Raw genomic sequence first — 55,261 nt, 5'->3', positions numbered from 1 at the left:
CCCTCACCCTCCCAACGCTGAAATGCTATCGCAATTCAGCATCGGGTCCCTCCCTCTCCCTCGAGGGAGAGGGAAGAGGGCAATAGCCCTCGGGGTGAGGGGGACATGAAAAAATGACCTGGAAATTTGGCATCATCGGCGGGTCTGGACTCTATGATCTGCCCGGCCTTGAAGATGTCCGCACGCAAACGGTGGACACGCCCTGGGGCGCGCCATCGGATGCGCTGACGACCGGCAGGTTGAACGGCATCGAACTCGTCTTCCTGCCCCGGCACGGGCGAGGCCATCGCCTTCCGCCGCACCAGATTAATTACCGCGCCAATATCGCGGCGCTGAAAATGGCAGGCTGCACGGATATCCTGTCCATATCGGCCTGTGGCTCGCTGAAGGAAAGCCTGCCGCCCGGACGCTTTGTCGTGGTGGATCAGTATATCGACCGCACACGGTCGCGCGCCAATTCCTTCTTCGACACCGGTTGCGCCGCGCACGTCTCCATCGCCGAGCCGGTTTGCCACCGTCTGGCTGCTCTGGCGGCCGATGCCGCTGAAGCTGCAGGCGCGCCAGTGACGCGCGGCGGCACCTATCTGGCGATGGAAGGCCCGCAATTTTCCACCCGCGCCGAGAGCGCGCTCTATCGCAGCTGGGGCTGTGATGTCATCGGCATGACAAACATGCCCGAAGCCCGCCTCGCGCGGGAGGCGGAATTGCCTTACGCCTCCATCGCCATGGTCACCGATTATGACAGCTGGAAGGCGGACGAGGCCGCCGTGGATGTGCCCGCCGTGCTCGCCGTGATGAGGCAAAATGCCGATTTGGCAAGACAGACTATTGCCCGTCTGGCGGATATGGTGTCCCATATGGATCGAACGCCCTCGCCGCAGGGGATCGAGACGGGTCTGGACACCGCGATCATAACGCCGCCAGACGCGCGCGATCCCGAACTGGTCCGGAAATTGAAGGCCATAGCGGGGCGCGTTCTCTAGGGGGTGGTAGCGTGTTTCGGATTGGTTTGTGTGTTCTGTTTCTGGTGACGTCGGCGGCTCAGGCCACCGACTCCCTGCCTGTACCCCGTGATCTTGCAGAAAATGCCAGCGCGTCCGTCGTGGATGTGATCTGCCGGGTCGGTGTGACCAATCGCGGCTCGCGCAGCCGTGGCGTGCTGGTCGCAGGCGGCAGCCATGAGCGGCGCTCGGAAGTCATCATCACTACCGGTCACGGCGTGCGCTATTACAACAGCGCCGATCCGCGCCAGTGCTGGATCCTCGATGCCAGCGGCCAGCAGCACGACATCATTTCTGTCATCCGCCCACAGGGCATGAATTCCTCTTTCGACGATTGGGCCATCATCCTCACCGAGGACGATTTCGCCCATCCCGAATGGCGTTTGCCGATTGCCTGGATGGCCGCCGACCAGACCACGCCGCGCCATGTGGCGCTGCTCGGGCGCGATCACCTGTCCACCGATTGCACACTGACCCAGAGCGATCGCCTGATGGATGGCGGCGAGCTGGTACGCCTGCATGATTGCGGATCACGCCACGGCCTGTCAGGCGCCCCCATCCTGACGCTCGAAGAGGGGCGTCTGTCGGTGATTGGCGTCAATGCCGGCCGCGTCACCGGATTTGACGGCCAGTCCATCGCCGTCGTCTTTGATGGCGGGCTGATCGCGGCGACACTGGAAGGCACGCTGCTGCGCGCCAGTGAAGGCGCGCGCTGACACAAGTGTGACTTGTTGGCGTCCATGCCGGGGCCTAGTCTCGCCGGATGATCTGTCGCGCGCTTTTGATCCTGACCCTGTCGGCTTTTCCCGCCTGGGCAAATGATATCCAGCCGGCGAGTATGGACAGCCTTGTGTCCGGGCGCGGCGGGCTGGTCGATCTGGTCTGCCCTTTACCGGAGTCCACCGACCGTTTTGTCAGCCAGGCCTTCGCCGTGGACGTGTCCGAAGCGCGGGATTTCGAGGTGCTGGTCGCCACCCGCCATGGCGTGGGCGGATTGCAGGCGCTCGACAATGCCCCCTGCTGGATCCGGGGTCCGAACGGCGAGAGCTATGCGATTGCGGATATCCGCTATTCGCGCTCCAACGCCACCGATGATCATGACTGGCTGGTGATCCGTACGGATCAGGCTTTTGAAAGGGGAATGGAGCGCTTGACGCTGGCACGGCTGGCCGTTTCGCCTGCCGATTTGCCGGACATCGCTCTGGTCCGCCAGAGCCAGCGACCGGCGTCCTGCCATGTGCTGGCCCGGACGGAAATCTTCCACAATGATGGCAGCCTGTTTGCGCATGATTGCCGGACGCGGCCGGGCCTGTCCGGCTCTCCCATCATGATCGCTCGCGATGGCGGTAACGTCGTGATCGGCTTCCACCTGGGGCGCGTGACGCAATATTCCGCCGGAACGCAGCAGCAATACGGCCTCGCGCGCTGGATAGATGCGGAAATAGAGCAGGCCGTCATGGACTTGGCATCATCGGCTTACTAGCGTTCTTTTTCGGAATTTCAGGCGCAGGTGGCATCATGATTGAAGCATTTTTTCTTCTCACGCTCGTCTCTCAGGACGCGGCCCTGCCGGATTATTCCGGGCCGGCGCGCCCGATGATCGAGTGTTCCGAACACCTCAATGATGGCCGTGCGCTGAATCGTTGTCTGGAGGGGCTTCTGGATACCGCCGAGGACCAGCTCGGCGATGCGCTGGACGCGGCGCGCGATGAAGCAGCGGAGATTGATCTCGACCTGCCGGGCCTTTCCAATGCAACGGCGCATCTTGACCGCGCCCATTCTACCTGGATCGCCTATCGCGATGCGGAGTGCCAGCGCCGGGCTTCGCTCCTGATGATTGGCGATGATGGCGAGGCGATTGCCCTCGATTGCCGCATTTCCATGACCCGCGCCCGCACGACGGAGTTGCGCGAGCAATGAGCCGGCCGGTCCTGCACATCGGCAACAAGAGCCTGTCGACCTGGTCCTTGCGGCCCTGGCTGACCCTGAAAAAGGCCGGCATCGCCTTCGATGAAAACGTCATTCCGCTCGATCAGGAAGAAACCCGCGAGCGCTTGCTGGCCCTGTCTCCGGCCGCCACCGTGCCGGTGCTGGAGACGGCGGTCGGCAATATCTGGGATTCCCTTGCCATTTGCGAATGGGTGGCCGAGCAATCGCCCGCACTCTGGCCGGAAGACGCGGGCCTTCGCGCCATTGCCCGAGCGGTCACATCCTCCATGCATTCGGGATTTGCAGCGCTGCGCGGCGAATTGCCGATGAATCTCCAGCGTGAACCCACGGCGAAGGATATGAGCGTGGCCTGCTGGGCGGATATCGAGCGCATTCAGGCGCTCTGGGCCCATGTCAAAACCGGCGAGGGGCCGTTCCTCTTTGGCGACTGGTCGATTGCCGATGCGTTCTTTACGCCGGTGGCCACCCGCTTCGAGACCTATTGTGTGCCGTTGTCCACAGAAGCCGCCGCCTATGTACAGACGTTGCTGGCCGATCCCGTCTATAAGGACTGGCACGCCGCCGCCCGGCTTGAAACCTGGGACGCCCCGTTCCACTAGAGGCTTGTCATGGACATCATCAAGAACGCCATCCGCACCATTCCGGACTATCCCAAGCCCGGCATCCAGTTTCGCGACGTCACCACCCTGCTCAAGGATGCCCGCGCCTTCCGAGCGGCGATTGACCAGATGGTCATGCCGTGGGCCGGGGCCAAGATCGACAAGGTGGCGGGCATCGAAGCGCGCGGATTTATCCTCGGTGGTGCGGTCGCGCACCAGCTTTCGGTCGGCTTCACGCCGGTGCGCAAGAAGGGCAAATTGCCCGCGCGCACGCTCGCCGAAGACTATGAGCTGGAATACGGCACTGATACGGTCGAAATCCACGCCGATGCGGTGGCCGAAACCGAGCGCGTACTGCTGGTCGATGATCTCATCGCGACGGGCGGCACCGCTGAAGCGGCGATCAAGCTCTTGCGCCGCGCTGGCGCTGATGTCGTCGGTGCGACCTTCGTCATCGACCTGCCGGATCTCGGCGGTGCCAAACGCATCGAAGCCCTCGGTGTGCCGTGTGCCAGCCTTGTGAGTTTCGAGGGGGATTAAGGCGGTATTTTATCCGCAACAATCTTTCCCCTCCCCCTTTGTGGGGAGGGGTAGGGGTGGGGGCATCCAGACATCACCCCACCCCGCCGATCCAGACGGATCGCCGACCCTCCCCATCAAGGGGAGGGGAATTCTGACCTCAGTCAATTTCAGCCCCCATTTCACACTTCCGCCGGATTTCGCGTTAGGATCGCACACGGGAGGAAGGTGACATGATCGAATTGCTGGCGGCTCTGGCGCTGCAGATCCAAACAACTCTGGCAATGCCGGATACGTGTGGCGAGAGACTGGATTGCGCTTTGGTGCTGATCGAGCCGGGATCGACTGATGCGTTTGCCATCGAGCGCGACACCGAAAATGATCAGCTCGAGCCGTACAGCCAGTCCTTGATGTCTGGGGCCTCGCGCGCGGCCTGGCGGTGGCAAGTCACCGGACGGATCAATGGCGGAGACGAGCAGTCCATTGAGCTGACTTTTTTCACAAGATCAGGTGCCTGCAGGGAGACAACGGACCTCTACCTGCTGTGGCCATTTCTGGGCTATTCAGAAACCCGTAATCCGGTATTCGAGACCTTGGCCGGCGAGCTGGAAATCACAGGTGAATTTCCGCAAGTGGGCGCTTGGGACAGGATTTACCTGGCAAGCCTTTCTCCCACATTACCAAATCAACCTCTGCTGTCGTTGACCGAATACGAACAATTGTTCTTCGACGCGACCGATGAAATTTACGCGCTGCAACTCCAGTCGCGTTGCATCCGCCTGCCAACAGAAAATAATCAGAGATTACGCGCAGCGGACATGTCGAAATGCACCTATCGCGGGGAAGGCGACGAGCGTTCACCATTCCCGCTCAACACATCCGATCTGGAAATCACATTTGACGATTATTGGCCTTTCGGCGTCGAAAGTCTGCCGGACCACGTTCTGCTCTCCAACAGAATGCCATGCACCTGAACCCTGATTTCTGCTACCCTGCGCCCATCAGGGGAGGGACTCACCATGTTTGTAGGCCATTATGGACCGGCGCTGGCCGGGCCGCGCTTTGTCAAGACCGTGCCGGTCTGGGCGATGTGCGTTGCGGTTCAGTTTCTGGATTATCTCTGGGGCGTATTTGTCTATTTCGGCATAGAGAATGTCCGCATCGAGCCGGGCTTTACCGCCGTCAGCCCGCTCGATCTCTATGACATGCCGTGGACGCACTCACTTCTCATGGCGGTCGTCTGGTCCATCGTGCTGGGTTTTGTGTGGTCGCTGATTGCGCGCACGCAAAAACGCGCCGGCGCCATCATCATTGGCCTGGGCGTCTTCTCGCACTGGCTGCTCGACCTTCTGGTCCATGTGCCGGATCTCGCCCTGTGGCCGGGCGGGCCGAAGGTTGGCTTTGGCCTCTGGAATAATGAGCCGGTCGCCCTGACGCTGGAATTCGGCGTGCTGGCGGTTGGTCTCTTGCTCTACATCTCCGCGACGAAAGCAAAGGGCGCGTTCGGAAAAATCAGCCCGTGGATTTTCGGCGCGCTTCTGGTCGGGCTCTATTCGATCAGCTTTGTCGCGCCGCCGCCGGAAACCGCCCAGCAATTCGGCCCGATGGCGATTATGCTCTACACGCTGGTCGCGGTGCTGGCCTGGCTGCTCTGCGACCGGATGCGGGAAGCGAAATAGCCGCGAAAATGACTCCGGCCCGCTGACCACATACCTCATGGTGAGGTGCCCGGCGCAAGCCGGGCCTCGAACCACGCAATTCGCTGAAGTCCTCATCTAAAACACGTCATTCCGGGGCGCGCTGAAGGCGCGAACCCGGAACCCATTCCGTGACGTCACGCTTCCGGATTGGGTCCCGGATAAGGCTGACGCCTTTCCGGGATGACGGATGGAGGCGTTATTCCCCGATCAACTCCCGCACATCGTCCACAAACGCTTCCAGCGAGGGGTGGTGGATATACATCATGTGCCCGGCCTCATAATAGCCGAAGGTGACGCGGTCGGGATCAAAGCCCGGCTGGTTGAACATCAGCTCTGCCGCGAAGAAGGGCGTGGCGAGATCGTAATAGCCCTGCGCCACCAGCACTTCGAGATCCGAGTTCTGGCGCATCGCGGTGGCCACCCACGGCGTCACATTCACATAGGCCGAGCCCTGACCCGTCGAGCGGTTCCAGCCCGACGCCGTGGGGATGTCGATGACCGAATATTCCTCGGTGATATCGACGCCCAGCGTGTCGGTGAAATAGTGCAGCATGGCGGCCGTATAGCCGCCATCAATGCCATAGGCGGACGGATCATATTCCGGCCCCTCACTGACTGCATCGGCCTCCGCGCCGGTATAGCGGCTGTCCAGTCGGCCAACCGACAGGCCTTCATTGCGCAGGAGTTCCCGCATGAAGCGGCCCAGATTGACGCGCAGATTGGCTCGCATCAGATAGTCTTCGGACAGGCCGATAAAGCTGGAAAGCTCGGCAGCGACCGCACGCTGATCGGGCTCCGGCAGGCTCGCCCCGCGTAAGAGGGCGGGCATGTAGGTGTCATAGGCAAAATCGCGCGCATTGGCGATGAAGGCCTCCAGATCGCCATCCCAGGCCGAACGATCCACGCGCTCATGATACCAGGCCGTGGCCGCAAAGCCCGGCATCAGGCCGACAAAGCCGACATCATTGCCTTCGGACGTATCATCAAAGCGGAAATCCAGCACGGTGGAGATCAGCGCGACGCCATTGAAGGAGACATCCGTCCAGCCACCTTGCATTTCATTCAGCAAGGCGGCAATCCGCGTCGTGCCATAGCTTTCGCCGAGCAGGTATTTCGGCGAATTCCAGCGGCGGTTCTCGGTCAGCCAGCGGCGGATGAAGGCACCCAGCACGCGCGCATCCTCGCGAATGCCCCAGAACTGACCCGTATCGGCCTCGCCCAGCGGCCGGCTCCAGCCTGTGCCCACCGGGTCGACAAAGACGAGATCGGCCTGATCGAGGATGGAAAGATTATTCTCGATGATGGAATAGGGGGCCGCGCCGTCATCCCGTGCATCTGAAGGCAGGTCCAGACGGTAGGGCCCGAACACGCCCATATGCAGCCACAAGCTGGCCGATCCCGGCCCGCCATTGAAGATAAAGGCGACCGGCCGCGTGGCGCGATCCTCGACACCTTCGCGGATATATGCGGTGGAGAAGATGGAGGCATAGGGCTCGCCATCATCGCCCGCCATATAGGTTTCACCGGCGATCACCGAATAGCGCACGCGCTGGCCATTGGCGGTGATCTGACCTTCGCTTTCATAGACGCGGGAGCCATCCTCGCGGACATTGGACGGCGCGTCCTGAGCCGCAGCCGTGCAGGCGCTCAGTGCGATGGCGGTCAGTATGGAAATCAAACGTGTCATGGCAGCCTCCCCGGATGTGCCGGGGAAGATAAAGCCTTCACGCCGCAACGCAAATTAAGATAAGGACGGCTTATGAATTATCGTCACGCCTTCCATGCCGGAAACTTCGCGGATGTGTTGAAACACGCGGTTCTGGCGCAATGCCTGGCCCATCTGAAGAAGAAGGCCAAGCCCTTCCGCTATATCGACACCCATGCCGGTGTCGGGGCCTATGACCTCACCTCCAGCGAGGCGCAGCGAAATCCGGAATGGCAGGGCGGGATTGCCAAAGTGCTCGCCGCCAAACGCCGCCCCGAAGTGGAGGAGGCACTGGCGCCCTTGCTGGACGTCGTGCGCGCCATGAATCCGGGTGAGACACTGACGAGCTATCCCGGTTCGCCCGAACTGGCCGCGCGCATGTTGCGTGAGCATGACCGCGCGCATCTGTGCGAATTGCACGAAGCCGACGCGAAGACGCTCGACCAGCGCTATGTGCGCAACGCCGCCGTGAAGGTGGAAAAGCGCGACGGCTATAAAGCCCTGCACAGCCTTGTGCCGCCACGCGAGAAACGCGGCGTTGTGCTGGTCGATCCGCCGTTTGAACATCGCGACGAGATGGCCCACATGGCCGAAGCCGTTCGCAAGGCGATCCCGAAATGGACCGGCGGCACCTATATCTTCTGGCGTCCCCTGAAGGATTTATGGGCGTCCGAGCGTTTTGATGTCGGGCTTGCCGAATGGCTGTTTGAAGAAAACTACGCCACGCCGGAAAACATTCTGCGCGCCGATCTCTGGGTTCGCGATCTGGAGGCCGAGGGCAAGCTCGCCGGCGCTGGCGTCGTCATCATCAACCCCCCTTATACGCTCGAAGCCCAATTGCTCGCGCTCCTGCCCTGGCTGGCCGAGACGCTGTCGCAGGGAGAGGGCGCCGGCTGGCGTCTGGATGGCGCGGCGACGGATGAAAGCCTGTCGGTCGAGGAGTTTTAGGCCGCAGTCTTACTCGTCATCCCGGACAGGCATCGCCTGATCCGGGACCCATGCCGGGAGATGCAGGTTTCAGAATGGGTTCCGGGTTCGCGCCTTCGGCACGCCCCGGAATGACGGAAGTTGAAACCCTAATACTCTTCCTCCTCCCAGAAGGGATACCAGGACGGCATGTCGGCGGAGGGCTTGAGCGGAAAGTCCGGCGGACGTTTTTCAAGGAAACTCATCACGCCTTCGGCGGCATCCGGGCCAATCCCGGCATGCAGGATGGCTTTCGACTCGATCCGGTGCGCATCCATCGGCGTGTGCGGGCCCAGCATGCGCCAGGCCATCTGCCGCATCATCGCAACCGAGACCGGCGCCGTCGTTTCGGCCAGTGTGCGCGCATATTCGACCGCGACGGGCAGCAAGTCGTCCGGTGCGTGCAGGCTTTTCAGCAAGCCGGCCTGATGCGCTTCGTCGGTCAGGAAGGTGCGGCCCGACATCGCCCAGTCCATCGCCGTCGAAATGCCGACCACGCGCGGCAGAAACCAGCTCGCCGCCCCGTCCCAGGCAATGCCGCGCTTTGAGAATGGATAGGCCATTTTCGCGCCCGGCACGGCAAATCGCACATCCATGGGCAGGATCATCGTCGCGCCAATGCCGACGGCCGGGCCATTGATGGCGGCGATGACCGGCTTGATCGAGTTGAAAATCCGCAAATTCATCAACCCGCCCGTATCGCGCCAGCGCGGGTCACTATCGTCCAGTTCGCCATCGGCTTTGGCCTGCGAGACCGCATTGAACGTCTCCGCCCCCAGCGACAGATCCGCCCCCGCGCAAAAAGCGCGGCCGGATCCGGTAAAGATCACCGCGCGCACATCATCATTCGCGTCGGTGTGATCGAGCGCCGTGATCACTTCGCGCATCATGTCATGCGTATAGGCATTCATGGCCTTGGGGCGATTGAGCGTGATCGTCGCGACCGGCCCGTCAATATCCAGCAAAATGGTTTCGAACGTCATGCGCGATTCCCCTAATCGTCTGTGCCGTCGCCGAATAATTCGCCGCGCTCTGTGACATACACAATGGCAAAGGCGGCGAACCCGGTGAAGGTCTGGCCGGCAATCAGGGGCAGGGTGGAGTCATTATAGAGCTGGCCGATAATGGCTCCGATAATAGCGCCGATCACGCCCGTCCCGAAGCCATAGGCCGCCGAGGCCGTGCCCGCCACATGCCCGACCGGCTCCATCGCGAGCGCGTTGAAATTGGCGGCGATCAGCCCCATCAGCATCATCGCCAGCGTCAGCAGCGTCATGAAGATCAACAGGTTTTCGGACGCAAACACGATCAGCGCCACATGTGCGAGGCTGATGACCGTAAAACCGATCAGTGCCCCTTGCGACAGGCGGCGTTGCCCCAGCCGCATCACCAGGCGTGAGTTGACGAAATTCGTGATCGCCATGCAGGCGGCCATGCCCGCAAAGGCCAGCGTCCACACCGAGCCAAGACCGAAATGCTCGGCCATGATCTGTTCGGAAGAATTGAGCAGGCCATAGAGACCGCCAAAGAAGAACGCGCCGGACAGCGTATAGCCGACCATCGCCCGATGCCGCAGGCTCTCGCGATAGGCGCGGATCGAATCCATGAAATCCAGCTTGCGCCGGTATTCTTCGTGCAGGGTCTCGGGCAGGCGGATGCTCAGCCAGATGGCGAGACCGGAGGCCGTCACCAGCAGGAAAACAAAGATCCAGCGCCAGGGCGCGACAAACAGGATGGCCTGGCCCAGGCTCGGCGCAATTACCGGCACCGCCATGAACACCATCATCGCCATCGAGACGACCTGCGCCATGCGCCGCCCGGAAGTGAGGTCGCGGGCAATCGCCGTTCCGATCACGCGCGCCGCGGCAATGCTCATGCCCTGCAGGAGACGGCCGAGCAGCAGCATCTCGAAATTCCAGGCGATCAGGCAAAAGACGGTGGCGATGATATAGAGCGCCAGCGCGCCGAGCAGGACCGGCTTGCGCCCCCAGCTGTCGGAGAGCGGCCCATAGATCAGCTGCGCCACACCGAATCCGACCAGAAAGGCGGTAATGACCCATTGCCGGTTATTCTCGTTGACCAGCCCCAGATCAGCGCCAATGGCGGGCAGGGCGGGCAACATCATATCGATGGACAAGGCCACGATCCCGGTTGAAAAAACCAGTAGTGTCACCAGCTGCCAGAACGACATCAAATGCCGTTCGCCTGCAAATTCAGAATCTTGCATCTACACCCTCGTCCCGCATCCTAGGTGCGGCACTATTGCCGGAATGGCAAGAAGAGGGCGCATACAACGAAAGATGGATTAATGCGGCGAGATGGAAGGCGCTTTCGATACGAGCGCCCGTGCCGTCAGCTACACATTGAATTTGAAGTGAAGGACATCGCCGTCCTTGACGAGATAATCCTTGCCTTCCTGACGCAGTTTCCCGGCTTCGCGGGCACCGGCTTCTCCATTATGGGCAACATAGTCGTCATAGGCGATGGTTTCCGCCTTGATGAAGCCCTTCTCGAAATCGCCATGGATGACACCGGCACAACGCGGTGCGGTCCAGCCATGTTTGAACGTCCAGGCGCGGGCCTCTTTCGGGCCGACGGTGAAATAGGTCTGGAGCTCCAGCAGATTGTATCCGGCATGGATCAGGCGATCGAGGCCGGCCTCTTCCAGACCAATGGCGTCGAGATATTCCTGCCGCTCATCCGCTTCCAGCAGAGCGAGCTCGCTTTCAATCTTGGCGGAGATCACCACAGCGTCAGAGCCTTGTTCCGCGGCATAATCGACCACGCGCTTTGAATGCGCATTGCCGGTTCCGGCGCTGTCTTCATCGACATTGGCGATATAGAGGATGGGCTTGGAGGTCAGGAGCTGCAGCATCCGCCAGGCCTTGCGCTGATCCGCCGGCACATCGGCCTTGCGGGCCGGGCGGCCTTCGGTCAGTTCGGCCAGCGCCAGATCGATCAGCACCAGGGTTTCCTTCGCGTCCTTGTCACCGGTCTTGGCGCGCTTTTCGAGGCCGGCGCGGCGCTTTTCCAAGCTTTCCATATCGGCAAGCATCAGCTCGGTCTCAACCGTTTCCAGATCCGCAATGGGATCGACACGGTCCTCGACATGGGTGACGTCATCATCCTCGAAGGCGCGCAGCACATAGGCGATGGCGTCGGTCTCGCGGATATTGGCGAGGAATTGATTGCCCAGACCTTCGCCCTTGGAGGCACCCCGCACCAGCCCGGCGATGTCGACGAAATTCATCCGCGTCGGAATGATCTCTTTCGATCCGGCAATTTTCGCCAGCACATCCAGACGCGGTTCTGGCATGGCGACATCGCCGACATTGGGCTCGATCGTGCAGAAGGGATAATTCGCCGCCTGCGCCGCCGCCGTCTGCGTCAGCGCATTGAAGAGCGTCGATTTACCGACATTCGGCAGGCCGACAATTCCGCATTTGAAACCCATGATATCCTCGTGTCTTATTCGCCGCGCTTATAGGGGGTTTGAGGAATGCGGCAAATAACCGATTCAGACTTGGCGTATTTGAATGCGGCTGAAAGCGGAGCCATGGGCTTTATCGGCTGGGGTCAATGGCAATTGACGCTGAATTTCGATTGGATTTCGATCCAGTTGAGCTGCCTGGCTGAGTTGGAAACGGATGGCCGCAGAAAAGTCATCGAATGTCCATTTACTAGCGAACTTCCATTGGGTGGACTGTTTGGCACAACTATAAAGTCCTTCAGCGTCGAGCCGGGCAATCGTTTGGTGATTTTGCTGGAGTCCGGAATTAGGCTTCGCATTCTGCCCGACCCGGACATTCAGGAAGAACAGTGCGTTGTAACGGTGCACCATCGCGATGAAAAAGGCGGTAGCGGGATCGTTGTCATTTGAAACCCGCTGCACACAACTCGCCTAATAGACAATTGTTTTAGCGTATTAGCACAATGATCAAGAGAATTGTCGGGCTGTTTTCAACGAACAAACGCAATCAAATGGGAGGGCTGGGCGTGGACAAATAAGCGGGTGTGGCGTCTGCGTCGACACTGAACGCTGGCACTGTCAGACGCAGCCGCCTAATCCGATCAGCTGTCGGAACTCCCCGGCGCGGGCGCCAGATGGGTCACCTTCGTCTGGAAGGCGTCATAGTCTTCGGAGGTCAATAGCGGCATGGAGCGCGAAATAGCGTCAATCAGGTCGCTGACCCAGGCCTGTTCCGCCTTGGGGATGTCGGACAGGACATAGCCGGTGACGCGGTTCTTGTCGCCCGGATGGCCGATACCGATCCGGCCGCGCCGGAAATCGCCGTCAATATGGGCCTTGATCGAACGCAGCCCGTTATTGCCGGCATGGCCGCCGCCCGTCTTGAGGCGGAACTTGCCCGGCGCCAGATCCAGCTCGTCATGGAAGACGACAATCCTGTCGGCGGGGATATTGTAATAGCGCGCCGCTTCACCGACCGCCCGGCCGCTCTCATTGTAATAGGTGCCGGGTTTCAGAAGCAGGACTTTCTGCGGTCCGGAAGGCGTCTCGATTGCGCCCTCGCTGACCGCCCCCTTAAAGCGCGCTTTCCAGGGGCTCAAACGCCAATAATCGGCGATCTCATCCAGTGTGAGAAAGCCGATATTGTGGCGGTTATAGCGATATTTCGAGTCCGGATTACCCAGACCGACGATCAGCAACATGGTCAGCCCCCGAATAGCGGGGAGGCAAAGCCCCTAGTCCTCGGAGCCTTCGCCCTCTTCTTCACCATCGGCTTCGGCTTCCGTGCCTTCTTCGCCGTCTGCATCCTCGTCGGCATCAGCGGCTTCTTCCTCGTCTTCCAGAGCGACGCGGGCGCCGGCCAGGGTGGCGATGGTGAAGTCACGGTCTGCGATGGTCGGCGTAATGCCTTCGGGCAGGGTCACGTCGGAGATGTGAACCGAATCGCCGATTTCCATGGCGGAAATGTCGATCTCGATCGATTCCGGAATGGAGCCGGCCGGGCAGGACAGCTCGACGGTGTGGCGGACCACGTTCAGCGCACCACCGCGTTTCAGACCCGGAGACTTCTCTTCGCCGAGGAAGACCACGGAGACTTCCACGTCGATGATGGAGTCGGCGTCAACGCGGAACAGGTCGATGTGCAGCGGCACGTCGGTGACCGGATCGAACTGGACGTCCTTCGGGATCACGGACTGCTTTTTGCCGTCATGCTCCAGCGTCACCATGTGCGACAGGAATTTGCCGGTATTGATCGCCTTGCGCAGCACATTGTCCCGCACAGCAATCGCGACCGGGCCGCCCTTGCCGCCATACAGCGTGCCGGGAACCTTGCCTTCGCGGCGAACAGCGCGAGCGGCACCGGTTCCGGTGTTTTCGCGAACGTCGACGGGGAGAACGATGTCACTCATCGGTCTGATCCTTAAAAAGAGAAAGGCCGCATCAGAAGCGGCCTATCGGGGCCGAGCCCCAAGCCAGTTGAATTCGAGCCGCGGCGTATAGCCGATCAGATTGACCGGCGCAACCGCTCTCAAGCGGGATTCACAGCCATCAATGCGGCTAATCAAACAGTTTGGAGACCGACTCTTCATTCGCGATCCGCCTTATGGCTTCACCCAGCAGCGGCGCGATGGAGATCATGCGGATATTCGGCGCCTTGATCACGGTCTCATCCACCGCGATGGAATCGGTCATCACGAGCTCGGACAGTTCGGATTTCGCAATGCGCTCGACGGCTTTGCCGGACAATACGCCATGCGTGACATAGGCGGCCACGCTGATCGCGCCATGCTCTTTCAGCTTGGCGGCGGCATTGCACAGCGTGCCCCCGGAATCGACGATATCGTCAAAGATGATGCAGCGCCGGCCTTCGACATCGCCGATGATATTCATGACTTCCGACTGACCCGGTTTCGGGCGGCGCTTGTCGACAATGGCAATGTCCGCGCCCAGCCGGCTGGCCAGCGACCGCGCCCGGACCACACCGCCAACATCGGGCGAAACAATCATCAATTCCGACGTGTCGTAATTGCGCAGAAGATCATCTTCAAAGACCGGTGTGACAAACAGATTGTCGGTCGGAATATCGAAGAAGCCCTGGATCTGGCCAGCATGGAGGTCCAGCGTCAGAACCCGGTGCGCGCCGGCTTCCGCGACCAGATTGGCCACCAGCTTGGCGGTGATCGGGGTGCGGCCGCCGGTTTTGCGGTCCTGCCGGGCATAGCCGAAATACGGGATGACGGCGGTGATCCGGTTGGCGCTGGCGCGCGCCAGCGCGTCCATGCAGATCAACAGCTCCATCAGATGGTCATTGGCCGGTTTCGACGTCGACTGGATCAGGAAAATGTCTTCGCCGCGAATATTCTCGCCAATGCGGACGAAAATCTCGCCATCCGCGAAGCGTTCAATCTCGCATTCGGTGAGAGGGGCGTCGATATGATCGCCAATGGCTTTCGCCAGAACCTTGTTTGAAGTGCCTGAAACAAGTTTCAGAGGGGTCCGTCCAGCCATCGGTCCGCCTTTATGTTGCCGCGCAGAGGTCCGATAGCAGAGCTGGCCGCTGTATTGAACCGTTAATTCATCCGTGGTCGGCAAAACCCGGTGGTTTCGGCAATCCCGGTGTGGATAAGCTCATCACCTTGAAGAGCGCGCCCATCTCTTCGGGGTCCGACAGACGGATCACCTGCCGGGCGATTCGCGACTTCTGGTCAGGCGTCTGACGGATCAGTGCGGCGGCGCGCACTTCCAAGCCCAACGCATTCAGCCAGTCGGCTTGTGTAGCAGGGCCAGCCACGTCCAGCCCGGCGGCTTTTGCGAAAACGCCCAATTGTTCGAAATCTACCCGCGCCGTCAGGTCCGCCGTGCCGGGCGCGTCCAGCGGATCGCATTTCTGATGCCGGCGAATAGCCTGAAACGTGTCTCCGGGCTCGCTTGTGACGGGGCCATAGTCCACGAACAGGGCATGGCCGGGATGTTCCGCAAAGCGTTGCGCCAGGACGTCGACCACCTGCTGATCGCCGGGCCGCAATTCGACCAGCGTACCGTCGGGCGCGTCGCGCAGGCGCTCCGGCACGAGATCGGTTTCGGCCCCCAGAATAGGGCCGACGACAAAGCGGAAGGCATCTTCGGCCTCATGCAGTCCGATCAGGCGCTCATGCCACTGGCCATTCTGCTTCACCGCCTGGCGCACGGGCAGGCAGTCAAGAAATTCATTGCCGAGAATGATGGCCGGGCCGGGCGGGATATCCTCGATCCGGTTGAGCCAGCCAATCTCCACGCCCATCGGCGTCAGCGTGCGGCCCTGCACCATTTTCAGGGCCGCGCTGGCTTCGATCAGATGGATGTTTGCGGCGTCCAGAAAGCCCGGCACGGCGCGTCCGGCGCGCACGATATCGCTCATCATCTGACCGGTGCCGGGGCCAAGCTCGACCAGCTGGAAGGGGGCGGGCTGGCCCATATCCACCCAGACCTGCGCACACCATAGACCCATCAGTTCGCCGAACATCTGGCTGACAGACGGGGCGGTGATGAAATCCTCACCGGCCCCGATCGGGTTTCTTGTCGCGTAATAGCCCTCTCGCGGATCGAACATGGCTTCGGTCATGAAGGCCGCGACCGAGACCGGTCCGCCATGGCGGATCCGTTCGGCAAGACGCCCGGCAATCCCGTCCATCATTTGGGTGCGACGGCTTTGGTCGGGGCCGGGGCCGGGTCGGCCTTCAGGGCGCGATGGATCAGCCAGCCGCCTGCAAAGATCATCGGGATGGAAAGCAGCATGCCCATCGTGACGATGCCTTGGAGGGCTTCGGGCATATGCGAATCCGGCTCCCGGACGGTTTCCAGCACGGCGCGCGACAGGCCATAGATCAACAGGAAGGCACCGGTATTGAGGCCGGGGCGCGACAGTGATTTGTATTTCCAGGTCAGGACATTGACGACGGCGAAAATCAGAAGGCCTTCCAGCGCCGCTTCATAAAGCTGGCTGGGATGGCGCAGGGCGCACAGACGGTCATTGGCAAAGCGCATCGCCCAGGGCACGTCGGTAACGCGGCCCCAGAGTTCGCCATTGATGAAATTCGCCATCCGGCCGAAGAACAGCCCGATGGGCGCGACGACGGCCGCCGCATCGGCTATCCGCCAGAGGTCCAGCTTGCGCGCCCGCGCCGTCAGCCACAGCGCCAGAGCCACACCGATCAGACCACCATGGAAAGACATGCCGCCTTCGGTAATGCCGGTAATCACCCATAGAGGGCGCTCCCAGAAAGCATCGATCTGATAGAAGAGGACATAGCCCAGCCGGCCGCCGCCGATGACACCGATGGTTGCCCACAGGAGAAGATCGTCGACATCTTCCTCGTCAAACGGCGAGCCCTTGGGTTTGCCGCTGGCCGGCACCCAGAGTTTTGGCCGACGCGCCATGGCCACCATATAGCGCCAGCCCACCAGCAGGCCGGCAATATAGGCGAGCGCATACCAGCGGATATCGAAGGCCCAGCCTTCATTGATGAAATCCAGCGGGATGGAGAACAGGACCGGATCAAAGTCGAATGTCGGCTCGCAAATCTGTTGCATTTCGGCTCCTGCGCTGGCCTGTCACATTGCATCTGCGACCTGAAATCGCATATACGCACAGACAAGGAAAGAAGGCCACGACATGCAAACCCGTAATCCGCTGCTCAATGATTTCGCTGAACTGATGACCGACGCCTTCTCGGCGGCGCAGGCAGCCGGTGAAGAGGCGCAGACCGTTTTCCGGGCGCAAGCCGATAAAATGGCGTCCCGCATGGATTTCGTCAGCCGCGAGGAATTCGACGCGGTGAAAGCCGTGGCGCAGGCCGCGCGCGACGAGGCCGACGCCTTGAAGGTCCGCATCGAAGCTCTGGAAAAGGCGGCCACAAAACCGGCTGCGAAAAAAGCGCCGGCGAAAAAGCCGGCAGCGAAGAAATCCACAGCGAAAAAGCCCGCCAGCGGCAAGAAGTAAACTAATCCACGACTCCTCACCGTCGGGGCTATTGCCCCGGCAGAAAAACCGGCCCTAGGCTTGTTCCCAAGGCCCGCGCGATTCGTTCCGGATCGCATGCGGAGGCCGGGACAGGGCAACCGGCGCGAAAGGACACACAGCGCATGGAACTCGCGACTGAGACCACATCGTATGAGAGCGATCCGCTCGATGCCGTCGAGCAGGCCGTGATTGCCGAGCAATTGCCCTATGAGCGCGACGAGGCGGGCGAGCTGCACATGTCGGCGCCCGGCGCCTGGCGCGATCATCAGATCTGGTTCGCCTGGCGGCCCGATCATGACGCCATTCACGTCTGCGCCAGCCTGGAGCTGAAAGCGCCGAAGGCGCGCTTTCGCGAGATTTGCGAGCTGGCCGCACGCCTGAATGAAAAGCTCTGGTATGGCCATTTCGATGTCTGGGAAGAGGATGGCGGCGTGGTCTGGCGTCACGGCATCCCGATTCCGCAAGGCGAGACCCTGTCTCCGGCGCAGGCCGCCGCATTGATCAGCGCGGCGCGTGAAGCCGGCGAACGCTTCTATCCGGCCTTCCAGTTTCTGGTCTGGGGCGGAAAGACGGTCGAGGAAGCCGCGCAATCGGCCATGTTCGAAACCATCGGCGAGGCCTGATTGTGACCACGGACGGACGTATCGCGCTGATCGGAGCCGGCCGCATGGGCGGCGCCCTCGCTGCCGGCTGGCTGCGGGGCAAGGGCAGGATCGATCCCGCCCGGCTGCTGATCTGTGCGCCCAATCCCACTGACGAGATGGCCGCGCTGATCAAGGCGCATGGTCTCAAATGCGTCGATGCGCTGGGTCCGCGCATGGCGAAGGACGTCTCGCTGGTCGTGCTCGCGGTGAAGCCGCAAATCTTCCACCAGATCGCCGGCGATCTGGCCAAGGTCCTGCCGGACAATTGCGCCATTATCTCTGTCATGGCGGGGGTCACCATCCGCACCATGACCGAAGCGCTGGGCGACCGGCCGATTATCCGCGCCATGCCCAACACGCCCGCCGCCATTGGCGCGGGCATCATCGTGGCTGTGGCCAATGACGCCGGCGAAGCGCGTCAGGCCGAGGCCACCAAACTCCTGAAGGTCGGAGGATCCGTCGAGTGGATTTCCGACGAGCGCATGATGGATGCTGTCACCGCGGTTTCGGGATCCGGCCCGGCCTATTTCTTCCTGCTCGCAGAGGCGCTGGCCGGAGCGGGCGAAAATGAAGGCCTGCCACGTGATCTGGCCGAGAAGCTGGCGACCAATACGCTGATCGGCGCCGGCGAGTTATTGAAGCGCTCCGACCTCTCGCCGCAGGAATTGCGCCGTCAGGTCACTTCGCCCAATGGCACCACGCAGGCCGCGCTGGATGTGATGATGGGCAATAGCGCTCTGCCGGAATTGATGCGCCGCGCGGTCAATGCCGCCGAACGCCGCTCTCGCCAGCTCAGCGATCCGAACCGCTAGCTCTCGGAGCTGGGCGGAATACCCGGCAGGAGGGCGCGCAGGAAAAGCTGGCCGGAAAAGCCGACATCGCCCTGCAATTCGCGATGAATGCGCACGCCGCGCGTCATACGCACGACCACCAGATCATAATCCGGCAGGATGAAGAGCCGCTGATCGCCCGAGCCGGCCGCCGCATAGACCGTGGGGAAGTTGGCCGGCGCAGCGGATATGCCTGCGCGCGCTGATCTGAACCGGCTGCGTGGCTCGACGCCTTCATGATGCACCCACCAGCCCATGCCATACATGCGCATATAGCGTTGCTCGAACATGGCGGCGGTGGCCTCGGCATCCAGCAGGCGCGTTCCGCCAATCTCGCCGCCCTGTGACACCAGATAGCCAAAGCGCGCCCAGTGCATGGGCGTAATCTCGACGCCTTCAGACAGCAGCGGATCGCCTTCGAAATGCGACCAGGAGGCGACGTCGGCATCCATCGGGATCAGTACGCGCGAGCGGAAATAGTCCGCCGGTGACATATCGCTTCCCGCTGCGACCAGCTTTCGCCGCATGACTTCGCCGAAGACGGCAAACGGGCGCGGGCCATAGGCAAAGCGGGTGCCGGGCTCATTTCGGGCGCGCGAATTGACCGCATTTGCATAGGAGACATAGCGGTCCTGTACCACGTGAATGCCGCTCACCAGTGACAGGAGCTGCCGTATGGTGATCTGCGAAAGGCGTTCATCGTCCTGCCATTCGGTCAGCGTGTCCGCGACCGGCTCGTCCAGCGTCAACAGACCATCTTCCACGGCCGCTGCCGCCATCGCAGCGGTAAAGCTCTTCACGCCGCTGGCCAGCTCCCAGGCCTCATCGGGCTCGCTATTGCGATAGTGTTCACAGACCACTGCGCCGCGATGCACAACCACCACCGCCTCGCCGCGATAGCGGTCGCTATAGGTCGCCGCCGCGTCGCAATTTATCTCGAACGCCTGTGATCCGTCCGCCTGAGCCATCGCGGCCGCAGGGGCCAGAAGTCCCAGCAAGATAATGAAGATGGTGCGCATGAATCCTCCCCGGGGCCGATGGTCGACCATGCCGGGAATGCTGCCTGCCGGATCGGCGCGGTTCAATTCACAAGGCGGTGAGGACTAGCCGCCCTTTGACACATCGCGGTGACGCCGCATCAATTCATTGGAACAATGTAGCATCGTGATTTAGAGATAGCGCGGTATCCGAGGAGGCTAGTGAGGTGCTTTTTTTGCCGGTCAACGATAGACGATTGAGAAATAAATTCGAGGAACTATCCCGCCGGATGGACAGGGGCCTCGACAGCGAAGTTGTGGAGAGAGCGGGATTTGTTTGGCGTGCAAAAATTGGTCTCTTCGACGTTGCGGTAGGGTGTGACATTGATCGCGGGGCAAGCACGGACTGTGTGCTTTCCTATATCGGTCCTGCTGGACGGCCAGACGTTCTGGACCTTTTTTTTATCGATACAATCAGCGAAATTCTCAATGTCTCGATACCACCAATTGAGTGGCGGTCGGACGGAAAGCAAATAAGAAAACCAATCGTCCGCATGAAGGTGGTTTTCGCGGCAGTTTCAGAATTTGCCCGATTGGCTAGAATTGATAGTGAGGCGCTGGCAACTAAAATCGAGTCAGTTCTAGAATTGAGCTAGGGCGATAATTGAGCCCGGTACCATTAATCCAATTTTGAAATTACACGGCGGTGAAACGTTACCCCCCCTTCGACACATCGCGGTGACGGCGCATCAGGTGCTCGCCGCCATCCACCAGAATCGTCTCCGCCGTCATCGCCGGGCTGGCAATCAGGAAGCGGACGGTGCGGACAATATCCTCAGGTGTGGAGCCGCCCTGCATCGGATTATTCCGGTGCGCCGCTTCAAACTCGCGATCGCTCATATCCGGAGCGGGCAGGGTCAGGCCCGGCGCGATGCCATTGACGCGTACATTCGGGGCAAACTGCATCGCCATGGTCTCGGTCGACGTGTGCAGCCCGGCCTTGGCCAGCGTATAGCTGAAATGGTCCGGATTCAGATTGAACAGCTTCTGATCCAGCAGATTGATTACACAGCCCGAATTGCGGCTCGTATGCCTTTCCGCCATCACCGACGCCAGCAGGCAGGGCGCGACCAGATTGATATTGAGGATGCGCTGCATCTCCGCCGGATCGAGCGCGTTTGCAGAATCATAGTCAAAGACGGAGGCGGAGTTCACCAGCACATCGATCCGGCCCAGCCCGCGCACCAGCGGGATGAGCGAGCCCGTCTCTGCCAGATCGAATTGCACGGCTTCCGCCTCGCCGCCAGCGGCCCGTATATCGGCCACGGTCTGGCCGGCCTCATCGGCGGAATGGTTGAAATGCACCCAGACTTTATAGCCATCTTCGGCCAGCGCTTTGGCGATGGCTGCGCCCAGACGCTTGCCAGCGCCGGTTACGAGGGCAATTTTAGGCACCATGAAAGCCTCCCGGCCTGCTCGTCCCCCAACTGTCGCGGAAGATGCGGCGGCCCCTCCTGAAGAGGGCACTGCCGGTCTGACCGGACCCGAGGTTATTGCATCTTACGTCAAGCGGCTGCCCGCGAAACCCGGCGTCTACCGCATGTACAGCCGAGATGGCGACATTCTTTATGTCGGCAAGGCGAAAAACCTGAAAAACCGCGTCGGCAATTATGCGAAGGGCGGCGGTCACAATAACCGTATCGCGCTGATGATTGCGCTGACCCGGTCGATGGAATTCGTGGTGACGGAAACCGAGACCGAAGCGCTGCTGCTCGAAGCCAACCTCATCAAGCGGCTGAAACCGCGCTTCAATGTCATCCTGCGCGATGACAAATCCTTCCCCTACATATTGATCCGGACCGATCATGCCGCGCCGCAAATCCGCAAGCATCGCGGCGCGCGCAAGGCGAAGGGCATATATTTCGGGCCTTTCGCCAGCGCCGGGGCGGTCAATGCCACGCTGAATACGCTGCAGAAGGCTTTCCTCCTGCGCACCTGCACGGACAGCGTCTATGAAGGCCGCACCCGCCCCTGCATGCTGTATCAGATCAAGAGATGCGCCGGCCCCTGCGTCGATCTCATTCAGCCGGACGCCTATCAGGAGCTGGTGGATGAGGCGGAAGCCTTTCTGCGCGGCCGCTCCAATGCCTTGCGCGAGGAATTGAGCGGGCAAATGGCCGAGGCCTCCGATGCGCTCGATTTTGAAGCTGCCGCCAAATTGCGCGACCGCATCCGCGCCATTGCGGCGGTCACCACCGAGCAGGGCATCAATCCGGAGGGCGTGGAAGAAGCCGACATCGTTGCGCTGGCGCAAGAGGGCGGAAAATCCTGTGTGCAGGTCTTTTTCTATCGCGCCGGGCAGAATTGGGGGAACCAGTCCTTCTTCCCCAAACATGAAGCCGAGTCCGAACCCTCGGAAATTCTCGCGGCCTTCCTGGCGCAATTCTACGATGACCGGCCAGCGCCCGCCCTGATCATGACGTCTCACATTGTCGAGGATGCCGAACTCATCGGCGAAGCGCTTACCTTGCGCGCCGATCGCAAGGTGACGGTGACGACGCCGCAGCGTGGCGAGAAGAAGAAGCTGGTCGAGCGCACCCGCACCAATGCCCGCGAAGCTTTGGGCCGGCGTCTGTCGGAAAGCGCCACCCAGGCCAAATTGCTGAAGGGTGTTGCCAAGGTCTTCAAACTGGACGAGCCGCCCACCCGCATCGAGGTCTATGACAACTCCCACATACAGGGCTCGAATGCGCTGGGGGCGATGATCGTCGCCGGGCCGGAAGGCTTTTCCAAAACCCATTATCGCCGGTTCAACATGAAGGGCGACGACGCGGCCACCAATGATGACTTCGCCATGATGGCGGCCATGCTGCGCCGCCGCTTTTCACGCATGATCCGGGAACGCGAGGAGGGCGCTCCGGTGCCGGATCTGGTGCTGATTGATGGCGGCAAGGGCCAGCTGTCCTCCGTCCTGGCCGTGATGGAAGAACTGGGCGTGACCGATGTGCCGGTCGCGGCCATCGCCAAGGGGCCGGAACGCGATGCCGGTCGTGAAGCCTTCTATCTGCCGGGCGAAGCGCCGTTCAAACTGCCGATGAATGATCCGGTACTGTATTACCTCCAGCGCCTGCGCGATGAAGCGCACCGTTTTGCGATTGGCGGGCATCGGGCGAAACGCCAGAAGGCGATGCGCGATAATCCGCTTGATTCCATCCCCGGCATTGGCCCGTCGCGGAAAAAAGCGCTATTGGCTCATTTCGGTTCCGCCAAGGCGGTGGAACGCGCCGCGCTCGGCGATCTTGAAGCCGTGGAGGGCGTCTCTGCGGCCATGGCCAAACGCATTCACGACTGGTTCCAGCAATGATTTTTACCATTCCGAATATCCTCACCGCCTTTCGCCTCGTGGCCGGTCCACTGGGCGCGCTGTTTTTATGGTGGGCACTGAATGCCGAAACCAATGAGGGCCTGATCCGCTGGTGGTCCTATGCGCTGGCGCTGTTTATCGGCGGCGCGTTGTCGGACTGGTTTGATGGCTGGTTCGCCCGCAAGCTGGGGCAGGTGAGCGCGTTCGGGGCCTTGCTGGACCCTATTGCCGACAAGGTGTTTGTCGGCGCTTTCCTGATTGTGTTCGGCATCTGGTCCGGCCTGTGGTCGGTCACCTATCCGATTGCCGCCATCCTCTCGCGCGATATCATCATGACCATGATCCGCCTGTCGCGCCTCGGCAAGGAAAGCATTCCCGTGCCGGTCTCGCTGGCCGCCAAGGTCAAGACCGCGGTCGAAATGCTGATGATCGCCTGGTTCTTTGCGCTCATTTTCCTGGTGCGCGGCGACAGTATCTGGGCCTATGAGGCGTGGATCATCTTCGTCTGGATCGCTGCCGCGCTCAGCCTTTATACCGGCCTCACTTACAACAGCAGCCTGATTAGGCGATACATTGAAGAGCCGATCGTCAGAAAGATTATTCTGCCTCTGGGTCATTTGCTCGCTCGTCAGTCAAGATGGATCCGCGAAAGACTTCGTCGGGATAAGTGATCCCGCATTTGCGTGCTAGACAGGCTATATGCCGCGCAAGCCAGCGGTAAGGACGAAGAATGACCGAGATTTCCGACACCCATATTCTTGTCGTGGATGACGATGATCGCATCCGCGATCTGTTGAAGCGCTTCCTGACCAAGCACGGCTATCGCATCTCCACCTCGGCAGATGCCGTCAAGGCGCAGGGGAAAATGCGGTCGATGGATTATGACCTGATCGTGCTGGATGTGATGATGCCGGGCATGGACGGGTTCGAACTGACCAGGCTGGTGCGCGAAACCCGCGAGACCCCCATCCTGCTGCTGACCGCGCGCGGCGAAGCGGAAGACCGGATCAAGGGCCTGTCACTGGGCGCCGATGATTATCTGGCCAAGCCGTTCGAGCCGGAAGAGCTGGTTTTGCGCATCAATGCCATATTGCGCCGGTCGCGCCCGTCCGCTGTCGAGCACAAGAAAGTGCGTTTTGGCACCTTCCAGTTCGATATCGGCAATGGGGCGCTGGTGAAAAACGGCGAGGCGGTGCGCCTGACCGGCGGCGAGGAAACCCTGTTGAAGGCGCTGGCGCGGGCCGTGGGCCAGACGGTCTCTCGATACGATTTGTGCGACCTGACGGGCGGCGGCGAGCGGGCCGTCGATGTGCAAATGACGCGGCTGCGCCGCAAGCTGGAATCCGATCCGCGCCAACCGGTTCATTTACAGACCATTCGCGGTGAGGGATACAAGCTGATCGCTGATGCGATTTTCGAGGATTAGGACCGCGCTGATTTGGGACCGTTGAAACGATATCTGCCGAAAAGCCTGTTTGGCCGGTCCCTACTGATTTTCGTCGTGCCCGTCGCGGTCATGCAGGGGCTGATCGCCTGGGCCTTTTTCGAGGAGCACTGGGAGACGGTGACCCAGCGCCTGTCGGAAGGCGTGGCCGGTGATGTCGCCCTGATGACCGAATTCTTCGAGAATAGCGGCGAGGACCGGGCCGCCTTCGAAGCGATGGCAGATTCCGCCTATCGCAACATGCAGCTTTCCGTCGATTTCCGGGAAGGCGAATTATTGCCCACCTCGCGGCGGTCGTCCTTTTTCCGGACGCTGGACCGCACGCTGCGGCGCTCCCTGACCGCATCCATGGACAATCCGGTCTGGTTCGACACCACGCGTTATCCCGCCTATGTCGATATTCGCGTCCAGACCGATACAGGCGTCCTCCGTTTTATTGCGGTGCGCGAGCGCGTCTTTGCCACGACCGGGCATATCTTCCTGCTCTGGCTGTTTGGCGCGACGGCGTTGCTCAGCCTTGTCTCGGTGATCTTCATCCGCAATCAGGTGAAACCCATCCGGCGGCTGGCCGATACCGCCAAGCGATTCGGTCGCGGTGAGGATGACACCGAATTCAAGCCGGCCGGCGCGCGGGAAGTGCGCGAAGCGGCTCATGCCTTCATCGATATGCGCCAGCGCATTACGCGCCATCTCGATCAGCGCACCTCCATGCTGGCCGGGGTCAGCCATGATCTGCGCACGCCGCTGACCCGGTTGAAGCTGCAACTCGCCCTGATGCCGGACGGGCAGGAGCGCGATGACGCGATCAGCGATGTGTCCGAGATGGAGCACATGCTGGAGGAATATCTGGCTTTTGCGCGCGGGCAGGTCTCGGAAGAGACCATCGAGGCCGATGTCTCGGCGCTGGTGACGGAAGCCGTCGAAGCGGCCCGCCGCTCCGATCCCGGCATTGCGCTGGCGGCCGAGGCCGATATCCGCGCCAATGTGCGCCCCGGCGTTTTCAAGCGCGGCATCGCCAATCTTATCGCCAATGCCTGCGCCTATGGCACGACCTGCGAGGTTTCGGTCCGGCGCCAGAAGCGGCGTCTGGAAATCATTGTCGATGATGATGGCCCCGGCATTCCTGCGGACAAGCGCGAAGAGGCGTTCAAGCCTTTCTCGCGGCTTGATGAAGCCCGCAATATGAATCGCGAAGGGGTGGGGCTGGGTCTGGCCATTGCCCGCGACGTGGCCCGCGGCCATGGCGGCGAAGTGGAATTGTCCGAAAGCCCGCTGGGCGGCCTGCGCGCCGTGATGCGCCTGCCTCTGGCGTGATTCAGAGACAGAATCCGCCAACGCCCCAGCCCTGCCTGCCCCCGCGAAGGCGGGGGAGCGCGTTTCACATGAGCAGCGAGTCCCCGAACCCGACAGGGTTCACAAGCGCGACCGCGCGCCCGCAGCGTTTCCGGCTTGCCCGGAAAAAGCGAGGAGCGAGGGTCCGGATGGACCCGAGCAGTAGAGAAAAAGTGTGCGCTCCCATGGTCAGATCGCACCAATTCTTCCGCTTCAAGGAGGAGGGTGAAATGGCTGCGGTGCCCGTTGGCCAGAAGCCGACCCCTGCGAGGGAGGGTGGGGTCAGCCACCGGTTTCAGGACACCGCAACCGGGAGCGCACATCCGGGAAATTGACAGGTCACGCCTGAATGGCAGCTGAGGAGAACGGACTTTGTTTCGCCCTGCATAGGGCGCGAATAAGGCGCCGATCATGGCCATCACGGCCTCTCCTGTTACGCGAGTGCAGCATAGATTGTTCGCAAATCAGGCTTTTTTTTCGGGTTAAGTCATGGTTAACTCCCGTCTCTGCGTTGGGGGACGTAAACGTGAGCAGGAAAAATTCATGAAAAGATTTGTGATGACGGCGGCCATTCTGGGCCTGATGACCTCGGGTGCCGCACTGGCTGATGGCATGGACAATGCCGTTGGCAATACCGTTCGCATTATCGTCAATGACGCAGGCGAGGGCTTTGATGTCTACTTTGATGCGGGCGGAGCCTATTCTGACAGCATGGGCCGCACCGGCGCGATCTGGTCGTTCGACGGACAGCTCTGCATCGTCCCACCGGCCGAATCCGGTGCCGACAGCAATTGCGGTCCCTGGAATGAGGAATTGGCCGTCGGCGAAAGCTGGCAGACCAATGGCTGGTCCGGCGATGGCTCCATGATCACGATTTCTATCCTTGAAGGACGCGGCCATGACGCGCCGACCCCTCCGACGCCACCGGCTGAATAATCCGCACCACACTCACCTTCGGGGATAATGAGACGGTCAGCCTCCGGGCTGACCGTTTTGTTTTGACAGGAGAATGCCATGAACCGACCGGACCGCGCCGCCCTTCATGCAGCCATGACGGCCAAGGGATATGTCATTTTTGACAATGCCAAGGGCTTTGATCTCAACATCGTCGGCGTGAGATCAGCCGAAACCCGGGCCAACGCCTTTGATGACTGGCTCACCGTTTCCTACAAGGATGCCGCCCATGGCGATTGGGCCTTCTATGCCTTTGCCTGCACAACCGATCCCGGCCTTTCCCATCTGCAAAACCTGTCGCATCCCGACGGCACCGCCGTCCTGAAGGAAGGCCAGTACCGCTCCTCGCACATGATCCGCAAACATCAGGGCAAGTATGACGCCATCTGCCAGAAGCCCGGCTATACGCTGAAAACATATCGCGACCGCAACAAGGACGGCACGATTGACCGCGATGCGGGACGGGTCTTCACCAATGCAACCGGCATCAACATCCACCGCGCCAGCGCCACGCGCCGGTCAACGCAGGTGGATCGCTGGTCGGCCGGTTGCACGGTGATAGCCGATCCGACCGACTTCGATGTCCTGATGACGCTCGCGCGCCGGGCGAAAGAGATTTACGGCAATGGCTTCACCTATACGCTGTTGCACGAATCCGATCTCTGACAGGCATGGTTCATGCAAGTGTGCTAGGATCGACTCCGGTTTGCGTAGCGTAAGGGGAAAACCATGTTTGTTCTTGGCCGTGTTGGCTCTGTCAGTGCCACTCTGTTTCTGGCGTTCATTCTGGCGCTGGCCATGCTGGTGGCGCTGGGTCTGTACGCGCCCGACATGCTCAACTGGATCCTGAACGGTGCCGACCGAGTGGAGGACTGGCTGACCCATACCGGCCTGCCCAACCGCTACAATAATCTGGTGCGGCTTTTCCTCGGCGATGAGCAGCTGACCTTCCTCTTCTTCACCATTATTGCCCGCATCATCATTGCGATTGTCGCCAGCGCTTTTGTTGCGGCCGTGAAACCGAAATCGAAGATCGACAAGGCCTTCGGATAGCAAAACGCCGCCGTGAATATCACGGCGGCGCATTCCTGATCACAGATCTGACGACAATTAGCGGCTATCGTCGCCGTCGTCGCCGTCATCACCTTCACCGTCCGTCATGTCTTCGACGGCCGCTTCGGCGTCGTCCACCATGTCGCCGGCGGCGTCGCTCATATCGTCCATGGCATCGCCGGCTGCGTCGGTCATGTCGTCCATGGTGTCGCCTGCCGCATCCGCCATGTCATCCATGGTCTCACCGGCATCGTCCATGGCATCATCCATGGTCTCGCCAGCGGATTCCATCGTCTCTTCCATGGTCGCGGAATCGTCGCTCATTGTGTCGTCAGAATTGGCTTCCTCACCCGCTGAGCAGGCCATCAGGGCCAGCGCGGGCAGGGCAATGGTAAACATGAAACGTGAACGCATAAGTCTTCCCTTCCTTAACTCGCCAAGGATTCATTTCCGGCGGTGGGGCTTCCTTACCATAATTTCATGTTCTGTGCAGGGGAATTAACCTTGAAGCGAAATCCGCGCGGATAACCGCTCTGCGGCGACGGTGCGCGGCGTTTTGTGAACGATGGCGGTAACGCGCGCCACATCCGGGAAGGCATGCACGCGCTCGGCAATGGCCAGCGCCAGCGTCTCGATCAGATCATAATGTTTGAGGTCGGCGGTCTGCTGCACTGCGGCGGCGACCTCGTCATAATGCGCCGTCTCGCCGATGGAATCATTGGCAGGCACAGCCTTCAGCGTGATCACCAGATCGACCGTGACATCCTGACGCGCCGCGCGTTCGAAGTCATGCACGCCGAGTGCGACAGGCACGCGCAAGGCCGTAATTTCAATATCCATCTGCGGCATGGTGATCGTATCCGGGCGTTGTTTATCTGGCGTTTGCATAAGCAGGTTATGGCTGGGATTCAAGCAAGTCCCGCCTTGGCGCACCGTGCGTCTCGGGTTAAGATAGTTACAAATGAAACTAATTGGAGGCCGTCATGGTCGAGCTCCGCGTCCCCACAACCGATCCGATTGTCCAGCGCCAGGTGGAAGCCGGTCAGGTACGCGACGATTACACGATCGACCAGTGCTGGGACGAATACACCGATGAAGAGCACGCCATGTGGCGCAAGCTCTATAATCGCCAGACCGAGATGCTGGGCAATCGCGCGGTGAAGGAATTCTATGACGGTCTGGACGCGCTCGGCCTCGACAACACGATAATCCCGGATTTCCGCGAGCTCAACCCGAAGCTGGAAGCCATGACCGGCTGGAAGCTGGTCACCGTGCCGGGTCTCATCCCGGACGAGCCCTTCTTCACCCACCTCGCCAACCGGCAATTCCCGGTCGGCCGCTTCATCCGCAAGCCGCACGAGATCGACTATCTGCAGGAGCCGGACATATTCCACGATGTCTTCGGCCACTCGCCGCTGCTGGGGCTGTCCACCTTCGCCGATTACATGGCCGCCTATGGCCGTGGCGGTCTGCGCGCGCTGAAATACGGTACGCTGGAAAACATCACCCGGCTTTACTGGTACACGGTGGAATTCGGCCTGATCAAACAGGATGACGCGCTGAAGATTTACGGTGCCGGCATCGTCTCTTCCTATTCGGAAAGCGTCTTCTCGCTGGAGGCGCGTTCACCCAACCGGATCGGTTTCGACATCGAGCGCATCATGCGCGCCCAGTATCGCTATGACGATTTCCAGCAGACCTATTTCGTCATCGACAGTTTCGAGCAATTGCTGAACGACACCGTCAATAACGACTTCGCGCCCATCTATGAGCGCATCAAGGATCTCGACGACATTCCCGCGCGCGACATCGCCGAGGGTGATGATGTGATCCAGAAGGGCACGCAGGAATACGCCGATGCCGGCGGCCGCTGGGAAGACGCCCCGCAGGTTTAGGGGGCTTGAAAACACGCGTCATCCTCCGGCCGCGCGAAGCGCGAGACCGGAGGGCCTCGCCTTCAGGCAGACCCTCCGGTCAAGCCGGAGGGAGACGCAGAATGGGATGACAATTAACCCGTCATCAGCCGGATACCCACTCGTCATCACCCGACTTGTTCGGGTGATCTCGAGAAGATTGACGCCGCCAGCAGGACACGCAAAAATTGCGCATGTCCCGGCGTCATCCATTTGTCGCGGTATATATGTTGGCCTCGCGCAAGGACGGTCCGATCTACACGGGTGCCACCAATGATTTGAACCGCCGCGTCTACGAGCACCAGGCCGGACTCATCCACGGTTTTACAAAAAGGTACAATTGCACGCTTCTGGTCTGGTATGAGGCCCATACTCTGATGGCAGAGGCGATCCGCCGCGAGCGCCGGCTGAAGAAGTATTCGCGTCAATGGAAGATCAATCTGATCGAGGCGCAAAATCCGGATTGGCGCGATCTGACCGAGACCTTGTGGCATTCATAGAGATCCCCCGGATAAACCGGGGGATGACGCTGGGTTGGTGAATTTCAATTCGTCATTGCTGGAACCACCACTCATCATCAGCAGTACTACCACCCGTCATCACCCGGTTTATCCGGGTGATCTCTAAAGCGCGCCCCGCCGCAGCACGGCCCGCTCGCCGCCAGGACTGCTTCGCTAGACAGTATCCCCGTCAATGTCGGCACGAGCGGCGCGGATATCATCAGTCACATCGCGCACCGTCGGATCATCCCACACTGCATCCCGCAAATGGAAAGTCCGGCTATTGGTGTGCTTCGATCGTGTGGCGTGCGTCAGCACGAAGACGAGAGGAATCAGCGCGGCCTTCAACACCTGATAATCGTGCGAAAACAGGATTCCGCCCAGCCACTGGAAAGCGCCACTTTCCAGATTTCGAATGGCCGATAATTGCCGCGAGGTCTTGCCATGAGCCAGACGGCAGGCCTTGATCTGCACCTTCTCGCCGGTCGGCATCGTGGCGTCGAAGGACTTTTCCGAATTCGGCGCCTGTTGCCAGTCATAGGCCCGGCAAAACAGATATTCGGCCAGATCGCCGGTCGGGCTGTTATGGCTGCGGGTAATGCCGCGCCGGCGCAATTCATCCGCGATGGCCACATGGCCCTGAAGCAATGCCGTCAGTGGCTGTGTCTGGAAATCGTCGGGTTCGCGCGAGATGACCTAACCCCGCCGCAGAACCGCCCGCTCGCCGCAGGACGGGCGGCCGACTTCGACGGCAACGAGGCCCGGCAGGTTGGGCGCGAGGCGGTCAAACAGCCAGGCACAGATATTCTCCAGCGAGGGCTGGGCCAGCCCTTCGACCTCGTTCAGCAGGTGATGGTCCAGCTTGGCGATCTCCACCTTCACGATCTGCTCGATCTTCCAGGTATCCTTGATCCAACCCTTGTCATTGGGCTCGCCCGCCAGCGTCACCGATCCGGCAAAGGAATGGCCGTGCATCCGCGCAAACGGATGGTCTTTCGCCTCGTGCTCGAAAAAGTGAGCCGCCTCGAAGGTGAAGTCCTTCGTGATTTCCAGCCGGGAATGAGTCATGAACCTGCACGCGTTACGGGAGCTGGACGGGATTCATCCAGACGAGCGCCGCGATATACGCAACATAGCCGCCAAAGAAAAGCATGCCGGCCAGCCGTCCGATATTGCGGCCCGCCATGATCAGCAGGGCGAGGAGGGCACTGGCGCCCAGCATCACCCAGAAATCGAACGACATGAACTGGTCCGGTACGGTGACGGGCATATTCGCCAGACCGGCCGCCAGACCCGTTGCGCCGCCCACGGCAAAGACGTTGAACACGTTCGAGCCGAGCACATTGCCGATGGCAAGATCGCCTTGTCTTCGCATGACGGCCGTGACGACGGTGGCAAATTCCGGCAAGGAGGTGCCGATCGCCAGCGCGGTCAGGCCAATGACGGCATCCGAAACGCCCAGCAATCCCGCCGCCGCCGTGCCGCCCGCGACGATCATGTGCGCGCCGAAGGGCAGGGCGATGAGGCCGATAATCAGCGCCACGAAAATGCCAGGGGTCGAGCTCTTGCTGGCGGCTTCCTCCAGCTCGGCGACTTCCGCGAGCAGGGGATCGCCATCCTTCGCGCGCAGGGCCGAGACAGCGAGAAGGCCGATAAAGACGAAGATCAGCGCGAACAGCACCGCGCCTTCCATCAGCGAGATGGATCCGTCGCGGCTGACAATGATCAGAGCCGCCCCGGCGAGCAGGGCGAACATCGCATTGCGCTTCACCCCGGCCGTCTGCGTGCCGATGACGCCGAACAGCGCCGGCAGGCCGAGCACAAAGAGCACATTGGCGATATTGGAGCCGACGATATTACCCAGTGCGAGGCCCGGCGCGCCCGACAGCGCGGCATCGACCGACACCACCAGTTCCGGCGCGGAGGTGCCGAAGGCGACGATGGTCAGGCCGACGAGGAGGGGCGGGATTTTCGCACGCTTGGCCAACGCGGCGGACCCGCGGATCAGCATGTCACCGCCAAACAGCAGGACAATAATCCCCACCAGCACAAAGCCGCTGGCCAGGAGGAGGGAGTCGTCGACTGCCATCATATCGGCCACACCTTCAACAGAATCAGACTAGTCGAGACGTCCGAATTCGATGAGGTTGAGCACGCCAAAAGCGATGAACGGAACGGCAATGGCAACAAGAGCGAACATGGCAAACTCCATAAGAACAGGATGCATTGACCCGCTTTCTAACCGTCTTTGCAGCGCCCCGCTAGGGAGGGACTGCGCGGCGATCCGTCCCCCCTCATGAGCTGGAAATTGCGCCTCGAACCGTGGCTCAAACCGCTGATGCAGGGCCATTGGCGGCGCAGCCGCGGCATGACGCTCGGCGTGCAGGGACTGGTCCTGAACGCAGACGGCGAGATCGCGCTCGTGCGCCACACCTACCGGCCCGGCTGGCACTTCCCCGGCGGCGGGGTGGAGCGCGGCGAGACGCTGCGTCAGGCGCTGGACAAGGAGATGCGCGAGGAGGCCGGCATCGCGCTCACCGGAGCGCCCCAGCTCTTTGGCATCTATTCCAATGAGGCGAAATTCCGCGGCGATCATGTCGCCCTCTTCATCATCCGCGAGTGGACGCCCTGCACGCCCGATCATCGCGACGAGATTGCCGAGGTGATCTGGGCGGCACCTGACGCCCTCCCGGCGGAAACGTCCACGGCCACGCGCAGCCGCCTGGCAGAGGTGTTCGACGGCGCCCCGGTCAGCGAGGACTGGTAATTCCCTTCACCCGGCCCCTCACACCGGCCGCTGGGTCAGATGCCGCGTCTCGCGAATCCGGTCGAGGCGGCGTTTGATCTCGGCTCGCATGCGCGCAATCTCCTCGGGGCTCTCCTGCGGCTTTTGCGGCGGAGCGAGGCGGCAAGATGAAATTCGGTCCGCAACAGCCGGTCCGCCAGACGCGACGCTCCTTCCGCCGCGCGGATATGCCCGGCGGCCGCCAGTTGCGCGGCGCGTTGCTGCAGGGCTTTGGCCGCGTCGACGCTGGATATATCTTCGCCGTCATCCCGGACGGCGCGCAGCGGCGATCCGGGACCCATTCCGTAGTGGTCACCATCCAGCATGGGTTCCGGGTTCGCGCCTTCGGCTCGCCCCGGAATGACGGCGTTCATCCATCCCTCCCGCTCAATCTCGGCCAGCCGCCATCCGCCCGCCGCGGCCCATTGATGCAGGGTGGAGGGTGAGCGCCCTACGGCCTCGGCAATCTCGGCCATGGTCGCGCCGGCGCGGCGCATCGCCTCTGCGCGGGCTTTCAGGGTGGGAAGATCCGGAGGTGTCATGCCGGCGCAGTCTAGGCGCGCCCGCCCCGGCGTGGATTGTTTTCGCCTCAGTCCTGCGGGCGCAGACAGCGGAACGTGCCCTGAACGCGGCCCTCGGCGGGCACCAGGGAGAGATAGATCGCATTCACGCCATCCCCGTCGATGGGCGCGCCGCCATTGTCGAAGGCCTCGCCCGCATCCAGAGCCGCCGCAGCGGCCGTGATAGAGGCGTCAAAGCCGATCCAGTCCGAAACCGGGCAGGAGACATAGCGGTCGAACTGGCCCAGCACCTGGCGCAGGCGCATGGCGTTCTGCGCATCCAGCGGCGCATCCATGTCGAGCTGATAGGCCGGCTCGGTGCAATACTCCGCGCGAAGGGTGATCTGCGTGCCATCGGGATAGGTGCGGCTTTCGGCGCGGCCACCGGCCTCCGATTGCACGATGTCGGGCAGGCCGAATTCATAGGCGGAGTGGTCAACACAGTCCTCGCGGGCAGCGCCCAGCGTAGCGGCCAGCAGAAAAATCTCGATCATGTGGATGGGTCCCTGTCAGTCTCCGGTCGGGAATCGCCGGTGAATGCCTGATCGCTAATCCGGCGGCCGGCCCCTGTCATCTGAAAAATGAGGCGGGGTGTATTTTATGCGCGTCAATTGTCATCCCGCCCTGCTTGCGGGTGAGAAAACCAACCCCTCACCCTCGAAAGCCGTCCACTCGCGTGGCCGCCTTCCTCTCCCCTTTGAATGGGGAGAGGGAAAGGGTGCGAGATCGCGCAGCGGCGAGCAGCCAGGGTGAGGGGAAAAGCAGCCGGTCCTCGAAGCACGCACCCAACCCAACACCGTCATCCCGGACGGAGCGGCTTGCCCCCGCGAAAGCGGGGGAGCGACGATCCGGGACCCATGCCGCAACGGCGACGGTTCCAGCATGGGTTCCGGGTTCTCGCCTTCGGCTCGCCCCGGAATGACGTTTGAAAGAAACACCTACCCACCTCATGCTGAGGTGCGCGGCGGCAGGCCAGCCTCGAAGCGCGCACACCCACCGTCATCCCGGACGGAGTGGCTTGCCCCCGCGAAAGCGGGGGAACGACGATCCGGGACCCATGCCGCAACGGCGACGGTTCCAGCATGGGTTCCGGGTTCTCGCCTTCGGCTCGCCCCGGAATGACGGCTGAAAGAAACACCTACCCACCTCATGCTGAGGTGCTGCCGACAGGCAGCCTCGAAACACACACACCTATTTCGGCGGATCAGTGGGATAACTGGCGGGCAACAGAACCGTGATCAGCTCTTCCAGAGAGATATCAAACGCCCCGCCGCCTGCGTTGCGCCAGTGCGCCAGACCGTTTTCAAATTCGGGAGCCACCTCGCCGGTGCCGGTCTGCGTGTCCAGAAAGGCGGGCAGGGCACTGGCCTGATAGGGCAGGTGGCCTATCATCCCGCCGGGCGTGTATTCCGGTGGAATGCCGGAGACGGAGATGTGCACGACCGGCCCCAGTCCCTCCACCTCCTCGATATGCCCGATCACGACGCGCACATCCTCCAGCCCTTCGCCATGGATTGACCATTCCTGGCCAACGGCGAGCGGTACGGGCGCTTGCGCAGCGGCGATGGAGAAGAGGCTCGCCATCGCGGCGAGGGTGAGGGTCAGAAAGCGGATAGGCATGGCAGGACTCCTTGTCGGGCCTGACGTTACGCCGTCCCGAGGCTGTGGGCCAGTGTCCGGGTTTCGAAGCACGCACCCAACTGGACCCCTCCTTCGAGGCTCGCTAACGCTCGCACCTCAGGATGAGGTTTTAAGTTAATTCAAACTCCAACCCACCTCATGCTGAGGTGCTGCCGACAGGCAGCCTCGAAGCACGCACCCAACACCGTCATCCCGGACGGAGTGGCTTGCCCCCGCGAAAGCGGGGGAACGACGATCCGGGACCCATGCCGTAACGGCGACGGTTCCAGCTTGGGTTCCGGGTTCTCGCCTTCGGCTCGCCCCGGAATGGCGGCTGAAAGAAACACCAACCCACCTCATGCTGAAGTGCTGGCGGCAGGCCAGCCTCGAAGCACGCACCCAACCCAACCACCGTCATCCCCCGATTTATTCGGGGGATCTCCATGCCAGATGAGATGCCCCGGACCCTCGATCGGGGCCGAGGGCAGGCAAGCCGGGGCATGACGAGAATAATAATACGACCCACCTCATGGTGAGGTGCCCGGCGGCTTGTCCCCGCGAAAGCGGGGAAGCCGGGCCTCGAACCACGCACACCACCGTCATCACACGGCCGCGCAGAGCGCGAGTCCGGGTGATCCCGATGTCATGGAGATCACCCGGATAAACCGGGTGATGACGCGTTTGTTTGTGATCTCCCGCACACCCACCACCGTCTTCCTCCGGTTTAACCGGAGGACCTCGCCCCGAATGAGACTCTGTCTCCCCCTGATTGCGGCCAGCCTGCTCGCCGCATTCCCACGGTCCAGGCTTTCAGTAAGGAAATTATCGACTCTCACCGGTCGCGGATTTTTCGAGAGTACGGGAGGGGGATGGATAAGTTACGCGTTGATAACTTCAGCCAGCTGCGATTTAATCCCTTGAACAAACCAACGCGTGCGAGGCAATTTTGACACCAGATGAATTTGAAGAGCGAGTTAGGGATGTTGCCAGCAAGATTTGGAATTCCGATTGCGTATCGGAATTACTCAATGGCGTTCGCGTAGACGGAATTGTTCGGCTTGGAGCTGACCGTCGCATTATTATCGAAGCAACAAAACAAAAGAGCCTAGAAAAAATTAGAACAGATATTGCGAAATTAAATTCGATCCGTTCAACGGGATTCGGAAACAATATATATTCAGAATGCTTTATAGTTACATATTTTGTTCCTACCGATTCAATGAAACAAGCCGCATCAGACGCTAACGTAAATTTATTGACGTATAAGCAATTTAAGTCAAAGTATTTTGACTTCACGCGTTACCACGATAAAAGAATAAAGAAGCCATTCGGTAGCGCTTTCAATCATCAGACTGGTAGTTTGGATTCTAGGCCATATATATGTTGAGTATTTAAGTAATGACGGAAACATTAATGCAAAAGAAATTGCACATAGACTGAACAAAAAAGAAAAAATCGTACAAATTGGCGAATACGGATCGGGAAAAAGCAAGTGTGCTGAAGAAGTATTTCGCGTGCTTTCGAAGGAGGTAGAAGAGCACTTTCCAATTGCGATTGATCTTCGTCACTGTTGGGGGCTGCGGGGGCGCCACGAGATACTTCGACGTCATCTCGACGACATCGGCGCACCTGAACTTGAACAGCAAATTATTCAAGCTGCTGCTGCGGGGGATCTGATTTTTATCCTCGATGGTTTTGATGAACTAAGTACACAGTCATGGAGCGCAGACCCAAAAGCGCTCAAGAAAATACGTTGGGAAGCACTGGCTGGCGTTAGAGATATGCTTTCGAGCAGCAATACCGGCGTGCTGGTAATTGGGCGTGAGCATTATTTCGACGATCATGATGAGATAAAAAATGCCCTAGGAATTCAAACGGACGTGCTTTGGATTCAAACGCCTGATGAGTTTACTGAAGCGCAAATATCGGAATTTTTCGAATCTACAGGAGCGTATCAAAAGCTTCCCGAGTGGATGCCAAGAAAGCCACTGGTATGCCAGATGATTTCAGGAGCGTCGGAGGAAGATCTAACCGAACTGCTTAATTCCGAAAACAAATATATTTTTTGGAATAAGTTCTTGGATTACATGGCTAGTCGTGATGCTCAAATTGGATCTGGAACTACCAAAGAATCGATTAGGCAAGTTCTGATCAAGCTTGCGAGAAAATGTCGACAAACCGGCGACGGCCTTGGTCCCCTTACACTCCAGGATATGAGCGAAGCATTCGAAGAGCTCGCAGGAGCCTTTCCGATCGAGAACGCTGCTGCAATGTTACAGCGTCTACCAGGGCTGGGTCGCGTTGAGTTCGAGAGCGACAACCGGCAGTTTGTCGATCCCTTTATTGTAAACGGTCTCCAAGCGACGGCCGTTGTTGAGGCCGTTCAAAATTTTGATTCCACATATTTTACGGGAAATTTTATACGCGGGTTAAGCGAGGAAACTGCCCAAATAATTATCGACGCTGCGGAGGTCGAAGAATTAGGCGCCGAGTCGTTCGTTGGGTTTCTGAACCAGAATCGCGAAGCGCAAAATGGAACGGCCAAGGCTGATATGATCGTTCTATCATCTTCAATAAGCGATGGGCCATTGAACTACAAATCGGTCATCGTTGGTAATGCATGACCCAGCCCCCTGAATTCCGGCCACGGGATGGTAGAGTCCATCGAGAAGAGGATGGACGATGCGCAAGAGCCGTTATTCGGAAGAACAGATTATCGGGATGCTCCGCGAGCACGAAGCGGGTGTCACGACGAAGGAGCTATGCCGCAAGTACGGCATCTCGGACGCGACCTTTTACAAGTACAAGGCCAAGTTCGGCGGCATGACGGTGTCGGATGCTCAGCGTCTACGGACGCTGGAAGCAGAGAATGCCAAGCTGAAGCGGTTACTGGCCGAGCAGATGCTGGACAATGCGGCGCTGAAGGATCTCGCCTCAAAAAACTTCTAACGCCCGATGTGAAGCGGCGGGCCGCGCGTCACCTGGTGGAGGCGCACGGGCTGAGCGAGCGTCGGGCGTGCCGGTTGGTCCGGCTGGACCGCTCGACCTTCCAGTATCGCAAGCGCGATGCGGGCGATGAGCGTCTACGTGAGCGGTTGCGCGACCTGGCTGGCGAACGTCGCCGCTTCGGCTATCGCCGTCTGGGCATTCTTCTGGCCCGGGAGGGGCTGAATGCGAACCACAAGAAGCTTTACCGTATCTACCGCGAGGAAGGTCTGGCGGTACGCCGACGCCGGGGCCGCAAGCGGGCCACGGGAACGCGCCGTCCCATGCTGCTGCCGAGCGGCGCCAACCAGCGCTGGAGCCTGGACTTCGTGGCGGATGCGCTTACCGACGGGCGTCGCTTCCGCACCCTGTGCGTGGTGGACGACTTCACCCGTGAAGCACTGGCGATCACGGTCGACACCTCGCTCTCGGGCGTGCGCGTGGGCCGGGAACTGGACCGGATCATCGCCCGGCGCGGCAAGCCGGCCATGATCGTCTCGGACAATGGCACGGAGCTGACAAGCCACGCCATCCTACGCTGGCAGAAAGAGCGCGGTGTCGAATGGCATTACATCGCCCCGGGAAAGCCCCAGCAGAATGGCTTCGTGGAGAGCTTCAATGGCCGCCTGCGGGACGAGTGCCTGAACGAGCACCTGTTCTCGTCACTCTCCGAAGCGCGAACCCTGATCGAGGCTTGGCGGATCGACTACAATACCTGCCGGCCCCACACCTCGCTGGGAGGGCTGGCCCCGGTCATCTACGCCCAGCAAACCCGCAAACACCGGCCCGGTTCGCCTGAGCTACGCATGGGCTCCGCTCACCGGGCCTTGAACCTTGAACCAAAACCAGAAAGAAAGGCGAACAGACTCTACTAACGATCAGCCCGGATCAGGGGGCTGGGTCATGCATCCATTAGCAACTTAGATATTTCCGATATAGACATTGAAAAGGTAACTTTTAACAATTGCTACTTTGATCATTTGAATATTAGTGGTTCAAAATTGAGCGAAGTGTATTTTGATGACTGTGCTATTGAAAAATTAATAGGAATAGGATCTAAAGAGGCATTATCAGAATGCTTTGCAAATTGTGAAATAGAAAAATACGAAAGTATAGAAAATTTAGCGAAATTAAAAGCTCTCGATTTAAGCCCCAAACATAAAATATTATTAACAATAATTCAAAAAACATTTTTTCAGCCGGGTGCTGGCAGAAAAGAAGAAGCATTAACTCGTGGATTCGGACAAATAGCAAAGAAAAAAGATTGGGAAGAAGTGCTTTCTTTGCTTCTGAAAGAGGGAATATTGGATATAGGGGAAGGAAAAGAGGGAAAATTATACATACCAGTACGTAAAAACGCCCGCCGTATGAAAAATATAAAAGAAAAAATGACTTATTGTGGAGATGAATTGTGGGAGCGACTAGAATAAAAAATAAATTAAGATTATCAATGTTTGATATTGTATCATTGCATTTATCCACCTAGACGCTTCAGTTGCCTATCCCCTCCAGCTCTTTATTCTCATCCCCCTCACTTTACTCGCTTTCGCGGACAAAGGTCGCGGGGACACCCTCAATCAAGTTGAGGGCAGGGGCTCCACCGCGCCGCTGAAACCCTCTATCCCCCCTCCAGCGCCTTGATCTCATCCCGCAGCCTTGCCGCCTCTTCAAATTCCAGATTCGCCGCGGCTTCGCGCATCTGTTTCTCCAGATCCGCAATCGTGGCGCGCAGATTGTTCGGTTCGAACGCCACCTGATTTTCGGCGACTTTCGTCTCGCGCCGTTGTGACTTGCCTCTGGTCCGGCCGGAGCGGCCGGCAGCGGTTTTTTCCATCACGCCTTCGAGCACGTCGGAAATGCCGCGCACAATGGTTTTCGGCGTGATGCCGTGTTCGAGATTGTGCGCCGTCTGTTTTTCGCGGCGGCGTTCTGTCTCGGCCATGGCGCGTTCCATGGAACCGGTGATGCGGTCGGCATACAGAATAACTTTGCCATCGACATTTCGCGCCGCCCGGCCAATGGTCTGCACCAGGCTGGTTTCGGAGCGCAGAAAGCCTTCCTTGTCCGCATCCAGAATGGCGACCAGAGCACATTCGGGAATGTCCAGACCTTCGCGCAGCAGATTGATGCCGACCAGCACGTCATATTCGCCCAGGCGCAGATCGCGGATCAGCTCGATCCGCTCCACCGTGTCGATATCCGAGTGCATATAGCGGACCTTCAGCCCCTGCTCATGCATGTATTCGGTGAGGTCCTCGGCCATTTTCTTGGTCAGGGTGGTGATGAGGGTGCGAAAGCCCTTGGCCGCCGTGGCGCGGGCTTCATCAATGATGTCATCGACCTGGCTGGCACCATCTTTCGAGACCGGGCGGACCTCGACCGGCGGGTCGATCAGCCCGGTGGGGCGGATGACCTGCTCGGTAAACACCCCGCCCGTGCGCTCCAGCTCCCAGCCGCCGGGCGTGGCCGAGACACAGATGGTCTGCGGGCGCATGAGGTCCCATTCCTCGAATTTGAGGGGGCGATTGTCGAGGCAGGAGGGCAGGCGGAAGCCGTGATCGGCGAGGGTTTTCTTGCGCGAGAAGTCGCCCTTGAACATGGCGCCCAGCTGCGGAATGGTCTGGTGGCTCTCATCGACAAAGACGAGGGCATCCTCCGGGATATATTCAAACAATGTGGGCGGCGGCTCGCCCGGCTTGCGGCCGGTGAGATAGCGCGAATAATTCTCGATACCGGCGCAGGAGCCCGTGGCGCCGATCATTTCCAGATCAAACTCCGTGCGCTGGGCGAGGCGTTGCGCCTCCAGCAGCTTGCCATTCTGCTCCATCCATTCGAGGCGGACTTTCAGCTCTTCCTTGATGGAGGCCATGGCCTGATGCAGGGTCGGGCGCGGCGTCACATAGTGCGAATTGGCGTAGATCTTGACCGATTTCAGCTCGGTCTGGGCGCGGCCGGTGAGGGGGTCGAACTCGGTGATGCGCTCGATCTCGTCGCCGAAGAAATCCACGCGCCAGGCCCGGTCGTCATAATGCGCCGGGAAGATTTCCAAGACATCGCCCTTCAGGCGGAAGGTGCCGCGGGTGAAGGCGGTGTCATTGCGGGTGTATTGCAGGGCGACGAGTTTCTTCGCGACCTCGCGCGGATCGGCGGTGGCGCCGGTCTTCAGCCCGAACGTCATCGCCGTATAGGTCTCGACCGAGCCGATGCCGTAGATACAGGAGACAGAGGCGATAATGATCACATCATCCCGCTCCAGGATGGAGCGCGTGGCCGCATGACGCATCCGGTCAATCGCCTCGTTTATCGAGGATTCTTTCTCAATGTACGTGTCGGTGCGCGGCACATAGGCTTCGGGCATGTAGTAGTCGTAGTAGGAGACAAAATACTCGACGGCATTACGGGGAAAAAAGCTCTTGAATTCGCCGTATAACTGCGCCGCCAGCGTCTTGTTCGGCGCCAGGATCAGCGCCGGGCGCTGCACCGCCTCAATGATTTTCGCCATGGTGAAGGTCTTGCCCGTCCCCGTCGCCCCGAGGAGAACCTGGTCTCTCTCCTGCGCATTGAGACCGTGGACAAGCTCACTTATCGCCGCCGGCTGGTCTCCGGTTGGAGAATATTCGGAGACACACTCGAACCGGACTCCGCCCTCCGATTTTTCCGGGCGGGCGGGCCGGTGCGGCACCCAGGCGGACGGGGTCGGAACCGGGCTTTCGATTTCGAATTTCGCCTGTCCCATATCCCGGACGGCGCTGTAATCAGCGGTGAGTCGAGCCATTCGCTACATATACGGACTGCGCGGGGAAGTTTCCAGTTTGTTCCGCCTCAATTGTCTGGCAGGCCGGTGGTCGGTGCCGCAGCCGCACTCTCCCACTGGTCCGGATAGATCAGGCCTTCGGTATCAAATCCGAGGCGGTGCAGATAATCCAGCCGGGCCTGCAAGACCTCCGGCGCCATTTGCGGGCTCCGCGACAGGATCCACAGATAGCGGCCCTGCGGTTCGGAAATCACCGCCCAGGAATAATCGTCTGCCAGCTCGATTATCCAGTAATCCCCGAAAAAGGGCCCGAAAAAGCTTACTTCCAGCTTCGCATTCGTCTCGGGATCCGCGATCCGCGCCCGGCCATTCGCGACATCCAGCTCGCCGTCCAGACCGCCCTCCCAGCAGCGGTTGATCACCCGGATCAGGCCATCCTCGCGGCGCTCGTAATACGCTGAAACACCGTGGCAATTTCGCTCGAAACTGTGGTCTGCCCGGGCAATCTCGAACCAGGTGCCCAGATAGCGGTCCACATCCACCGACGCCACAACCGGCGGCGGCGCATCGCCCTCCAGACGGTCACGCGGCGCACTCATACAGGCGGTCAGAAACAGGGGCAGAGAAAGCAGAATGGCGGCGCGAATATTCATTTGAATGTCTTTCCTTGTGAGAAATCCCCGTCGGGAGTGAGGATATATACCCTTGGTTAAGCACGATCAGCGCAGTTTGTTCCATCGGGGCTAGAAGTAACTTAGAGGCGGGTCCGCAGAAAAACCATGGCGGGCAGTTTTGATCGCGTTCGTGTTCTCATCGTTGAGGACAATCCGCATATGTCGGCAATCCTGCGGACAATATTGCAGGGCTTTGGCGTGCGCACGATTCACGAATGCCGCGATGCCGAAACGGCGCTCAACAACATGGCCACCTTCAACCCTGACATTCTGTTGGTCGACCTCCTCATGGGCGAAATGGATGGGCTCGAACTGGCCCACCACGTTCGCAATGACGCCGACAGTCCCAACAAGTATCTGCCGATCATCATGGTCACCGCGCATTCCGAACGCTCCCGCGTCATTCAGGCCATCAATGCCGGCGTCAACGAATACCTGGCGAAACCGGTTCGGCCGATTGATCTGTTCGAGCGTATGATTTCGCTGATCGAGCGGCCGCGGCGTTTCGTGCGTGCGCCGAACTATTTCGGACCGGATCGCCGGCGTCGGCAGGAAGCCCGGTATGAGGGGCCATGGCGCCGCTCGACCGACGAAAAATACCACGAGGACGATGATGCAAGCGAAGCGGCGGCCTAACCATTCAGGGCTTGTTCCAGCGCCTTTATCTCATCGTCCGTTGTAGACCAGCACGCCACAAATCGCGCCGACCCATCCGGCCATGAATAAAACCCAACACCGGCAGAACGCAACTGTGCTGCCAATTCTTCGTCGAGACGCACAAACACCTCGTTGCCATCAACAGGGTGAATGACATCGGCTCCGGCGTTTCGCAGAGTGTCCGCGACTTCAGCCGCCGCTGCATTGGCAGTTCTTGCGAGATCCAGCCATAAATCATCCCGAAGCCAGGCCAGCATCTGCGCCGCAATATATCGGGCCTTGGGCCCCATATGTCCCGAACGTTTTTGACGGGCTTGAAGTTCGGGCAAATGGCGGCGCGCATCGCCAAGCAGCAATATAGCTTCCGCGCCGAGGGCGCCGTTTTTAGTTGCCCCGAGGCAGAGAACGTCTGCTCCTGACTGCCAACTCATGCTGGCGGCGCTTTCCCCGGATGACACCAAGGCGTTCGCAAAGCGTGCTCCGTCAAAATGAATATTCAGGGCCTCCGATTTCGCGCGCTGCGTTAGAGCCTTGAGTTCCGTTGGCGAATAGGCACAGCCGGATTCATTTAGATTTGAAATCGACAAGGCGCGAGGCGGCGGTGCATGCACAAAATCCTGAGGCCATTGATTTAGCGCATTTTCGAGTGCGCTCACGTCGATTTTCGCATGTTCGCCTGCGAGCGGTAAAAGCTTTGCGCCACCAGTAAAAAATTCCGGAGCGCCCCGTTCATCGCGATGGATGTGCGCTTCGTCGTGACAAAGAATCATGCCGTGCGGAGGGCAAAGAACCGATAAAGCCAGCGCGTTTGAGGCGGTGCCGCTGGTTGTTAAAACGAAATCGAGATCAGTCGAGAAAATGTCACTCAATCGATCCGTTAATTCGGCAGATATCACATCGTTGCCATAACTCGCTGCGTAACCGGAATTCGCGCGCGTCAGAGATTCCAGAAGCGCGGGGTGTGCCGGCGCGGTGGTGTCGGAAAGAAAATTCATGACTGTAGAAGGTCGGGAATTTTACTTCCCGGTCAATCCCCGAATGCTGGGTCTGGTTGGGACGCGGGCAACGCTTCTCGTATAGCATCAGCGTTTGGAAGCGCTCGACGTTGAGTGCCGTTGTCCAATGTCGTTTGTCCGGATAATGAGTGTGGCGCTTGGCCAAACTGAGCTCTAATGGAATCAATATCAATCAGATAGAAGCTTGACGCGGTTTCTTCCGCAGCCACCAATTGTGCCTGTTGCCCTGCGCCTTGGGGGCAAATTCCGGTTCGGGCAAACGCATCCGGATCGCCAGGGCATTGAAGGCCGCGGAGCACTGATTGGGTGCCGGGCGAGAGTGCGTAGGGGGTTGCCGAAGGGACTGCAGTCTCAGCTGGAACCTCATCAGCGGAACGGGCTGAAACCGTGGGCGGGGAAGTGATCGCAGGCGGGGCATCCGGCACGTTCTCTTCGGAGGCTTCTGCCTCGGCCATGTTCTCCGCGGGATCAAATTCAGTCGTATTTTCTATGATCGAAGCCGCACGCGGCTCGTCCTCAACTGCGGCCGGTTCGAAAACCAGAGCAATATCAACGGCATTAACATTCTGCTGCGGTAAAGGCTGTGTCGTATCTAGCAGGAGGGCCGCGATGACGACGTGCACAACAGCGGCCATGGCAAGGGCAACAATCGTTCTTGGCTGAACCCGAATGTGCGTTGTTGTGTGCCCGGAAAAAAGCGCGTGAAGTTGCAATTACCCACCCTAGCCTGCCAACAACCCCACCGCGAACAGCTTAAACCATTCACAAAGTCGTGGCGACCCGGACAGGGCAGTTTATCGGGGCTTCTGAGCTTTCGCGGCGCGGCGCCGTGCGTCGTGTAGTGCCGCGACAGAGCGACCGCCTGTTCGCGCCAGAACGCCGAAACCTCTAACGCTAGGTAGTTTGACCGGAGAAGCCGTTCTACGAATGATGGTCATGTCTTCTATTCCTTATGTTATCGCGTTGCGGCGGGTGAAAGGGCTTCGACATTTGAATTGGCGTCGCCCTGATCGGCCATAGGCATGACCAGGCGAGAGGGAGTCTGACTCTGATTGAGAAACAGGGTGACGGCCAATACAGCGGCAGCAAGAACGAGCCCTGTGACAGCGCTTGCATTGCTGGATCCCGGTCTGGCCATCTCTCTTCTCCCCGATTGCCAATTGGCTAGAAGACGTTCCTGCAGCTTCCCGGCCTCCAGAGGGCCAATTCGGGCCAAGTTCAAGAATATTGCGGCCATCTATAGGCAAATGAGGCTAAAAAGGGGCTGGGCGCTTGGCCGCTGACACTTCGACCGCTAGTTTCGCCTCAAACCTTCGGACAAAGGATTCTTGGATGGCTTTTCATCAATCAGACGCGTTGGCGCGGGTTCAGCCCTCGGCCACTCTGGCCGTGACGCAGAAAGCGCGCGAATTGCGAGCACAAGGTGTCGACGTCATTTCACTCGGCGCCGGAGAGCCGGACTTTGACACTCCCGATCATATCAAGGAGGCGGCGATCGCCGCTATTCGCGCCGGCAAGACCAAATACACTGCCGTCGACGGGATTCCGGAATTAAAAGCGGCCATTGTTTCCAAGTTCGAAAGAGAAAATGGTCTTGCATATACGCCAGACCAGGTTTCAGTAGCGCCGGGCGGCAAGCCCATCATATATAATGCGCTGGTAGCAACCCTTAATCCGGGCGATGAGGTTCTGTTTCCAGCACCTTACTGGGTGTCATATCCGGAGATGGTTCGGCTGTGTGGTGGCGAACCAAAAGTCATTCCGGCGGAAATTGACACCGGGTTCAAGATAACGCCTGCGCAGCTGGAATCCGCAATCACGCCCAAAACAAAGTGGTTCATTTTCAACTCACCTTCAAACCCGACGGGGGCCGGATATTCGGCCGATGAAATCCGGGGGCTGACGGATGTTTTGCTGCGTCATCCTCAGGTCATGATCATGACCGACGATATGTACGAACATATTGTCTATAATGGTTATGAATTTGCGACGATCGCCCAGGTCGAACCCCGCCTTTACGACCGGACACTGACAACCAATGGCGTATCGAAAGCCTTTTCGATGACCGGTTGGCGCATCGGCTATGCAGCGGGTCCCAAGGATCTCATCAGCGCCATGCGCAAAGTGATCTCGCAGACGACCTCCAACGCGTGTTCGATCAGCCAATGGGCGGCGCTGGCCGCTCTTGAAGGGCCTATGGACTTCATCCGGGAGCGCAATGATGCGTTCAAGAGACGTCGCGATATCGTGCTGGCCGATATTAATGCTGCGGATGGTCTGTCTGCGCCGGTGCCGGAGGGTGCCTTCTATATTTTTGCTGAATGTTCAGGCTGGATTGGCAAGACCACCCCGAAAGGAACAACGCTTCACAATGATGTTGAGGTATGCAGTGCGCTCCTCGACGAAGAAGCGGTTGCGGCCGTTCCGGGAACGGCCTTTGGCGGGTCTCCCTGCTTTCGCATTTCCTATGCAACGGATGATGATTCATTACGTGAGGCAGGGAAACGGGTTCGGCGTTTCGCTTCCAGTTTGTTATAAATAAAAACAATGCTCGATACAGGAATTATGCATTTGATCTATAGCGCGTAGAGGTGCATACAAAGTTCATCCACTGAGGGCGCATACGCGCCGCCGTAAAGGAGCAAGAGAATGACTGTATCAATGGGTATGGATCAGGCGAAACGGGAAGCCATGGCAGAGGCGGTTACGCGCGTGCTGGCTGATACCTACGCGCTTTATTTCAAGACGCATGCCTACCACTGGAATGTCACTGGCCCCCGTTTTCACGATCTCCATATGCTGTTTGAAACACAGTATAACGAGATGTGGGTGGCAACCGATGAAATCGCGGAACGGATCCGGGCGCTGGGTGTAAAGGCACCATTCTCCTATGCTGAGATGGATAAGCACGCGCAGGTTAAATCGGAGGCTACCAAGACTGACGCGAATGACATGATTGCCGATTTGCTTGCCGGGCACGAGCAAGTGGCTGCTACCCTCCGCATGACGCTCGAAAAAGCTGGCGAAATGGGAGACGAAGCGACGGCAGATGTGTTGACTCCACGACTGACCGCCCATGAAAAAATGGGCTGGATGCTTAGATCAACGCTCGGATAACCTGGATAGGAATTTCGAAAAAAAGAAACCCCGGCCAAAGAGACCGGGGTTTTTCACATCTGTGAAATTGAAGCGCCGGGCCCTAGGGGAGGAGAAGGGTCCCGGCGCAATGTGCATACGGTGTCGGGGAGGAGACAGTATGCAATCTCAGAAGGGAACGTGTCAGCTATTGCTGTGTTCGGTCGGGGATATGAGGGATGACGGCCGGATTGACCAGAGCTAATGGGGAATATCGGTTATGCAGATTTGCAACGATAGACAGGCGAATGCCAGGGCATTGAAAAACCTCAGGCTTCCCAGCGCTTGGCCTCTGATATCAGAAAATCTCGGAACACCATGATCCGGTTTGATCCACGCAATTCTTCCGGGTAGACGAAATAGACCTCGAACACCGGCCCTTCGACATCAGGTAAAACGCGGACGAGCTTGTCATTTTCACGAGCCACATAATCCGGCAGGCTCGCGATACCCAGACCGGCCTCGGTGGCCTTCATAACAGCGTTGATTGTATTGGCTTCGACAATGGCCGCGCGGGGCGCGGCGCCCGGCGGGCGGCCCAGGCGCGCCGCCCAGTCCAGATTTGGAATCGGGGCAAGGGCAGGCGGGCCGTATTGTACAATCGCATGATCGTCGAGATCTTCCGGTACGCTTGGTGTTCCAGACCGATGCAGATAGCTGCGGCTCGCATAGAGATGTTGCGGCACTTGCATGAGCTTGCGTTGAATCAAATCATTCTGGGTCGAGGGCCACGGACGAATGGCGCACTCCGCTTCCAGATTGGCAACGTCCAGTTCGTGATCATCCAACATGAGCCGGATCCGTATATCCGGATATGCCGTGTTGAAGGAGGCCAATCGCGGAGCCAGCCAGATGGCGCCCAGCGCGGTCGGTGCTGTTACGCGAAGATCTCCGGAGGGCTTGTCTCTGGAATCGGCGACCATGGCTTCGGCTAATGCGACCTTGGCCGAGATATCGTGCGCGGCCTTGTAGAGAAGTTTTCCTGGCTCAGTGAGCAACAGGCCGCGCGCGTGCCGATGGAACAGTTTGATGCCCAGCTGGTCTTCCAACGCCGTTATTTGTCGGCTGAGCGCGGATTGCGACAAGCCCAGCGTTTCTGCCGCTGCGGTCAGTGATCCGGCCTCGGCTGCTGCATGAAATGATTTCAGCTTGTCCCAATCCATGGCGTCGCAAGCCTAGCGGTTTACGGCCGACATGCCGGTCTCGTTGTAGCGCGCGCCTTGGACTTTATCGGCCAGCCCTTCGAGTTTGGTGAGCTGGTCTTGCGATAAGGATATATGGGCGGCGCCAAGATTGGACTTGAGGTTGGCCAATTTGGTCGTGCCCGGAATGGCAACGATATTGCTCGCCCGTCCGAGCACCCAGGCCAATGCGATCTGGCCCGGCGTCGCCCCGTGAGTTTCGGCAATGGCTTTGACTTCATCGACAAGTGCCAGATTGGCTTCATAAGCGCCGTCTGCGAAGCGGGGCTGCATGGCGCCCTGACGATATTCGCCCTCACCCGAGGGCTTGTTTTCGCGTGTCATGGCACCGGTTAGCAAGCCACGGCCCAGTGGCGAATAGGCGACCAGCGTGGCGTTGATCGCTTTCAACACAGGCAGAACTTCTGATTCAATATCCCTGGAGAAAATCGAATACTCACTTTGCACAGCTGAAATCGGATGGGTGGCATGTGCCCGGCGAATGGTGTCGGCAGATGCTTCGGACAGGCCGATCGCCCGCACTTTCCCTTCAGCCACCAGTTCGCCCATGGCACCAACGGTTTCCTCGATGGCGACTTTCGGATCAACGCGGTGCAGGTAATAGAGATCGATAACATCCGTTTTCAGGTAGGAAAGCGAGTTTTCTACCGCGCGCCGCATATTGGCGGGGGTTCCGTCCACGGTTGTGCCAGTCATTTTCCCATCGGCATCAAACAGGAATTTCGGCCCGAATTTGGTCGCGATGCGGACTTTGTCGCGGCGGTCTGCAAACGCTGCCCCGAGTAACTTTTCATTCGCGCCCATGCCGTACATTTCGGCCGTATCAAAGTGATTTACGCCTGCCTCAATGGCGGCATGAAGCAATTTGATCGCGTCGGCCTGATCCGTCGGCTCTCCGTAGAAGGCCGAAAGCCCCATACATCCAAGGCCAATCGGATTAACTGAAAAACCGTCAATTTTGCGCTGATCCATAAGTCCCTCCCAAGGCAGCTGCCAGCTTAGCGGTCATCTGCACGCTTGGCACTCCCCAAAACGAAAAGCGGCCCCGAAGGGCCGCCTAAGTATTTCATTGTAACAGAGGCTAATTTGAGGGCTCCTCTGCCTCTTCTGCTTCTTCATCCTCGTCTTCGTCGAGATTGATGACAATCTGCTCGCTACGATCCGGCAGGTCGCGAATGAACACGTCTCCGGACAGGCCGTTTCTCATCTGGCGTAGACGGCGCTCGATGACGAAATTCAGCAGGATACGGGCATTGTCAGGAAGGTTGCTGCAGAAGGAGGCTTCCCGCTCAACGCCGCTGGCATTTGTCGTTGTCGGACTGATCGAGCCGCCACAACGATTCGAGCCATTTGTCATATCCGCGAGGCCCCACTCATTGACATTCGCGCGAAGCGGCATGTCACGCTCCACCAGTTCGGCGACGTCGTCATTGGCGAGGGTAAGCAAATGGGCCCGAACCTCATTTTCCCAGTCGGGAAAGAAATACGGGCGCGCCATCCGGTAATGTTCCGAGATATCGAGACGATTGGGCGTGCTGTCGACGCCGCGCAGAGCGTTCACGAACTCACGCCCATTTGACTCCAGCTGGCGCCAAACAGTGTCGCCTTCATAGGCGTCACGCCGGATACGCGGGCTGCCAACGCTCCCGTTGAAGAAGCCATAGATCACCAACGGGTCATCCCAATACCGATAGACAATATTATACTGGATATCGTTGAGGCTGAGCGCCTCGCCCATGACGGTCAGGATGTTGGCTTCATAGAGGGGTTCATTCGTGCCGTAGGCGCGCATCCGGTCGAGGTCGTGTCGCGGATAGTTCAAGGCAACCTGTTCGACCACCGCGACCGTGTAGAGGTTCAGCCAGTAAGACAGTTGTTCGTTGGGGTGCAGGGCGCCAAAATTGATCTGTTCAGGCAATTGCTCCAGCTCCGCCCGATACGCGGAAATCGCATCAGTGTGAAAATCCTCGAACAGGTGAAGTATGATCCGGTTTGCTTCGTAACGATAGCGGCTGTCATTTCCCGTATAGATGCGTGTGCCCGTAAAGATGGGGTCCCCGCGTGCAGAACGCCGGTCCGACAGGCCGACATTCAGCACGATATCGCTGAGCATGTCGGACCAGACCGAATAATCGACTTGTTGGCCGCCATGATCGGCGACCGACGGATTGAACTGTTCAAATCTCGTCTCGTCGCTTGATTGAAGGGCTGCAGCCATAGGCGCGGCGAGGCAGAAAAGCGCGACCAAGATCGCTCGTGCAAATTGAAGCATGCCTGTTCCCCGGAACGAAGGTTTGTACGAATAGCCGTCAACCATTGCCACAGCTGCCGCATGTGACCGAGTTAATTCAGCTTAATGAAAAATCCAGTCTATTCGTTAGCGGCAAGATAGCGCTCGGCTTCGAGCGCCGCCATGCAGCCCATTCCCGCAGCCGTAACGGCCTGCCGGAAAACATCGTCCGTGACATCTCCGGCAGCGAACACGCCTGGAATAGAGGTTGCCGTAGAGTCCGGCGTTGTGACCAGATAGCCGCCAGCCTTGGTTTCCAGTTGCTCGGTGAAGAGCTCGGTCGCCGGCGCATGCCCGATGGCAATGAAAACACCATCGGCCGGACGCTCCATAATGTCTCCGGTCTGGGTGTGCTTCAGCCGAACGCCGGTCACGCCGGGAGGATTCGTATCGCCGGTAATTTCCTCCAGTGTGTGATCCCAGATCACCTCGATCTTCGGGTGCTTGAACAGGCGTTCCTGCATCACTTTTTCGGCCCGCAATTCGTCACGCCGGTGGACCAGCGTGACCTTGCTGGCAAAATTGGTCAGGAACAATGCCTCCTCGACCGCGGTATTGCCGCCGCCGATCACGAAGACTTCTTTCTCGCGGTAGAAGAAGCCATCGCATGTGGCGCAAGCCGACACACCAAATCCCTGGAATTTCTGTTCGGATTCAAGCCCCAGCCATTTCGCGCTCGCGCCCGTCGCGATGATGACGCTATCCGCCGTGTAAACGGTACCGCCATCGCCCTTCAGCCTGAAAGGGCGTTCGGATAGGTCGGCTTCGACAATAATATCCTCGACAATGTCGGTGCCCACATGTTCGGCCTGAGCGCGCATTTGCTCCATCAGCCACGGCCCCTGGATCACATCTGCAAAGCCGGGATAATTCTCGACATCGGTCGTGATGGTCAGCTGCCCGCCGGGTTGCAGCCCCGCAATCAGCGTCGGTTTCAACATGGCGCGCGCGGCATAGATGGCCGCCGTATAGCCGGCGGCACCGGATCCAATGATGACGACTTTGCTGTGACGGGGCTCGGACATGATTTCGCTCTCTCGGGATTCCTTTGACCCCGGCTTAAGTAATCAAAGCCCGCTTGCCTACAAGTCTATTCAGGAAAGGCTTCTGCATATTGTGGAGAAAGCTGGCGCATGATCACGGGATCAAGATTGCCGCCCGGTGTAAGACCGAGAGAGTCCGCCTCTTCAGGCGTCACTTGTCCGGATTCGATCAGATGGGCGGCATAGATATGCGCTGCCCGAAGCCCTGATTCGCTATGCAGCACGATGTTTGCGTCTTCATTCATGCTCAACTGAAATGCCAGCGCCGAGGTCATGGACCGGCTGAAACCGTCAGAACCGCCGACGCCGAACTGGACATAGGTCATGCCGGCACCGAGCGCTGCGACATCTTCCTGGAAAGACAATTCGGCGACTTCGTCATCCGGCCGGATATTGATGATCACCGTCCGCCCGGCGTCTGCCCAGGCTTGAATATCGGCTTCGGTCGGTTGTCCGGCGAGCCAGAGTCCATCGTGTTCAGCGATAACTTGTGGAGGCCCCGCATCTGCGCTCTGGCCATTGCCGCCTTGTGAGCATGCTGTCGCGGTCACCAAAAACAAAATTCCAAATAAAGGCCGGATCATCGCTTATCCCCCCGATCAAATGAATGGGCCAGCAGCTTCGCGATCCTTCGGGTTTCGTCAAGCGGTTCATAGGTCCATCGATCCATTCTTCCCAGGCAGGGGCGAAGCGCATTTCGGGCTTCGAGTGCCGCATGCAGGAGCCGGAATTTCCCCGGATTGCCCTCCAGCGGCAGTGAATAGACCGGCGTCCCGGTAAAGGCGGCCTCTGTGAGCATGTTGGTGGAGTCTTCGGTTGCGAAAATCAGATCAGCCGCCGCGAGGAAGGCGAAAAAGGGGTTTTCGCCTTCGCCGCTAAAGACCCAGCAACGATCATCCGTCGCGAGAGCGGAGAGGGCGCGGACTAGCGATGCTGGCGTTCGCCGCGACGTCGTGATCATCAGGTTATAGCCGTTGTCCATGAGCCATCTGGCCCGATCTAACAGAGAGGCCTGTACGTCTGCCGTCATCGTCAATCGTTTGTTCGGTCCGCCAATCAGCAGGGCCGCCCGTGGTGCAGGAAGAGGCGCAAGCCGGTCGGCAAACTTCTCGCGCTCCCTGGTCAGGCGCTCCATCGTCAGACGATTGGGGGAACCAATCATGGCCAGGGCATTTTTCCGGACCAGCTGATCGTGGGCGGGCGCAACAATCGTATCAAACAGCTGATAATGGCCGCGCGGATCCTGCACATAAATAAAGCGGGCCTTGGGATAATTCTTGCGATGCTTTTTGGCGACATCAATGGCAGGCCGGCCACAGCCGATCCAGATTGCGGGGTTTTCTGCGTCCGGGAGCGTTACATAGCCATCATCACGGATCAGGGCCCGGTGCATTTGTCCGCCTGTCTCGCGCGCCAGCGCTTCCGCCAGCCCTATTGCCTGGTTCTCTACACCGCGGCGGCCATCGGCGACGGCCCAGATTTCCGGTTCAGCTGACATCTCTCTCGTGTGGCCGATCTCTGCGTCGGGAGCAAGTCTTCGACGATAGCAATGCGCAATCTTCGTCGCCCGCCGACATAAGGCAATGATTTCACCGTCTGGAAATTCGCGATTGACATGGCGTGTTACGGCTGTAACGTGTGTGACATCTGTAACGTAGATGTGACGGGAAGAATGTCTAGCGCCCCTTCAAACACAGAACTCACGATATTAAAGCATCTTTGGACGACTGGCCCGCAGAGTGCGCGCGAAGTTCAAGACGCAATCGGCAAGCAGACGGGCTGGTCCTATTCGACCACACGGACGCTTTTGCTCCGGATGACCGAGAAGAAGATCGTTCGCCGTCAGGACAGTCATGGACTCGCTGTTTTTGCGGCGAATGTTTCAAAGGTCGCGCTCATGGGCGAACTGATCCGCGGGTTTGCGGCGAATATTCTCGATATAGACGGCCCGATCTCTGCCACCGCATTTACGTCCAGCAAATTGTTTTCCGAGGAAGAAGCGGCAGAGCTGACGCGGCTTCTAGAAGAGGTGCCGAACGAGGAGGGCGAGTGATGGGCGGCTTCTTTGGTGCGCTAATATCGGGTGGTCTGCTTTCAGTTGCGTGCGGTGGTGTTATCTGGCTGCTGTTCAGTCGCCTGCGCCAGCCAAGCGTCACATTGTGGCGAGTCGCGCGCTTCGCGTGTCTATTGCCCCTTGTCGCGGCACCCCTGATCTTCCTGGTCCCGGATGCCCAAATGCCGGCGGCCGACCCGCTTGCTGCCGTGCATTCCGAACTTCCCGGAAACGTGGCGGAGCTGATACCCGGCTATGCGCCAGCAGCAGGTTCCAATGTGTCTTTCAACCCGGTCTGGGTTACGTGGATTTATGCGGCAGGCCTGTTCTTTTCTCTGGCGAAAGCGCTCCTGCGTCACGTGCGCCGCTGCCGAATGATCAAATCCTGCCGCGCCCCGAATGCGCGCGAAGAGCAATTGCTTGAGGCGATGAGCATGGACAAGCCATCTGGCTTGTTGCCGGTCTTGATCCACAAGAGTTTGCCATCGCCCATTCTGACGGGCTGGAACTCCCGGATTATTCTCCCGGCCGCAATATTCAGCGACCCTCTGACTCTGAAATTTGCCTTGGCCCACGAGTACGCCCATGCGCGTCGAGGCGATGAAAGGGACCGGCTTATCGGAACGGCCCTGACGACGCTGTTGTGGTTTCATTTGCCGTTGCGTTGGATCGAAGCGGAGCTTTCGACCGCGCGAGAAGTCGCCTGCGATGCAGAAACGCTCGCCGGGCAGGCGCAATCATCGCGACCGGCCTATGCGGCCACCCTGATCAATTCAATGCGACTGGCAGCTCCGCCTGCCTCTGCTTTCGGCCCCCAAAACAGGAGACACATCCACATGCGTATACGATCCATTCTCGATGGCCATCCGCCCGCTCGCCGCTCTTCAATTGCGCTCGCGGTGGGCACATCCCTCGCTATCATCCTGCCTCTGGCAGTCGCTCAGGCTGCCTGGATAGATCGACGGGATGCCCCGCCCATGGTCCAGAAAATCGAGCCGATCAATCAATTCGCTGAACCCGTTTCCGAGCCGGTTGAAATCGCATTTGGCGATCTGGCATTCGGAGCG

63 protein-coding genes (1 of these 63 cut by a window edge) are annotated in these 55,261 nt (G+C 59.5%); 33 read left to right on the top strand and 30 right to left on the bottom strand.

Annotation, left to right across the window (positions count from 1 at the left end; all coding sequences use genetic code 11):
• Positions 1-113: 113 nt before the first annotated feature.
• The 8 genes from P0D52_RS10250 (at position 114) to P0D52_RS10215 (ending at position 5,748) form a co-directional block, all read left to right on the top strand.
• Positions 114-983 (top strand): S-methyl-5'-thioadenosine phosphorylase, encoded by an 870-nt coding sequence (locus P0D52_RS10250; RefSeq protein ID WP_394692559.1) that lies wholly within the window; start codon positions 114-116, stop codon positions 981-983.
• 11 nt (positions 984-994) lie between these two features.
• The gene (locus P0D52_RS10245; RefSeq protein WP_394692558.1) at positions 995-1,717 is read left to right on the top strand and encodes a hypothetical protein; all 723 of its coding nucleotides are present in this window, start codon (positions 995-997) and stop codon (positions 1,715-1,717) included.
• Between the two features lie 47 nt (positions 1,718-1,764).
• Complete coding sequence (locus tag P0D52_RS10240) at positions 1,765-2,484, top strand: trypsin-like serine peptidase (RefSeq protein ID WP_394692557.1); 720 nt, start codon at positions 1,765-1,767, stop codon at positions 2,482-2,484.
• 35 nt (positions 2,485-2,519) lie between these two features.
• Positions 2,520-2,921: a lysozyme inhibitor LprI family protein gene (locus tag P0D52_RS10235; protein ID WP_394692556.1), complete on the top strand. Its 402-nt coding sequence runs from the start codon at positions 2,520-2,522 to the stop codon at positions 2,919-2,921.
• Positions 2,918-3,550, top strand: coding sequence for a glutathione S-transferase family protein (locus P0D52_RS10230; RefSeq protein WP_394692555.1), 633 nt, complete (start codon positions 2,918-2,920; stop codon positions 3,548-3,550). Before P0D52_RS10235 ends, P0D52_RS10230 begins: the two co-directional genes overlap by 4 nt.
• A gap of 9 nt (positions 3,551-3,559) precedes the next feature.
• A complete protein-coding gene (locus P0D52_RS10225) occupies positions 3,560-4,090 on the top strand; it encodes an adenine phosphoribosyltransferase (RefSeq protein WP_394692554.1) in 531 nt (176 codons plus the stop codon).
• Between the two features lie 221 nt (positions 4,091-4,311).
• Positions 4,312-5,043: a hypothetical protein gene (locus P0D52_RS10220; protein WP_394692553.1), complete on the top strand. Its 732-nt coding sequence runs from the start codon at positions 4,312-4,314 to the stop codon at positions 5,041-5,043.
• 45 nt (positions 5,044-5,088) lie between these two features.
• Positions 5,089-5,748 carry a hypothetical protein gene (locus P0D52_RS10215; protein ID WP_394692552.1) on the top strand — a complete coding sequence of 220 codons (660 nt, stop codon included), beginning with the start codon at positions 5,089-5,091 and terminating at the stop codon, positions 5,746-5,748.
• Between the two features lie 217 nt (positions 5,749-5,965).
• On the opposite strand, the gene P0D52_RS10210 is transcribed toward P0D52_RS10215, so the two are convergent.
• Positions 5,966-7,456, bottom strand: a complete 1,491-nt coding sequence (locus P0D52_RS10210) for a S10 family peptidase (protein ID WP_394692551.1) — start codon at positions 7,454-7,456, stop codon at positions 5,966-5,968.
• 72 nt (positions 7,457-7,528) lie between these two features.
• Between P0D52_RS10210 and P0D52_RS10205 the strand changes: the two genes are divergently transcribed.
• On the top strand, positions 7,529-8,422 hold the full coding sequence (locus P0D52_RS10205) for a 23S rRNA (adenine(2030)-N(6))-methyltransferase RlmJ (RefSeq protein ID WP_394692550.1): 894 nt from the start codon (positions 7,529-7,531) through the stop codon (positions 8,420-8,422).
• A gap of 128 nt (positions 8,423-8,550) precedes the next feature.
• Here the strand turns inward: P0D52_RS10205 and P0D52_RS10200 are convergent, their stop codons facing one another.
• From P0D52_RS10200 to ychF, 3 genes are all read right to left on the bottom strand, one after another.
• The gene (locus P0D52_RS10200) at positions 8,551-9,423 is read right to left on the bottom strand and encodes a crotonase/enoyl-CoA hydratase family protein (protein ID WP_394692549.1); all 873 of its coding nucleotides are present in this window, start codon (positions 9,421-9,423) and stop codon (positions 8,551-8,553) included.
• Between the two features lie 11 nt (positions 9,424-9,434).
• Positions 9,435-10,667, bottom strand: coding sequence for a multidrug effflux MFS transporter (locus tag P0D52_RS10195; protein ID WP_394692548.1), 1,233 nt, complete (start codon positions 10,665-10,667; stop codon positions 9,435-9,437).
• A 129-nt stretch (positions 10,668-10,796) separates the two neighbouring features.
• Positions 10,797-11,894, bottom strand: coding sequence for a redox-regulated ATPase YchF (gene ychF / locus P0D52_RS10190; RefSeq protein ID WP_394692547.1), 1,098 nt, complete (start codon positions 11,892-11,894; stop codon positions 10,797-10,799).
• Positions 11,895-11,939: 45 nt separating this feature from the next.
• On the opposite strand from ychF, the gene P0D52_RS10185 reads away from it, so the two are divergent.
• A complete protein-coding gene (locus P0D52_RS10185) occupies positions 11,940-12,320 on the top strand; it encodes a hypothetical protein (protein ID WP_394692546.1) in 381 nt (126 codons plus the stop codon).
• Between the two features lie 191 nt (positions 12,321-12,511).
• Here the strand turns inward: P0D52_RS10185 and pth are convergent, their stop codons facing one another.
• From pth to lgt, 5 genes are all read right to left on the bottom strand, one after another.
• On the bottom strand, positions 12,512-13,111 hold the full coding sequence (gene pth, locus P0D52_RS10180; RefSeq protein WP_394692545.1) for an aminoacyl-tRNA hydrolase: 600 nt from the start codon (positions 13,109-13,111) through the stop codon (positions 12,512-12,514).
• A 33-nt stretch (positions 13,112-13,144) separates the two neighbouring features.
• On the bottom strand, positions 13,145-13,819 hold the full coding sequence (locus P0D52_RS10175) for a 50S ribosomal protein L25/general stress protein Ctc (RefSeq protein WP_394692544.1): 675 nt from the start codon (positions 13,817-13,819) through the stop codon (positions 13,145-13,147).
• Between the two features lie 148 nt (positions 13,820-13,967).
• A complete protein-coding gene (locus tag P0D52_RS10170) occupies positions 13,968-14,900 on the bottom strand; it encodes a ribose-phosphate pyrophosphokinase (protein WP_394694786.1) in 933 nt (310 codons plus the stop codon).
• 85 nt (positions 14,901-14,985) lie between these two features.
• Positions 14,986-16,083: a class I SAM-dependent methyltransferase gene (locus tag P0D52_RS10165; RefSeq protein WP_394692543.1), complete on the bottom strand. Its 1,098-nt coding sequence runs from the start codon at positions 16,081-16,083 to the stop codon at positions 14,986-14,988.
• A complete protein-coding gene (gene lgt, locus P0D52_RS10160; RefSeq protein WP_394692542.1) occupies positions 16,080-16,979 on the bottom strand; it encodes a prolipoprotein diacylglyceryl transferase in 900 nt (299 codons plus the stop codon). Before lgt ends, P0D52_RS10165 begins: the two co-directional genes overlap by 4 nt.
• An 82-nt stretch (positions 16,980-17,061) precedes the next feature.
• Between lgt and P0D52_RS10155 the strand changes: the two genes are divergently transcribed.
• The 3 genes from P0D52_RS10155 to proC all read left to right on the top strand — a co-directional run bounded on the left by P0D52_RS10155 (position 17,062) and on the right by proC (position 18,865).
• Positions 17,062-17,388, top strand: coding sequence for an accessory factor UbiK family protein (locus P0D52_RS10155; RefSeq protein WP_394692541.1), 327 nt, complete (start codon positions 17,062-17,064; stop codon positions 17,386-17,388).
• A gap of 143 nt (positions 17,389-17,531) precedes the next feature.
• Positions 17,532-18,032, top strand: coding sequence for a YbjN domain-containing protein (locus P0D52_RS10150; protein ID WP_187166818.1), 501 nt, complete (start codon positions 17,532-17,534; stop codon positions 18,030-18,032).
• Between the two features lie 2 nt (positions 18,033-18,034).
• Positions 18,035-18,865: a pyrroline-5-carboxylate reductase gene (gene proC, locus P0D52_RS10145; protein WP_394692540.1), complete on the top strand. Its 831-nt coding sequence runs from the start codon at positions 18,035-18,037 to the stop codon at positions 18,863-18,865.
• Here proC and P0D52_RS10140 read toward each other — a convergent pair.
• Complete coding sequence (locus P0D52_RS10140) at positions 18,862-19,902, bottom strand: serine hydrolase domain-containing protein (protein ID WP_394692539.1); 1,041 nt, start codon at positions 19,900-19,902, stop codon at positions 18,862-18,864. The two genes, proC and P0D52_RS10140, sit on opposite strands and share 4 nt — an antisense overlap.
• 185 nt (positions 19,903-20,087) lie before the next feature.
• On the opposite strand from P0D52_RS10140, the gene P0D52_RS10135 reads away from it, so the two are divergent.
• Positions 20,088-20,516, top strand: coding sequence for a hypothetical protein (locus P0D52_RS10135; protein WP_394692538.1), 429 nt, complete (start codon positions 20,088-20,090; stop codon positions 20,514-20,516).
• Between the two features lie 58 nt (positions 20,517-20,574).
• On the opposite strand, the gene P0D52_RS10130 is transcribed toward P0D52_RS10135, so the two are convergent.
• Positions 20,575-21,318: an SDR family NAD(P)-dependent oxidoreductase gene (locus P0D52_RS10130; RefSeq protein WP_394692537.1), complete on the bottom strand. Its 744-nt coding sequence runs from the start codon at positions 21,316-21,318 to the stop codon at positions 20,575-20,577.
• Between P0D52_RS10130 and uvrC the strand changes: the two genes are divergently transcribed.
• The 7 genes from uvrC to P0D52_RS10095 all read left to right on the top strand — a co-directional run bounded on the left by uvrC (position 21,317) and on the right by P0D52_RS10095 (position 28,007).
• Complete coding sequence (gene uvrC, locus P0D52_RS10125) at positions 21,317-23,224, top strand: excinuclease ABC subunit UvrC (protein ID WP_394692536.1); 1,908 nt, start codon at positions 21,317-21,319, stop codon at positions 23,222-23,224. The two genes, P0D52_RS10130 and uvrC, sit on opposite strands and share 2 nt — an antisense overlap.
• Positions 23,221-23,895: a CDP-diacylglycerol--glycerol-3-phosphate 3-phosphatidyltransferase gene (pgsA, locus tag P0D52_RS10120; RefSeq protein WP_394692535.1), complete on the top strand. Its 675-nt coding sequence runs from the start codon at positions 23,221-23,223 to the stop codon at positions 23,893-23,895. The genes uvrC and pgsA overlap by 4 nt, the downstream gene beginning before the upstream one ends.
• Before the next feature lie 59 nt (positions 23,896-23,954).
• A complete protein-coding gene (locus P0D52_RS10115) occupies positions 23,955-24,650 on the top strand; it encodes a response regulator (RefSeq protein ID WP_394692534.1) in 696 nt (231 codons plus the stop codon).
• Positions 24,651-24,671: 21 nt separating this feature from the next.
• On the top strand, positions 24,672-25,982 hold the full coding sequence (locus tag P0D52_RS10110) for an ATP-binding protein (protein WP_394692533.1): 1,311 nt from the start codon (positions 24,672-24,674) through the stop codon (positions 25,980-25,982).
• 561 nt (positions 25,983-26,543) lie between these two features.
• Positions 26,544-26,936: a hypothetical protein gene (locus P0D52_RS10105; protein WP_394692532.1), complete on the top strand. Its 393-nt coding sequence runs from the start codon at positions 26,544-26,546 to the stop codon at positions 26,934-26,936.
• Between the two features lie 78 nt (positions 26,937-27,014).
• Positions 27,015-27,620: a hypothetical protein gene (locus P0D52_RS10100; RefSeq protein ID WP_394692531.1), complete on the top strand. Its 606-nt coding sequence runs from the start codon at positions 27,015-27,017 to the stop codon at positions 27,618-27,620.
• 63 nt (positions 27,621-27,683) lie between these two features.
• A complete protein-coding gene (locus tag P0D52_RS10095) occupies positions 27,684-28,007 on the top strand; it encodes a hypothetical protein (protein WP_394692530.1) in 324 nt (107 codons plus the stop codon).
• A gap of 57 nt (positions 28,008-28,064) precedes the next feature.
• Here the strand turns inward: P0D52_RS10095 and P0D52_RS10090 are convergent, their stop codons facing one another.
• Entirely contained in the window at positions 28,065-28,421 is a 357-nt protein-coding gene (locus P0D52_RS10090) for a hypothetical protein (RefSeq protein ID WP_394692529.1), read from the bottom strand.
• An 84-nt stretch (positions 28,422-28,505) separates the two neighbouring features.
• Complete coding sequence (locus tag P0D52_RS10085; RefSeq protein ID WP_394692528.1) at positions 28,506-28,895, bottom strand: dihydroneopterin aldolase; 390 nt, start codon at positions 28,893-28,895, stop codon at positions 28,506-28,508.
• A 95-nt stretch (positions 28,896-28,990) separates the two neighbouring features.
• Here P0D52_RS10085 and phhA point away from each other — a divergent pair, with 95 nt between their 5' ends.
• Positions 28,991-29,902, top strand: coding sequence for a phenylalanine 4-monooxygenase (gene phhA, locus P0D52_RS10080; protein ID WP_394692527.1), 912 nt, complete (start codon positions 28,991-28,993; stop codon positions 29,900-29,902).
• Positions 29,903-30,114: 212 nt separating this feature from the next.
• On the top strand, positions 30,115-30,420 hold the full coding sequence (locus P0D52_RS10075) for a GIY-YIG nuclease family protein (RefSeq protein ID WP_394692526.1): 306 nt from the start codon (positions 30,115-30,117) through the stop codon (positions 30,418-30,420).
• 174 nt (positions 30,421-30,594) lie between these two features.
• On the opposite strand, the gene P0D52_RS10070 is transcribed toward P0D52_RS10075, so the two are convergent.
• From P0D52_RS10070 to P0D52_RS10060, 3 genes are all read right to left on the bottom strand, one after another.
• A complete protein-coding gene (locus P0D52_RS10070) occupies positions 30,595-31,053 on the bottom strand; it encodes a DUF6998 domain-containing protein (RefSeq protein WP_394692525.1) in 459 nt (152 codons plus the stop codon).
• Positions 31,054-31,116: 63 nt separating this feature from the next.
• On the bottom strand, positions 31,117-31,488 hold the full coding sequence (locus tag P0D52_RS10065) for a 6-pyruvoyl trahydropterin synthase family protein (RefSeq protein WP_394692524.1): 372 nt from the start codon (positions 31,486-31,488) through the stop codon (positions 31,117-31,119).
• 13 nt (positions 31,489-31,501) lie between these two features.
• Entirely contained in the window at positions 31,502-32,512 is a 1,011-nt protein-coding gene (locus P0D52_RS10060; RefSeq protein ID WP_394692523.1) for a calcium/sodium antiporter, read from the bottom strand.
• A 204-nt stretch (positions 32,513-32,716) separates the two neighbouring features.
• On the opposite strand from P0D52_RS10060, the gene P0D52_RS10055 reads away from it, so the two are divergent.
• Entirely contained in the window at positions 32,717-33,187 is a 471-nt protein-coding gene (locus P0D52_RS10055) for an NUDIX domain-containing protein (protein ID WP_394692522.1), read from the top strand.
• A 35-nt stretch (positions 33,188-33,222) separates the two neighbouring features.
• Here P0D52_RS10055 and P0D52_RS10050 read toward each other — a convergent pair whose 3' ends face one another.
• The 3 genes from P0D52_RS10050 to P0D52_RS10040 all read right to left on the bottom strand — a co-directional run bounded on the left by P0D52_RS10050 (position 33,223) and on the right by P0D52_RS10040 (position 35,385).
• Positions 33,223-33,747 (bottom strand): hypothetical protein, encoded by a 525-nt coding sequence (locus P0D52_RS10050; RefSeq protein WP_394692521.1) that lies wholly within the window; start codon positions 33,745-33,747, stop codon positions 33,223-33,225.
• Between the two features lie 47 nt (positions 33,748-33,794).
• Positions 33,795-34,259 carry a hypothetical protein gene (locus P0D52_RS10045; protein WP_394692520.1) on the bottom strand — a complete coding sequence of 155 codons (465 nt, stop codon included), beginning with the start codon at positions 34,257-34,259 and terminating at the stop codon, positions 33,795-33,797.
• A 697-nt stretch (positions 34,260-34,956) separates the two neighbouring features.
• Positions 34,957-35,385 carry a hypothetical protein gene (locus P0D52_RS10040; protein WP_394692519.1) on the bottom strand — a complete coding sequence of 143 codons (429 nt, stop codon included), beginning with the start codon at positions 35,383-35,385 and terminating at the stop codon, positions 34,957-34,959.
• 946 nt (positions 35,386-36,331) lie between these two features.
• Here P0D52_RS10040 and P0D52_RS10035 point away from each other — a divergent pair.
• The 4 genes from P0D52_RS10035 (at position 36,332) to P0D52_RS10020 (ending at position 39,800) form a co-directional block, all read left to right on the top strand.
• On the top strand, positions 36,332-36,772 hold the full coding sequence (locus P0D52_RS10035) for a hypothetical protein (RefSeq protein ID WP_394692518.1): 441 nt from the start codon (positions 36,332-36,334) through the stop codon (positions 36,770-36,772).
• Between the two features lie 127 nt (positions 36,773-36,899).
• The gene (locus P0D52_RS10030) at positions 36,900-38,009 is read left to right on the top strand and encodes a hypothetical protein (protein ID WP_394692517.1); all 1,110 of its coding nucleotides are present in this window, start codon (positions 36,900-36,902) and stop codon (positions 38,007-38,009) included.
• Between the two features lie 58 nt (positions 38,010-38,067).
• A protein-coding gene (locus P0D52_RS10025) for an IS3 family transposase (protein ID WP_394692203.1) occupies positions 38,068-39,245 on the top strand; the annotation gives its coding sequence in 2 pieces (ribosomal slippage) (positions 38,068-38,320 and positions 38,320-39,245; 1,179 coding nt in all).
• 126 nt (positions 39,246-39,371) lie between these two features.
• Entirely contained in the window at positions 39,372-39,800 is a 429-nt protein-coding gene (locus P0D52_RS10020; RefSeq protein WP_394692516.1) for a hypothetical protein, read from the top strand.
• Positions 39,801-39,988: 188 nt separating this feature from the next.
• Here P0D52_RS10020 and uvrB read toward each other — a convergent pair whose 3' ends face one another.
• On the bottom strand, positions 39,989-42,106 hold the full coding sequence (gene uvrB / locus P0D52_RS10015) for an excinuclease ABC subunit UvrB (RefSeq protein ID WP_394694785.1): 2,118 nt from the start codon (positions 42,104-42,106) through the stop codon (positions 39,989-39,991).
• Positions 42,107-42,192: 86 nt separating this feature from the next.
• A complete protein-coding gene (locus P0D52_RS10010; RefSeq protein ID WP_394692515.1) occupies positions 42,193-42,777 on the bottom strand; it encodes a lipocalin family protein in 585 nt (194 codons plus the stop codon).
• Between the two features lie 126 nt (positions 42,778-42,903).
• Between P0D52_RS10010 and P0D52_RS10005 the strand changes: the two genes are divergently transcribed.
• Positions 42,904-43,434: a response regulator gene (locus P0D52_RS10005; RefSeq protein ID WP_394692514.1), complete on the top strand. Its 531-nt coding sequence runs from the start codon at positions 42,904-42,906 to the stop codon at positions 43,432-43,434.
• On the opposite strand, the gene P0D52_RS10000 is transcribed toward P0D52_RS10005, so the two are convergent.
• From P0D52_RS10000 to P0D52_RS09990, 3 genes are all read right to left on the bottom strand, one after another.
• A complete protein-coding gene (locus tag P0D52_RS10000; RefSeq protein WP_394692513.1) occupies positions 43,431-44,450 on the bottom strand; it encodes a threonine aldolase family protein in 1,020 nt (339 codons plus the stop codon). The genes P0D52_RS10005 and P0D52_RS10000 overlap by 4 nt on opposite strands.
• A gap of 32 nt (positions 44,451-44,482) precedes the next feature.
• Positions 44,483-45,184, bottom strand: coding sequence for a hypothetical protein (locus P0D52_RS09995; protein ID WP_394692512.1), 702 nt, complete (start codon positions 45,182-45,184; stop codon positions 44,483-44,485).
• A 242-nt stretch (positions 45,185-45,426) separates the two neighbouring features.
• Positions 45,427-45,609, bottom strand: a complete 183-nt coding sequence (locus P0D52_RS09990) for a hypothetical protein (protein WP_394692511.1) — start codon at positions 45,607-45,609, stop codon at positions 45,427-45,429.
• Positions 45,610-45,803: 194 nt separating this feature from the next.
• Here P0D52_RS09990 and P0D52_RS09985 point away from each other — a divergent pair, with 194 nt between their 5' ends.
• Together P0D52_RS09985 and P0D52_RS09980 are read left to right on the top strand one after the other, a co-directional pair.
• Positions 45,804-47,009: a pyridoxal phosphate-dependent aminotransferase gene (locus P0D52_RS09985; RefSeq protein ID WP_394692510.1), complete on the top strand. Its 1,206-nt coding sequence runs from the start codon at positions 45,804-45,806 to the stop codon at positions 47,007-47,009.
• 111 nt (positions 47,010-47,120) lie between these two features.
• Positions 47,121-47,588: a Dps family protein gene (locus P0D52_RS09980; RefSeq protein WP_394692509.1), complete on the top strand. Its 468-nt coding sequence runs from the start codon at positions 47,121-47,123 to the stop codon at positions 47,586-47,588.
• Positions 47,589-47,875: 287 nt separating this feature from the next.
• Here P0D52_RS09980 and P0D52_RS09975 read toward each other — a convergent pair whose 3' ends face one another.
• The 6 genes from P0D52_RS09975 to P0D52_RS09950 all read right to left on the bottom strand — a co-directional run bounded on the left by P0D52_RS09975 (position 47,876) and on the right by P0D52_RS09950 (position 53,639).
• Positions 47,876-48,769: a LysR family transcriptional regulator gene (locus P0D52_RS09975; protein ID WP_394692508.1), complete on the bottom strand. Its 894-nt coding sequence runs from the start codon at positions 48,767-48,769 to the stop codon at positions 47,876-47,878.
• 12 nt (positions 48,770-48,781) lie between these two features.
• Positions 48,782-49,780 carry an aldo/keto reductase gene (locus tag P0D52_RS09970; RefSeq protein WP_394692507.1) on the bottom strand — a complete coding sequence of 333 codons (999 nt, stop codon included), beginning with the start codon at positions 49,778-49,780 and terminating at the stop codon, positions 48,782-48,784.
• A 109-nt stretch (positions 49,781-49,889) separates the two neighbouring features.
• The gene (locus P0D52_RS09965) at positions 49,890-51,080 is read right to left on the bottom strand and encodes a DUF547 domain-containing protein (protein WP_394692506.1); all 1,191 of its coding nucleotides are present in this window, start codon (positions 51,078-51,080) and stop codon (positions 49,890-49,892) included.
• Between the two features lie 98 nt (positions 51,081-51,178).
• Entirely contained in the window at positions 51,179-52,123 is a 945-nt protein-coding gene (trxB, locus tag P0D52_RS09960; RefSeq protein ID WP_394692505.1) for a thioredoxin-disulfide reductase, read from the bottom strand.
• Positions 52,124-52,188: 65 nt separating this feature from the next.
• On the bottom strand, positions 52,189-52,692 hold the full coding sequence (locus tag P0D52_RS09955) for a hypothetical protein (RefSeq protein ID WP_394692504.1): 504 nt from the start codon (positions 52,690-52,692) through the stop codon (positions 52,189-52,191).
• A 29-nt stretch (positions 52,693-52,721) separates the two neighbouring features.
• Positions 52,722-53,639 carry a mitochondrial fission ELM1 family protein gene (locus P0D52_RS09950; protein WP_394692503.1) on the bottom strand — a complete coding sequence of 306 codons (918 nt, stop codon included), beginning with the start codon at positions 53,637-53,639 and terminating at the stop codon, positions 52,722-52,724.
• Positions 53,640-53,756: 117 nt separating this feature from the next.
• Between P0D52_RS09950 and P0D52_RS09945 the strand changes: the two genes are divergently transcribed.
• Positions 53,757-54,194: a BlaI/MecI/CopY family transcriptional regulator gene (locus tag P0D52_RS09945; protein WP_394692502.1), complete on the top strand. Its 438-nt coding sequence runs from the start codon at positions 53,757-53,759 to the stop codon at positions 54,192-54,194.
• A protein-coding gene (locus P0D52_RS09940; RefSeq protein WP_394692501.1) for a peptidoglycan DD-metalloendopeptidase family protein crosses the window boundary here: on the top strand, positions 54,194-55,261 show its 5' portion. Its footprint extends 492 nt past the window's final position; 1,068 of the gene's 1,560 nt are visible here — the first part of the coding sequence; its start codon is at positions 54,194-54,196; the stop codon falls past the right edge of the window. The genes P0D52_RS09945 and P0D52_RS09940 overlap by 1 nt, the downstream gene beginning before the upstream one ends.

It is taken from the genome of Hyphobacterium sp., assembly GCF_043584775.1.
Lineage (GTDB): Bacteria > Pseudomonadota > Alphaproteobacteria > Caulobacterales > Maricaulaceae > Hyphobacterium.
Note: the sequence above shows the minus strand (reverse complement) of the source record. Positions and strands in the feature narration are given on the sequence as shown.

Bases quoted from the DNA above. Each gene is read 5' to 3' on its own strand.
- P0D52_RS10250 (WP_394692559.1), top strand. From the start codon at position 114: ATGACCTGGAAATTTGGCATCATCGGCGGGTCTGGACTCTATGATCTG.
- P0D52_RS10240 (WP_394692557.1), top strand. From the start codon at position 1,765: ATGATCTGTCGCGCGCTTTTGATCCTGACCCTGTCGGCTTTTCCCGCC.
- P0D52_RS10235 (WP_394692556.1), top strand. From the start codon at position 2,520: ATGATTGAAGCATTTTTTCTTCTCACGCTCGTCTCTCAGGACGCGGCC.
- P0D52_RS10230 (WP_394692555.1), top strand. From the start codon at position 2,918: ATGAGCCGGCCGGTCCTGCACATCGGCAACAAGAGCCTGTCGACCTGG.
- P0D52_RS10225 (WP_394692554.1), top strand. From the start codon at position 3,560: ATGGACATCATCAAGAACGCCATCCGCACCATTCCGGACTATCCCAAG.
- P0D52_RS10215 (WP_394692552.1), top strand. From the start codon at position 5,089: ATGTTTGTAGGCCATTATGGACCGGCGCTGGCCGGGCCGCGCTTTGTC.
- P0D52_RS10210 (WP_394692551.1), bottom strand. From the start codon at position 7,456: ATGACACGTTTGATTTCCATACTGACCGCCATCGCACTGAGCGCCTGC.
- P0D52_RS10205 (WP_394692550.1), top strand. From the start codon at position 7,529: ATGAATTATCGTCACGCCTTCCATGCCGGAAACTTCGCGGATGTGTTG.
- P0D52_RS10200 (WP_394692549.1), bottom strand. From the start codon at position 9,423: ATGACGTTCGAAACCATTTTGCTGGATATTGACGGGCCGGTCGCGACG.
- P0D52_RS10195 (WP_394692548.1), bottom strand. From the start codon at position 10,667: ATGCAAGATTCTGAATTTGCAGGCGAACGGCATTTGATGTCGTTCTGG.
- ychF (WP_394692547.1), bottom strand. From the start codon at position 11,894: ATGGGTTTCAAATGCGGAATTGTCGGCCTGCCGAATGTCGGTAAATCG.
- P0D52_RS10185 (WP_394692546.1), top strand. From the start codon at position 11,940: ATGCGGCAAATAACCGATTCAGACTTGGCGTATTTGAATGCGGCTGAA.
- pth (WP_394692545.1), bottom strand. From the start codon at position 13,111: ATGTTGCTGATCGTCGGTCTGGGTAATCCGGACTCGAAATATCGCTAT.
- P0D52_RS10175 (WP_394692544.1), bottom strand. From the start codon at position 13,819: ATGAGTGACATCGTTCTCCCCGTCGACGTTCGCGAAAACACCGGAACC.
- P0D52_RS10165 (WP_394692543.1), bottom strand. From the start codon at position 16,083: ATGATGGACGGGATTGCCGGGCGTCTTGCCGAACGGATCCGCCATGGC.
- lgt (WP_394692542.1), bottom strand. From the start codon at position 16,979: ATGCAACAGATTTGCGAGCCGACATTCGACTTTGATCCGGTCCTGTTC.
- P0D52_RS10155 (WP_394692541.1), top strand. From the start codon at position 17,062: ATGCAAACCCGTAATCCGCTGCTCAATGATTTCGCTGAACTGATGACC.
- P0D52_RS10150 (WP_187166818.1), top strand. From the start codon at position 17,532: ATGGAACTCGCGACTGAGACCACATCGTATGAGAGCGATCCGCTCGAT.
- P0D52_RS10140 (WP_394692539.1), bottom strand. From the start codon at position 19,902: ATGCGCACCATCTTCATTATCTTGCTGGGACTTCTGGCCCCTGCGGCC.
- uvrC (WP_394692536.1), top strand. From the start codon at position 21,317: ATGAAAGCCTCCCGGCCTGCTCGTCCCCCAACTGTCGCGGAAGATGCG.
- P0D52_RS10130 (WP_394692537.1), bottom strand. From the start codon at position 21,318: ATGGTGCCTAAAATTGCCCTCGTAACCGGCGCTGGCAAGCGTCTGGGC.
- pgsA (WP_394692535.1), top strand. From the start codon at position 23,221: ATGATTTTTACCATTCCGAATATCCTCACCGCCTTTCGCCTCGTGGCC.
- P0D52_RS10115 (WP_394692534.1), top strand. From the start codon at position 23,955: ATGACCGAGATTTCCGACACCCATATTCTTGTCGTGGATGACGATGAT.
- P0D52_RS10105 (WP_394692532.1), top strand. From the start codon at position 26,544: ATGAAAAGATTTGTGATGACGGCGGCCATTCTGGGCCTGATGACCTCG.
- P0D52_RS10100 (WP_394692531.1), top strand. From the start codon at position 27,015: ATGAACCGACCGGACCGCGCCGCCCTTCATGCAGCCATGACGGCCAAG.
- P0D52_RS10095 (WP_394692530.1), top strand. From the start codon at position 27,684: ATGTTTGTTCTTGGCCGTGTTGGCTCTGTCAGTGCCACTCTGTTTCTG.
- P0D52_RS10090 (WP_394692529.1), bottom strand. From the start codon at position 28,421: ATGCGTTCACGTTTCATGTTTACCATTGCCCTGCCCGCGCTGGCCCTG.
- P0D52_RS10085 (WP_394692528.1), bottom strand. From the start codon at position 28,895: ATGCAAACGCCAGATAAACAACGCCCGGATACGATCACCATGCCGCAG.
- phhA (WP_394692527.1), top strand. From the start codon at position 28,991: ATGGTCGAGCTCCGCGTCCCCACAACCGATCCGATTGTCCAGCGCCAG.
- P0D52_RS10075 (WP_394692526.1), top strand. From the start codon at position 30,115: ATGTCCCGGCGTCATCCATTTGTCGCGGTATATATGTTGGCCTCGCGC.
- P0D52_RS10065 (WP_394692524.1), bottom strand. From the start codon at position 31,488: ATGACTCATTCCCGGCTGGAAATCACGAAGGACTTCACCTTCGAGGCG.
- P0D52_RS10060 (WP_394692523.1), bottom strand. From the start codon at position 32,512: ATGATGGCAGTCGACGACTCCCTCCTCCTGGCCAGCGGCTTTGTGCTG.
- P0D52_RS10055 (WP_394692522.1), top strand. From the start codon at position 32,717: ATGAGCTGGAAATTGCGCCTCGAACCGTGGCTCAAACCGCTGATGCAG.
- P0D52_RS10050 (WP_394692521.1), bottom strand. From the start codon at position 33,747: ATGACACCTCCGGATCTTCCCACCCTGAAAGCCCGCGCAGAGGCGATG.
- P0D52_RS10045 (WP_394692520.1), bottom strand. From the start codon at position 34,259: ATGATCGAGATTTTTCTGCTGGCCGCTACGCTGGGCGCTGCCCGCGAG.
- P0D52_RS10040 (WP_394692519.1), bottom strand. From the start codon at position 35,385: ATGCCTATCCGCTTTCTGACCCTCACCCTCGCCGCGATGGCGAGCCTC.
- uvrB (WP_394694785.1), bottom strand. From the start codon at position 42,106: ATGGGACAGGCGAAATTCGAAATCGAAAGCCCGGTTCCGACCCCGTCC.
- P0D52_RS10010 (WP_394692515.1), bottom strand. From the start codon at position 42,777: ATGAATATTCGCGCCGCCATTCTGCTTTCTCTGCCCCTGTTTCTGACC.
- P0D52_RS10005 (WP_394692514.1), top strand. From the start codon at position 42,904: ATGGCGGGCAGTTTTGATCGCGTTCGTGTTCTCATCGTTGAGGACAAT.
- P0D52_RS10000 (WP_394692513.1), bottom strand. From the start codon at position 44,450: ATGAATTTTCTTTCCGACACCACCGCGCCGGCACACCCCGCGCTTCTG.
- P0D52_RS09990 (WP_394692511.1), bottom strand. From the start codon at position 45,609: ATGGCCAGACCGGGATCCAGCAATGCAAGCGCTGTCACAGGGCTCGTT.
- P0D52_RS09985 (WP_394692510.1), top strand. From the start codon at position 45,804: ATGGCTTTTCATCAATCAGACGCGTTGGCGCGGGTTCAGCCCTCGGCC.
- P0D52_RS09980 (WP_394692509.1), top strand. From the start codon at position 47,121: ATGACTGTATCAATGGGTATGGATCAGGCGAAACGGGAAGCCATGGCA.
- P0D52_RS09975 (WP_394692508.1), bottom strand. From the start codon at position 48,769: ATGGATTGGGACAAGCTGAAATCATTTCATGCAGCAGCCGAGGCCGGA.
- P0D52_RS09970 (WP_394692507.1), bottom strand. From the start codon at position 49,780: ATGGATCAGCGCAAAATTGACGGTTTTTCAGTTAATCCGATTGGCCTT.
- P0D52_RS09965 (WP_394692506.1), bottom strand. From the start codon at position 51,080: ATGCTTCAATTTGCACGAGCGATCTTGGTCGCGCTTTTCTGCCTCGCC.
- trxB (WP_394692505.1), bottom strand. From the start codon at position 52,123: ATGTCCGAGCCCCGTCACAGCAAAGTCGTCATCATTGGATCCGGTGCC.
- P0D52_RS09950 (WP_394692503.1), bottom strand. From the start codon at position 53,639: ATGTCAGCTGAACCGGAAATCTGGGCCGTCGCCGATGGCCGCCGCGGT.
- P0D52_RS09945 (WP_394692502.1), top strand. From the start codon at position 53,757: ATGGCGTGTTACGGCTGTAACGTGTGTGACATCTGTAACGTAGATGTG.